The organism is Streptomyces sp. NPDC051105 (assembly GCF_040682795.1).
GTDB lineage: Bacteria > Actinomycetota > Actinomycetes > Streptomycetales > Streptomycetaceae > Streptomyces.
On sequence record NZ_JBFBBR010000016.1, the window covers coordinates 112,950 to 170,402 of the forward strand.

A 57,453-nucleotide genomic window follows, 5' to 3' on the forward strand; every position below is an offset into this window, starting at 1 on the left:
GTGCCGGGGGCGACCGCTATCTGCGGCGGCACGTAGCCGTGCCCGGGCGCGGCCAGGGGGCTGTCACGGGACAGCAGGGCCTCGATGCCGCCCTCGGGGAGTTTCACGAAGGCGGTCGCGCCGTCGTCGTAGTCGCCCTGGGGCAGGGGGTCCCAGCGGCCGCCACCCGAGGGCGCGCCCTCTCCGTGCTGTTCGTCGGTCATGACAACGCCCTCCCCAGTGCTCGTCGGGCCAGCGCGGCGACGGTGCGCCGCAGGTGCAGTACGGCAGGCGGAAGCGGGGGCACCGAGCCGTCCGGCTCGGGTGCCGGGTCGGGGATGCAGGCGGCCGCGACATACTCGCCGAAGGCGTGCAGCGCCTCCGGGACGAGCGCCCGGTCGTTGTCCCAGTCGATCAGCCGGGCCACCCACTGCTCGGCCTCCAGCGGCCGCAGCGGCATCGGCGCTATGGCTCCGACGGCGCACCTGACCCCGCGCCGGGCGGGATCGAGGACGAGCGCGACGGATGCCACCGAGCGGCCGGGGCCGGTGCGGCCCGTGGCCTTCAGGAAGACCTGCGGGGCGTGCAGCAGCGGCACGCGCACGAAGCCGATCAGCTCGCCGCCGCGGAGCATCTCCACGCCGGCCAGCAGGTGCGACACCGGGATCTCCCGGCGGGATCCGCCCGGTCCCGCGATGATCAGCGTCGCCTCCAGGGCGGCGAGCACGGGCAGCGCGTCGCCGGTGGGCGCGGCCGTGGCGATGTTGCCGCCCAGGGTGCCCGCGTTGCGGATGTGCGGCGGACCGGCGGCCCGCGCGGCGGCGGCGAGCGCCGGGATCAGGGCCGCGAAGTCGGGGCGGCCCATGCGCGCGTGTGTGAGTCCGGCACCGAGCAGCGCGTTGCCGTCCTGGTACTGCCAGCCGCGGATCTCGCTGATCCGGCCGAGGCCGACCAGGGCGGCGGGCCGGAGCTGCCCGGAGTTGACGGCGGCCATCAGGTCGGTACCGCCCGCCACGGGGACCGCGGCGGGCATGGCGGTGAGGGCCGCCACGGCTTCGTTCAGCGTCGTGGGCAGCGTGACGGCCTGCGCCGCCTGCGGTGCGTGCGTGGTCAAAACCGGCTGCCCCTTCCCGCTGCCCCCACCTGATCCCACCTGGTCCCACCTGTGTGGCCGTACGGTACGTGCTCACAGGGCGGACGTGGCAACTCTGGCACATCTTCGCAAGCCTCGAACGCACGGGTCCGGTAGGAGGCATTCGCCCACCTCATCGGTGACTTGGTCCGTTTTCGTACACCATCACCAATGCGTACCGATTGACACTCTTCGGTGATCCTTGGGGTCTTTTTCCATTTCGCGTTCGGAGGGAGAAGAGGGGCGGAGAGGCGCCGGAGGGCGGCCGGAGAGGGGCTGGGCAGCGGCTAGCGCTTCGGGGGCGGGCCGTCGATCGGGCGGCCCGGCACCCCGGGGCGCCGCTGCCACGGCAGCGGTCCGGTCGGCGGCCGGTAGGCGACCCCCAGGGCGTCCAGTCGCCGGTAATGGGCGGCCATCCGGCGCTCGAAGCCGGCGAAGTCCCGTTGCTCCGGGGCCGGGAGAGCGCTCCAGGCGACCTCGGCGAAGGCGGCGAGCCGGGGGAAGGCCTGGTAGTCCACGCGCGCGTGGCCCTCCATCACCTCGGTCCAGACGTTGGCCTGGGTGCCCAGCACCTGACCCGCCTCGGACGCGTCGAGGCCCGGCGGAACGGGCTCGAACCGGTACACGTCCTCCAGGGTGCGGACGAATCCGATCGGCACGGGCTCGTCGGCGCCGTCGGCCTGCCGGTGGTCCAGGTACACATGCTGCTCGGGGCACATCACGACGTCGTGCCCGGCCCGCGCGGCGGCGATCCCGCCGCCGTAGCCGCGCCACGACGACACGGCCGCGCCCTCGGCGAGTCCGCCCTCCAGGATCTCGTCCCAGCCGATCAGTCTGCGCCCGCGCGCGGAAAGCCACTTGGCGAAGTGCCGGATGAACCACGACTGCAACTCGTCCTCGTCGGCGAGCCCGAGTTCCTTCATCCGCGCCTGCGCGGCCGGCGAGGCCCGCCACTGGTCCTTGGGGCATTCGTCGCCGCCGACGTGAATGAACGCCGAGAACTCGGCGGCGTCCGCCGGGAACAGCGCGAGCACTTCCTCGAACACCCCCTCGTAGAAGCGCAGGGTGTTGTCAGTGGGGGCGAGTACGTTCGGAGAGATCCCCCAGGTGTCCCAGACCGAGAGGCTGGAGGTGTCGATGACGTCGGTGTTGCCGAGTTCCGGATACGCGGCGATGGCGGCCTGCGAGTGGCCGGGCACGTCGATTTCCGGGACGACCGTGATATGCCGCGCGGCCGCGTAGGCGACGATCTCCCGGATGTCGTCCTGGGTGTAGTAGCCGCCGTGCGGCTTCTCCTCCCACAGCGATGAGGCCCGGTGGCCGAATTTCGTGCGGGCCCGCCAGGAGCCGACCTCGGTGAGCCGGGGGTGCCGCTCGATCTGGATGCGCCAGCCCTGGTCGTCCGTCAGATGGAAGTGGAAGACGTTGAGTTTGTGCGCCGCCATGAGATCCAGGTAGCGCAGGACGCCTTCCTTGGGCATGAAGTGCCGGGCGACGTCGAGCATGAGGCCGCGCCAGCGGAATCGGGGGGCGTCCTCGATGATCTGGTGCGGGATTCCGTACCGGATCCCGGGGCTCACGGGCGCACGGCGGAAGGCCTCCGGCCCCAGCAGCTGGCGCAGGGTCTGGGCGCCCCAGAAGACCCCGGCCGGACCGCCGCCGCGGATCTCGACCCCCCAGTTCGCGATCACGCTCAGCCGGTACGCCTCGGGCTCCAGTGAGTCGTCCAGGCACAGCCGTACGGAGTCGCGGGCGTCCTCGGTGCCGGGCCGCAGCGACAGCCCGAGGGCCGCACCGAGAGTCGAACGCAGCCAGCGTTCGGTCCCCTCGGTACCCGGGGCGGCCCACAGGGTGGTGTCCGCGTCGAACAGGACACCGCATCGCATCGGCCCCTCGATCCCGCGCGGCGCCGGAATAAGATCCACTTCGGAAGTCATGTCAGTCCTTGACCGCTCCGCCCGGTCCGGAGACCAGCCGTCGCTGTACGAGTACGAAGAACACCAGCACCGGAATCGTCATCACCGTGGAGGCCGCCATGACCCCGCCCCAGTCCGGGTCGTCCGGTTGGAAGAACACCAGCAGCGCCATCGGCAGTGTGGACTGCGAAGTGCCGCTGATGACGAAGGACTTGGCGAAGAGGAAGTCGTTCCAGGCGGAGATGAAGGAAAACACGCTCGTGGCCACCAGACCCGGCAGCACGAGCGGCAAAAGGATCTGCCAGAGAAAGCGCGACCGGCTCGCCCCGTCGATGTACGCGGCCTCCTCCAGCGCCTGAGGCACCCCTTTCCCGAACCCCCGCGGCATCCAGATCGCCAAGGGCAGCGAGAAGGCGATGTGGGGCAGGATCAGCGAGCCCAGCGTGTTCAGCAGACCGAAGTCCCGCATCTGGAAGAACAAGGGGATGGTGAGGGCCTCCACGGGCGCCATCTGGGCCACCAGAAACATGATCAGCAGGGTGGTCCGGAAGCGGAACCGGAATCGTGTCACGGCGGTCGCGGCGAGAAAGGCGATCAGCGCCGAGACGATGACCACACTGCCCGCGACGACAAGGCTGTTGACGAAGTAGCGGCCGAATTCCCGCTGTCCGAAGACCCGCCGGAAGGAGTCCGCAGAAGGCGCGAGAGTCCATGGCCGGGGCCGGTCGGACTCGATCTCACCGGCCGGTTTGAAGGCGCTCAGCACCATCCAGTACAGCGGAAAGGCGACCACGACGGCGATCGCCGGCGCCGCCGCCTCGGCGGCCAGCCGCCCCGGCCGCCGGACCAGCCCGCGCACAGGATTCACGACGGGTACAGCTCCTCCCCCTGCCGGCGCAGCAGCCGCAGGTAGTCGAGGGTCACGGCGAGCAGGATCAGCAGCGTGACGACACCGATTGGCTGCGCCGAGCCCGTACTGCGAGGACGCGAAGGCCTGCTGATAGGCGTACACGTTTCACACCACTGCAGGCACGGCCTCCGTTGCAATATGTGCAACGGTAGTTTCGCTCTGCACAACACCCACGGAGGGTAGGGGCAACATGAACATGCCGACAAGAGGTCTCGACCACGTCTCGACCACTCTGTAGACCGGCGGACGCACCCTGTGCAACGCGCGGGTACGACAAAGGCCCCGGAGCACGCCAAAGCGCGCCCGGGGCCTCGGAAGATCCGGGGGGTGTTACTTGTCCTTGCCGCCCTCGCCGTCGCCGCCGCTGCCCATGGAGTCGTAGATCTCCTTGCACATGGGGCACACGGGGTACTTCTTCGGGTCGCGGCCCGGTACCCACACCTTGCCGCACAGCGCCACGACGGGGGTGCCGTCGAGGGCGCTCGCCATGATCTTGTCCTTCTGGACGTAGTGGGCGAAGCGCTCGTGGTCGCCGTCGCCGTGGGACACCTGTGGCGTCGGCTCTACGAGGGTCCCCGTACCAGTCCCGCGCTCGGGCTCAAGAGTGCTCATAAGGCCCAGGGTACTGAAGCACCCGGGCAACGGTTGAGAGAAGGCCCACCCTCAGTTGAGCGAGGCGTCGTCCGGGTAGGTGGCCACCATCGCCAGCTCGTTGCGCTGGCGGCGGAGCACCTCGCGCCAGAGTCTCTCGGGGGCCGGCGAGGAGACGTCGCCTGGCTCCGACTCGACGACGTACCAGGCGCCCTCGACCAGTTCGTCCTCCAGCTGGCCGGGGCCCCAGCCGGCGTAACCGGCGAAGATCCGCAGGGAGCCGAGGGCCGAGGCGAGCAGCTCCGGCGGGGCTTCCAGGTCGACCAGGCCGATCGCGCCGTGCACCCGGCGCCAGCCGAGCGGGGCCCGGTCGCCGTTGCCGCCGCCCGGGATGACCGCGACGCCGAGCGCGGAGTCCAGCGACACCGGGCCGCCCTGGAAGACGACCCCGGGCTCGCCGGCGAGAGCGGCCCAGCCCTCCAGGATGTCCCGGACGTCCACCGGGGTGGGCCGGTTGAGGACGACACCGAGGGAGCCCTCCTCGTCGTGGTCGAGAAGGAGCACCACCGCACGGTCGAAGTTCGGGTCCGCCAGGGCGGGCGTGGCCACGAGCAGCCGCCCTGTGAGCGAGGACACCTCGGTCATGCCTGACATGATCCCGCATCTTCCCCTCGCATGGGGAGCCAACGGGGGTGTGGGAGTGAATGCAGCTCAGGGAGGAAGGAAGCACTCCCGGCGCACGGTGACCGGCGGTGACCCCGTGTACCCGATGAGGAACCGTTCGTGTTGTGACACACCTATGACGTAGCTGGGCGGTCCTTGGGCATACGGCAGGGGACCGATGGGCGATTACTCTGTCTCTCCGGCCCTGCCCCACTCCACGGAACGCGAGATTCATGACCGTCAACGACGATGTCCTGCTTGTCCACGGCGGCACCCCGCTGGAGGGCGAGATCCGGGTCCGCGGTGCGAAGAACCTCGTACCGAAGGCCATGGTCGCCGCCCTGCTGGGCAGTGCGCCGAGTCGGCTGCGCAACGTTCCGGACATCCGTGACGTGCGTGTCGTACGCGGCCTGCTCCAGTTGCACGGGGTGACGGTCCGTCCGGGTGAGGAGCCCGGTGAGCTGGTGCTGGATCCGACGTACGTGGAGAGCGCGAACGTCGCTGACATCGATGCCCACGCGGGTTCGAGCCGTATCCCGATCCTGTTCTGCGGCCCGCTGCTGCACCGGCTCGGGCACGCCTTCATCCCGGGTCTGGGCGGCTGCGACATCGGCGGCCGGCCCATCGACTTCCACTTCGACGTGCTGCGGCAGTTCGGCGCGACCATCGAGAAGCGGGCCGACGGGCAGTACCTGGAGGCGCCGACCCGCCTGCGCGGTACGAAGATCCGGCTGCCGTACCCGTCCGTCGGCGCGACCGAGCAGGTGCTGCTGACGGCCGTACTCGCCGAGGGCGTCACGGAGTTGTCCAACGCGGCCGTCGAGCCGGAGATCGAGGACCTCATCTGCGTGCTGCAGAAGATGGGCGCGATCATCGCGATGGACACCGACCGGACCATCCGCATCACCGGCGTGGACGAACTCGGCGGCTACAACCACCGCGCCCTGTCGGACCGTCTGGAGGCCGCCTCCTGGGCGTCGGCGGCGCTGGCGACCGAGGGCGACATCTACGTCCGCGGCGCCCAGCAGCGCTCGATGATGACGTTCCTGAACACCTACCGCAAGGTGGGGGGCGCCTTCGAGATCGACGACGAGGGCATCCGTTTCTGGCACCCGGGCGGCCAGCTGAAGTCGATCGCCCTGGAGACGGACGTGCACCCCGGCTTCCAGACCGACTGGCAGCAGCCGCTGGTGGTCGCCCTGACCCAGGCCACGGGTCTCTCCATCGTCCACGAGACGGTGTACGAGTCGCGCCTCGGCTTCACCTCCGCGCTGAACCAGATGGGTGCGCACATCCAGCTCTACCGCGAGTGCCTGGGCGGCTCGGCCTGCCGCTTCGGGCAGCGCAACTTCCTGCACTCCGCGGTCGTCTCCGGCCCGACCAAGCTCCAGGGCGCCGACCTGGTCATCCCCGACCTGCGCGGCGGCTTCTCGTACCTGATCGCGGCCCTGGCGGCCCAGGGCACGTCCCGGGTCCACGGCATCGACCTCATCAACCGGGGCTACGAGAACTTCATGGAGAAGCTCGTGGAACTGGGCGCGAAGGTCGAACTGCCGGGCAAGGCACTCGGCTGACCGCCACCTCCTGAACCCGGCCCGGGGCAGCGCCCTCCCTGCCGGGGGTCCGAGGGCCCGCGGCGGAGCCGCTGACGTCACAGCCGGTACGACGATGGGGCGGCCCCTGGTGGAGGGGCCGCCCCATCGTCGTGTTACACGCCGTACGCCGTCCCGTGGCCTACGGAAGGCAAGGTCACTTGCCCTTCGCGGATTCCTTCAGCTTCGAACCCGCGGAGACCTTCACGCTGAAGCCGGCGGGGATGTTGATCGGCTCGCCGGTCTGCGGGTTGCGCGCGGTGCGAGCGGCACGGTGGGTCCGCTCGAAGGTCAGGAAGCCGGGGATGGTGACCTTCTCGTCGCCCTTGGAGACGATGTCACCGACGACGTCGGCGAACGCGGCCAGCACGGCGTCGGCGTCCTTGCGAGTCACCTCGGCACGGTCGGCCAGCGCGGCCACCAGCTCACTGCGGTTCATGTTGTTACTCCCGTGTTCTTCTTGCCATTGAGGCGTGCCACGCGGCGGAGCCGCATGTTGGGCCGGGACGCATCCTGCCCCCACCTGCGGCGGGAACGCCAATCCGTTGCCGCCCATACCCTACGGGGGGGCCGAAGGGGGGGTTTCACGACGCGCCGATTGGATGGCGTGGCAAGTTTCACAGACGTTTACTGGGGGCTGCTGCCCCCAGACCCCCGAATCATGCGGGCGCGTCGCGTCCTGGCTGCCGGCCGGGGGGGTTGTCGCGCCCACGCGGCGGTAGCCGCACATCGACACAGCCCCGCGCCCCTGACGGGGCGCCCCCAAGGGGCGCTTACGCGCCCTTCGCCGCCTCCCTCACCGCGCCCGCCACCGCTCCCGCGACCTTCTCGTTGAAGACGCTCGGAATGATGTAGTTCGGGTTCAGCTCGTCCTCGGTGACCACGTCGGCGAGGGCCTTCGCGGCCGCGAGCATCATGTCCGTGTTCACCGTACGGGACTGGGCGTCCAGGAGGCCGCGGAAGACGCCCGGGAAGACCAGCACGTTGTTGATCTGGTTGGGGAAGTCGGAGCGGCCGGTGGCCACCACGGCGGCCGTCTGGCGGGCGATCGCCGGGTCCACCTCGGGGTCCGGGTTCGCGAGTGCGAACACAATCGCGTCGTCGGCCATGGCGGCCACGTCGTCGCCGTCGAGGACGTTCGGGGCCGACACGCCGATGAAGACGTCCGCGCCCCGCACGGCCTCCTTCAGCGTGCCGGTGAGGTCCTCGGGGTTGGTGTTGTCGGCGATCCAGCGCAGCGGCGAGTCGGCCGGGGCCTCCACCAGGTCCTCGCGGGCGGAGTGCACGACACCGCCGATGTCGGCGACGACGGCGTTCTTCACGCCGGCCGCGATCAGCAGCTTGAGGATGGCCGTACCGGCCGCGCCGGCGCCCGACATGACGACCCGGATGTTCTCAATCGCCTTGCCCGTGCAGCGAAGTGCGTTCGTGAGGGCGGCGAGGACGACGATCGCGGTGCCGTGCTGGTCGTCGTGGAAGACGGGGATGTCGAGGGCCTCGCGCAGGCGCGCCTCGATCTCGAAGCAGCGCGGCGCGGAGATGTCCTCGAGGTTGATGCCGGCGAACCCGGGGGCGATCGCCTTGACGATCTCGACGATCGCGTCGGTGTCCTGGGTGTCGAGGCACAGCGGCCAGGCGTCGATGCCGGCGAACCGCTTGAAGAGGGCCGCCTTGCCCTCCATGACGGGCAGCGCGGCCTTCGGGCCGATGTTGCCGAGGCCCAGGACCGCGGAGCCGTCCGTCACGACCGCAACGGAGTTGCGCTTGATGGTGAGGCGGCGCGCGTCCTCGGGGTTCTCCGCGATCGCCATGCACACGCGGGCCACGCCCGGGGTGTAGATCATGGAGAGGTCGTCACGGTTGCGGATGGGGTGCTTGGACTGCATCTCGATCTTGCCGCCGAGGTGCATGAGGAACGTACGGTCCGAGACCTTGCCGAGGGTGACGCCCTCGATCTCGCGGAGCTGCCCGACGATCTGGTCGGCGTGGGCGGTCGAGCTGGCCGCGATGGTGACGTCGATGCGGAGCTTCTCGTGGCCCGACGCGGTGACGTCGAGGCCGGTCACCGAGCCTCCGGAGGACTCCACGGCGGTGGTGAGCTGCGAGACGGCGGTTCCACTCGCGGGCACCTCCAGCCGGATGGTCATCGAGTAGGAGACGCTGGGCGCCGTTGCCATGGCCGACTTCCTTCGTTTCACCGTGTAGCGAGTTTTGCCGTCCGATCGTCGCACCTACCGTCGGGTAGGCGTTAGCGGGGCCTGGTTTCGTGCGTATTGTTCGCGCGAAAAAGAGGCCCACATCACACCGTGATGTGGGCCTCTTCGACGTTCATGACACCGACCCGCCATGCTCGCCTCGCGGCAAGTGGTCGCTCGTAGCGACGAAGGTTGGGCCCGGGGGCTTGGATCGGGCCGGTGTCACGACAAGGCTAACAAACGGATCCCGTAGGACCATTCCCGTCCGGGGACTTCACAGGAAACCTCCAGCCGAACGGCCCCGCGCTCACTCCCGGAGAAGGTCCGGTACCCCGGCCGCGTCCGGCTCGTCCCGCTCCCCGGAGACCACCGTCAGCTGCTGGGTCGCCCGGGTGAGGGCCACGTACAGCACCCGCAGCCCGGCCGGGGACTCGTCGGCGATATCCGCGGGCGACACCACGACCGTCGCGTCGTACTCCAGGCCCTTGGCCTCCAGACTGCCCAGGGCCACCACCCGGTCGCCGAGCCCGGCGAGCCAGCGGGCGGCCTCGGCGCGCCGGTCCATCGCGACGACCACGCCGACCGTGCCGTCGACCAGGTCGAGAAGCCGCTCGGCCTCGGCTCGCACCGTCTTCTCCAGTGAGTCGCGGACGACCGCGAAGCGGGGCTCGACGCCGGTGGAGCGGACCGCCGAGGGGGACTTGGAGCCGGGCATGGCGAGGGCCAGCACCCTGGCCGCGAGCTCGGCGATCTCCGCCGGGTTGCGGTAGTTCACGGTGAGCTCGAAGCGGCGGCGCGGGCGGGTGCCGAGGGCCTCGTCCCGCGCCTCGGCCGCCTCGTCCGGGTCGGACCAGGAGGACTGGGCGGGGTCGCCGACCACCGTCCAGGTGGCGTGCCGGCCGCGGCGGCCGACCATCCGCCACTGCATGGGGGTGAGGTCCTGCGCCTCGTCGACGATGACGTGGGCGTACTCGACGCGCTCCTGGGCGAGCCGTTCGGCACGCTCGCGCTGGGTCTCCTCGCGCGTCGGCATCAGCTCCTCCAGGCCGGTGAGCTGGTCCAGCGGGTCCAGTTCGCGCTTCTTCCGCGGGCGGACCGGGGCGCCGAGGATGGCCTGGAGTTCGTCGAGCATGGCGATGTCGTGCACGGAGTGGCCGTCCCGGCGCAGGGAGCGGGCGACCCTGCGGATCTCGCCGGGGTTGAGGATGCGGCGGGCCCAGCGGCCCAGGCGGCGCTCGTCGGCCATCGCGGTGAGGACGGCCCGCGGGGTCAGCTCGGGCCACCAGGCGTCGAGGAACTCGATGAAGGAGTCCTCCGTGACGACGTCCTCGTCGAAGGAGGAGCGCAGTTCGGCGGCGAGCTCCGGGTCGCTGTGCCGGCCGGCCGCGCCGGAGCGGGTCCACAGGGCGTCCAGGAGGAGCCTGCGGGCGCGGGGCCGCAGCAGGTTGACGGGGGCCGTGCCGCCGAGCGCGTTGTGTCTGATGCGGTCGAGTTCCTCGGCCTCCAGCTCCAGGCGGCGGCCGAAGGCGACGACTCTGAGCCGGGCCGGTGAATCGTTCAGCTCGAGGGCTCCGCGGGCGGCCCTGCGCAGCACCCGGAGCATCCGGGAGGAGCCCTTGGCGCGCGCGGTGGCCGGCGTGTCGTACAGGGTCGCCTCGGCGCCGTCGACGAGGGAGCCGATGGCGCGGATGGCGACCTGGCCCTCCTCGCCGAGGGAGGGGAGGACCCCTTCGGTGTACGCGACCAGCAGCGGGGTCGGGGAGACGATCAGGATGCCGCCCGCGTACCGGCGCCGGTCCTGGTAGAGCAGGTAGGCGGCGCGGTGCAGCGCCACGGCCGTCTTGCCCGTGCCCGGGCCGCCCTCGACGTAGGTGACGGAGGCGGCGGGGGCGCGGATGACCAGGTCCTGCTCGGCCTGGATGGAGGCGACGATGTCCCGCATGGTGTGGGTGCGGGCCTGGCCGAGGGCGGCCATCAGCGCGCCGTCGCCGATGACGGGCAGGGTGTCGCCGTCGAGGAACGCGGTCAGCTCCGGGCGCATCAGGTCGTCCTCGACCCCGAGGACCCGGCGGCCCTTGGAGCGGATCACCCGGCGTCGTACGACACGCCCGGGATCCACCGGGGTGGACCTGTAGAAGGGGGCGGCGGCCGGTGCCCGCCAGTCGATGACGAGCGGGGCGTACTCCTCGTCGAGGACGCCGATCCGGCCGATGTGCAGGGTCTCGGCGATGTCGGCGGTGTTGTCCGCGCGGACCGCGCCCTCGGCGGGCTCCACGGCGGTGTAGGCGCCGTCCGGGCCCTTCTTGCCGTCCTTGCCGAGGAGCAGGTCGATCCGGCCGAAGAGGAAGTCCTCGAACTCGTTGTTGAGCCGGTTGAGGTGGATCCCCGCCCGGAACACCTGCGCGTCCCGCTCGGCGAGGGCACCGGGGGTGCCCACCTGACCGCGCTTGGCCGCGTCGTGCACGAGGAATTCCGCCTCGTGGATCTTCTCCTCGAGGCGCTGGTACACCCGGTCGAGGTGTTCCTGTTCGACGCTGATCTCACGGTCCCGAACGGAGTCCTGACTGGAGTCCTGTTCCGAGCCGTGAGGGCCGACCGCGGATTGTTGAGCCTGAGCGGCCACCGGGCCCCCTTCTGACGTGCTGGGCAGCCGTCAACCGTACGCGAAGGGGGCCCGCTGAAGCTACGCGCTGACCGAGACCAGCTTCTTGCCGTCGAACGTCATGACTTCGAAGTGGTCGATCTCGTTGGGGGTGAAGGCCGCGCCGCCGTGCACGTAGAGGGGCGTCTTGGCCTTCTCCGACTTGGCGTCCGTGATGCCGTATCCCCAGGTCGGGACGGACCAGGAGGTCACCGTCTCGCGCTCGCCGTTCTTGCCGACGGCGATCAGCGAGCACTTCTTCGGCCCGGTGACGTTCTTGAGCTGGAGGACCGCGTGGGTGCCCCAGTCCTTCTTCTCGACGGCGACGGTCGCGGTGACGTGGGTCGTCGGGTCCGTGGCCGACTTCTTGTCGGACATCGTCTGGAAGGCCGTCTGGGCGGGCCCCATGGCCATGTCCGTGCCGTTGCCGCCGCCGCTGTCCGAGCCGCTCAGCGCCACGCCGGCCGCGGTGCCGCCGGCGATCAGCACGACCGAGGCCGCCAGGCCGAAGAGGCTGCGCCGGGTGCGGACCTTCCGCTTGTCGGCGACCTCCACGACCAGCTTCTCGACCATCCGCGGGCTGGGTTTGGCGGACAGCGACTCGCCGATGGACGGCGTGCTTCCGGAACCCGGCAGATCGGCCAGGGCCGCTAGCATGGGCTCCATTCCGGCCAGCTCGTCGAGCTGCTGGGCGCACCATTCGCACCCGGCCAGATGGGCCTCGAAAGCGGTTGCCTCGGCGTCGTCGAGAATCCCGAGCGCATACGCGCCCACTGTCTCGTGCTCATTGGGAACCGGAGATTCCTGCATAGCACCAGACATACCCGAACCACCTGTGCCGAATCCGCCGTGTCCCCCGTACACACTCATCACGCCGTCACCCCCCGCTCCTCCAGTGCCAGCTTCATCGACCGCAGGGCGTAGAACACTCGTGAGCGCACGGTGCCGCTGGGTATACCGAGCGTTTCGGCCGCCTCGTTGACGGTACGCCCCTTGAAGTACGTCTCGACGAGCACCTCCCGGTGGGCCGGGGTCAGGTCGTCGAGCGCGTCAGACAGCGTCATCAGCCACAGCGCCTTGTCGATCTCGTCCTCCGCGGGGATGACCTCCAGCGGCGACGGATCGACCTCCTGCGGCCGGGCCTGCCGGCTGCGGTGACCGTCGATGACGATGCGGCGAGCGACCGTCACCAGCCAGGGGCGTACCGATCCGGTCGCTCGATTGAGCTGGCCGGCGTTCTTCCAGGCACGGATGAGTGTCTCTTGCACGACGTCCTCGGCGCGTTGCCGATCACCGGCGACCAGCCGAAGGACATACGCAAGGAGAGGTCCGGCGTGCTCTCGATACAGAGCACGCATCAGCTCCTCATCGGGCTCCGAGGGCTGGGACATGCGATGTCGGGCCCTCGATCCACGTTCATTGGCCACGGCCGCATCCTTGCGCACGCCCACCTCCGGTGTCCGGGGGTTCCCCCAGTCGGTCGCTCCCCCACCGGTACGGAAGTGACTCGCGGTGTGTTCAACAAGACCTCACATTTTTCTGCGAGGTGCCATGACGAGCGGGACATGACCGCACATTCCCACCGCGTGATCTTTACATTTCCGACACAACGCCGAACGCCCGTGCGCTGCCCGGCGGTTGCCGCCGACAAACTGAATGTTGTCGAAATCACTTCCGAGGAGCTTCGATGGAGATCCGACAGATGCCGTAAATGGGGCGGGGATTGAACGGCGTGGTTCGGGCGAGGGCACCTTTCCGGGTGGCACGGAGGGCCAGTTCGCTCGAGGGAGAACCTCCGCCAGGGGCGGCCGTCGCGGTCGGGGAGAGCCGCACCGCGGCGATGGCGGGCCACCCCGCTCGCGAACCCCCCACAGACCCGCCGGAACGAGCCGCTCGGCGCTCACGCTCGGGCGAGGGCCGCACCGCGGCGATGGCGGGCCACCCTGCTCGCGAACCCCCCACAAACCCGCCGGAACGAGCCGCTCGGCGCTCACGCTCAGGCGAGGGCGGCGCGGCGGCGATGGCGGGCCACCCGGCTCACGAAACCCTCGGACCGCCGGAACGAGCCGCTCGGCGCCTCACGCTCGGGCGAGGGCCGCGCGGCGGCGATGGCGGGCCACTCGCTCGCGGTTGCCGCAGATCTCGCTGGAGCACCAGCGGCGTCTGCGTCCGCGGGAGGTGTCCAGGTAGACGATGGGACAGTTGTCGCCCTCGCACTCCCGGACGGCCGCCCACGCGACGGGGTCGGTGAGCAGCTCCACGGTGTCCCGGGCGACGGCCGCGAGCAGGGCCGCGCACTCCGGCGGGTCGGCCAGCTCCCGGACCAGGAGCCCGTCCGCGCCGGGTACGGCACGCGGTGCCGGGGGTGCGGCGGCGCGCGCCAGGTCGTTGACGCCGGCGAGCGCGAGGTCGTACGACCGGGGGCGAGGGGCGTTCCGGAGGCCGTTCCGGACGCCGCTCTGGCCGCTTTTTCGGCTACTGCCACATTCGCTTACCAATTGACCTATATACGCCCTTAGTTCACGGAATGCGACCAGCCAGCCCGTGTCGGCGTGCGTCAGCGGCGTGCCCGGCGGGACGAGTCCGGAACCGGTGATCCACGCCCGCAACGGTTCGAGCGCGTCGAGCCGTTCGCCTGGATGCGTGGTCGCCAGCAGATCCAGACAGATCCGCCCCGCGTCGAAGCGCAGCTCGTACGGGGCCGTCGCCGTGCCCAGTGCCATGTGCCTGTCACCGCCTAGGACAGGGAACCGTGTCCTCTCACAGTGCCCGGCCCGGCGGGCGGCCGGAACCCCTCGCACCCGTGTTCCGCGAGGTTCCCGTCCGACCCGGACCCGGCGGGGACGCCGGTGCGTACGGCGCGGGCCGTCCCCGTTCGGTCCGGATACCCCGGCAGGCCTCGCCGCGGCGGCCCGCGACCACAACCCTTTGTCCTGCGAACGCACGGCGAGCCGCCCCAGGGGGGACCCACGGGGGACGGCGGTTCAGAGAGGACACGTTCATGAACATGCGGATCCGGGTCGTCGCGATGGCGACGACCGTACTGCTGGGCGCCGGCGGTCTGGCCCTGGCACCCGCGGCGAGTGCCGCCGCGCCGTACCACGGCATCGACGGCGGCGGCGCGGTCACCGACGACTGGCAGGACGAGGAGAACCTCGGCGTCGACGACTACGCCACGAGCAACGCCACCGCTCTGTGGGAGACCGTCCTGTGGGCGGACGGCGCCCAGTGGCAGGACGACGACGGCGACTGGCACCCCTTCACCAAGAGCCGGATCGACGGCTCGTTCGGCCCCGAGACCGAGTCGGCCACCCAGTGGTGGCAGGAGCACTTCGGCCTTTCGGACAACGACGGCGTCGTCACCGACCAGACGTGGACGTTCGCCCAGCAGCGGCTCACCGGCCCGACCTCCTTCCGGACGGTCACCTACCACGGCTCCGCACACGACGCCCCGCTCAAGCGGATCAGCGGCAAGTACCGGGTGCGGATCAAGGGCACCGGCTCCTACCTGATCGCGTACTACGACAAGCTCGGCTGAGCACCCCGCGGGGCAGCGCCCACAGCAGCCCCGCGGTCAGCAGCACGATGACACCGAACGCGGCGAGGGCGGCCGTCCGCCACCGCCGCGTTTCCGCTTCCGGGAGCGGGAGCGGTTCCGGTATCGGCGGCGGTACCGCCGGCGCTTTTTCCGGTGGCTCCGACACGCCCTGCGGCCACGCCTGTTCGGCCAGCTCCCACAGTGCCAGCAGCCGCGTCTGGTCCCCGCCGCCCAGCCGGCACAGCACCTGGGCCGCACTCCTCGGCGGCAGTCTGTCCCCGCTCAGATAGCGCTGCCACGACGACTTGCTGTACGCGGTACGCCGCGCCAGATCGGCCAGGCTGAGCCCGGTACGGCCCTTCAGGACGCGCAGCTGCTCGACCAGGTGCCGGGCCTCTCCCGGCAGTGTGGCCGGCAACGGCTGCCAGCGTGTCATGTCCCGTTCCCCCCGTATGCCTCGGTCCGGCGTCAGCGTGCCGTCCGCCCGGCGGGATCCGGCAGAGCGCACGCCCGCGGACCGGGGCACACCCGGTCCGGCGTGCGCGTCCGCGCGGGACGACCCGGCGCGGGCGGGGAGGAACGGACCCGAGTGGCGGCCCGGGAGCCGCCGGTTACGGCCGGTTGCCGGGAGACGGTCCCCAGAACGTCGTACGACGGTCAGCCGGACCGCTCATCCCCCGTGGCGAAGAACCGCCGTACATACTCCCCCGAAGGCAGCGTGCTCTCCCGCATGAGAGAGAAGACCTCGACCCCCTCGCCCGGCACGTCGTCCATCCGGAACGCCTCGGCGAAATCGACGTAGCCGACGTCGTCCAGCACGTCGCAGTACGCACGCGCCTCGGTCTCCGCACGGTCGATCGCCTCGCCCGGCGACCGGGCGGTCCACAGCGTGACCCGCTTTCGTACACCCCGAGCAAGCGATGCCGGAAGACGCACCGAACGCCGTACCACTCCATGGCCGCCATGACCGCCATGACCGGAGTCTCACACGTCGGCGTACTTGGCGTCCGCGGCCGGGTCCAGGGCCAGCCGGTAGCCCCGCTTGACCACCGTCTGGATCAGCTTCGGCGCGCCCAGGGCCGTACGCAGGCGGGCCATCGCCGTCTCCACGGCGTGTTCGTCGCGGCCCGCGCCCGGCAGGGCCCGCAGCAGCTCGGCGCGGGCCACCACCCACCCCGGCCGCCGCGACAGCGCCCGCAGCAGGGACATCCCGGCCGGCGGCACCGGCTTCAGCGCGCCGTCGACGAGCACGGCATGCCCCCGGATCTCCACCCGGTGGCCGGCGATCGGCAACGCCCGTGCGCGCGAGGGGAGTTCCTGGCAGAGCAGCTGTACGAGGGGCCCGAGCCGGAAGCGTTCGGGCTGGACGGTGTCGACGCCGAGGGCCTGCAGCGGGAGCGCGGTGACCGGGCCGACGCAGGCCGGGACGACGTCGTGGTGGAGGGCGGCCAGCAGGTCGGCCTGGAGCCCCCGTTTCTCGGCGCGGGAGAGCAGCGAGGCCGCGGCGGGCGCGCTGGTGAAGGTGACCGCGTCCACCGAGCGGGAGACGACGGCGTCCAGGAGCCGGTCCACCGGCCCGAGGTCCTCCGGCGGCATCCACCGGTACACCGGCACCGGCAGCACCTCCGCTCCCGCGGCCCGCAGCGACTCCACGAACCCCGGCAACGGCTCCCCGTGCAGCTGTACGGCGATCCGGCGGCCCTCCACGCCCTCCTCCAGGAGCCGGTCGAGCACCTCGGCCATGGACTCGGAGGACGGCGACCACTGCTCGGTGAGCCCGGCGGCCCGGACCGCCCCCTTGACCTTGGGACCGCGGGCCAGCAGCTCGACATGGCGCAGCCGGTCCAGCAGCTGCTCGCCGAAGCCCCAGCCGTCCGCGGCCTCGATCCACCCCCGGAACCCGATCGCGGTGGTCGCCACGGCCACGTCCGGCGCCTGGTCGATGATCTCCTTCGTGGCGGCGAGGAGTTCCCCGTCGTCGGCCAGCGGCACGATGCGCAGGGCGGGCGCGTGCAGCACGGCGGCGCCGCGCCGCTGGAGCAGCGCTCCGAGTTCGTCGGCCCGGCGCGCGGCCGTGACCCCCACGGTGAATCCCGCGAGAGGGCCTGGCCGGCCGGGATCCGGCCGCTGCTGTTCCTCGTCCATGGCTGCTCTCCTAGCTGACCCGCATGACGAACGAGCCTGTCAACGGCGCGTGACAGGCTCGGTTCGGGTTGATGTCACCAGTGTTACGTCACACCTCGGCGTAGCTGAACTGCGCCTTTGTCTCGGTGGCGGCTGTCGGATGCCCCTGCGCGGCGGGCCGCCGAAGGTATACGGCCCAGGTGACGGCGAAGCAGAGGCCGTAGAAGACCAGGAAGGCGACGAAGGCGCCGGTGCCGGAACCGTAGGAGAGGTAGGACTGCCGGAAAGCGAGGTTGATACCGACGCCACCGAGCGCGCCGACCGCCCCGATGAGTCCCATGGAGGCCCCGGACAGCCGCCGCCCGTAGGCCACGGCCTCCTCACCGGCGAGCCCCTTGGCGAGGGCCTTGGCCTGGAAGATGCCGGGGATCATCTTGTACGTCGACCCGTTGCCGAGGCCGCTGAGCGCGAACAGCACGACGAAGAACGTGACGAACAGCGGCAGTGACTTCTGCATGCTGGCGACGACGAGGAGGGCGGTGGCGGCGGCCATGCCGACGTAGTTCCAGAGCGTGATCCGCGCCCCGCCGTACTTGTCGGCGAGCCATCCGCCGACGGGCCGGATGAGGGAGCCGAGCAGCGGACCGATGAAGGTGAGGTACGCGGACTGGAGCGGCGTACGGCCGAACTGCACCTGGAGCACCTGCCCGAAGGCGAACGCGTACCCGATGAAGGACCCGAACGTCCCGACGTAGAGGAAGGACATGATCCAGGTGTGGGCGTCCTTCGCGGCGTCGATCGCGGCGCCGGTGTCGTTCTTCACGGTGGCGAGGTTGTCCATGAAGACCGCGGCGAGGACGGCGGCCAGGACGATCAGCGGGATGTAGATGCCGAGCAGCACGCGCGGCCCGCCGCTGGCCCCGATGATCGCGAGCGCCACCAACTGGATGACGGGCACACCGATGTTGCCGCCGCCCGCGTTGAGCCCGAGTGCCCACCCCTTCTTCCGCAACGGGAAGAAGGCGTTGATGTTGGTCATGGAGGAGGCGAAGTTCCCACCGCCGATGCCGGCCAGCAGGCCGACGAGGAGGAAGGTGTCGAAGGACGTCCCCGGCTTCATCACCGCGAAGGCGGCGACGGTCGGGATGAGCAGCAGCGCGGCGGAGATGATCGTCCAGTTACGGCCGCCGAAGAGCGCGACGGCGAAGGTGTACGGCACCCGGACGACGGCACCGACCAGGGTGACCATGGAGGTCAGCAGGAACTTGTCGGCCGGGGTCAGGCCGTACTCGGGGCCCATGAACAGCACCAGCACGGACCACATGGTCCAGATCGAGAACCCGATGTGCTCGGACAGGACCGAGAAGATCAGGTTCCGCCGTGCGACCTTCTCGCCGGTCGCGTTCCAGAACGCCTCGTCCTCCGGATCCCACTCCTGGATCCAGCGACTGCGTGGGGTAGGGGCTGGGGCTGTCATGACGCCTCCACGGTGCTCCGCGTGCTCGGTCTTCCGATTCCGGATGAGTGACTGAGCCCGAAGGTAGGGAGACGGAGTTTCCGCACTGTGGCTGTGGGTGACCGGAAGGGAACGTTGCTCTCACCCTGGTGGGAGGGCGGGTGAGAGGTCGGGGCGAAGGCGGCTGGGAGAGGCCTCAGCGGGAGGAGGGGTAGGGAGGCTGCGGGGGCGGGGGCGGGGGCGGGGTGTAGGGCCCGTAGGGGCCGGGGGCTGCTGCGGGGGCGGGGCGTAGGGGCCGGGGGCGGGTGGGGCGGGGGGCTGCTGGCCGTAGCCGGTGGGGGCGGGCGGCTGCTGGCCGTAACCGGTGGGGGCGGGCTGGGCGCCGTAGGGGCCGTAGGGACCGGGCTGCTGCGGCCATGGCTGTTGGTACTGGGATTGCTGGTACTGGGGTTGCTGGTACTGGGGTTGCTGGTAGGGGGCCTGCTGCCCGTGCTGCTGTACCGGGGTCGGCTGCATCGGCATCTGAACCGGCATCGGCATCGGCGTGCCCGGCGGCAGATACCGCACCCGGCCGTTCTCCCCCGTCACCGGTATGAATCCGGCGGCCTGGAGGCGCTGCGCGAACTTGGCGTTGCGCCCGCGCGTGACGAAGAACCCGAGCCCCATGACCGCCATGAGGATGACCCACACGACACCGGCGACCACGAAGGCTCCCGCACTTCCGCCGGCCCGCGCCGCGGCCAGCACCAGACCGAGGGTGATACCGCCGGCCGCGAACAGCATCCGCTTCTCGGCGTTCTTGCCCGTGAGGTCGAACTGGATGCGGGCCTTGAGGAGTTCGACGGCGTCGGGGACGAGGGGCGGCAGGGAGACCCCGTCGGCGGCGTTCGGATACTGCGCCCAGTTCTGCGCGGCGCGGGCCCGGCCCTGCGGACTGTGGTCGGGCACGATCAGCATCTTGAGGACGTTGTTGCGGGAGCCGGTGTGGCGGGCGTCGGCGTACTCGTACCCGAACTGCTGGGCGATGAAGGCCAGCCGGGCCAGCTTCTTCACGGAGGACCAGGCGTTGGTGAGCTCGACGGGCTCGCCGCCGGCCATCAACTGGAACATCTTCCGCACCTGCCGCGAGCTCATCGCATCCACTCCCCGTCGGCCAAGCAACTCGTTTGCCTTCCGCAACTTGGCGAGTTTTTCACGGGACATGCCACGAGCAGTCGGCTACCTGGCGGATTGACCGGACCTTGACCTGCCCACCTCGAACCACAACAGCTTCCCGGCGCCGCGATCCAGCGGACCTCCGTCGCCGATCGGCCAGCCGCCCCAGGTGTCGGCGTACTCCTGTACGAGATGCAGCCCGCGTCCCTCTTCGGCATCCGCCGGGGTGCGGCGGACCCGGTCCCAGGGTGGCGCGCCGAAGGGGGCCGGGATGCGCGGGTGGCTGTCCCAGACCCCGACCCGCAACCGTCCGCCGGGCAGGGCGGTCAGCCGGAGGGATGCGGGGCCGTTCGTGTGCCGAAAGGCGTTGGTGACCATCTCCGAAGTCAACAGTTCGACAATGTCGAGGACTTCTTGTCTGCCATGGCCACTGAGAGCCGCCCGTACGGTCATGCGTGCGACGCGTGCCGCGCGCGGGTCGTGCGGCAGACGGAGGGCGTACACCCAGGTGTCGGGCAGGGATACGGTGTCCACGAGGACCTCCGACGAGAGACGGGACTCGGTTTCGCTCAACGACCGCGCCGGGCGGTGGCTCTGCCATGGAGGTGCGCTTCCGGCTTATGGGCGAAGGCAGTTGAGCGGTACAGGCACTACAGTAGGCCGCAAGCGGGAGATACATCTCCACAATTAGGGAGATGTGCCCGCATTTACCTCCTGTGGGTTACAAGAGCGCCGCACATCGGCCGGGAAGGACATGCCGTGCCGCCCACCAGCAATCCCACTCTGCGTCAACGGCGTCTCGGTACTGAGCTGCGCAAACTCCGTGAGCGGTCCGGCCTCACCGTCACCCAGGCCGCCGCGCTTCTGGGCGTCAACCAGGGGCGTGTCAGCATGATCGAGACAGGCCGCAGCTCCCTCAGCGCCGACCGGGTCCGGTCACTGGCATCGGCGTACGACTGCTCGAACGGAGCTGTGGTCGACGCCTTGGCCGCGATGACCGGACGCCGGACGGGCGGCTGGTGGGAGGAGTACCGCGAGCACCTCCCGGCCGCATTGGTCGACCTCGCCGAACTGGAGCACCACGCGACCGGGTTGCGGGTGGCCCTCGCGATGCACATTCCCGCATTGCTGCAGACCGCCGACCATGCCCGTGCCCTCTTCAGGGCTGTGGTGCCGCCCATGCGGCAGTACGAGATCGAGCACCGCCTCACGCACCGCATGAAACGGCAGGGGATCCTCCACCGCGAGAAGCCGCTTCCCTATACGGCGATCATTCACGAGTCGGCTCTTCGCATCCGGTTCGGCGGCTCCGACGTCAGACGCGGCCAGCTCAAGCACCTCCTCGACATGGGCAAGCTGCCCAACGTGACCGTCCGGGTGATCCCGTTCGACGCGGAGTACTACCCGAGCACAGGTCAGTCCTTCGACTACGTCGAGGGCCCGGTCCCCCAGCTCGACACGGTGCAGCTCGACACCCACCACGGCGGGTGCGGGTTCCTCGACGGCGAGGCACAGTTGAGCAAGTACCGTGCCGTGCTGGATCACATGGAGTCCTGCGCGCTCGGCCCCGCCGAGTCACATGACTTCGTCCAGAGCCTCATCCAGGACATCTGAGAGAGCGATCGTGCACATACTCCACTGGCGGAAGTCGACGTACAGCGGCGACAGCTCGAACTGCGTCGAGGTGGCCACCACCCCCGCGGCCGTCCACATCCGCGACTCGAAGAACCCGGCAGGCCCCCGCCTCACGGTCGGGTCCTCCACCTGGGCCCACTTCGTATCCCGCGTGGCACAGCCCCGGCCACAGTGACCGCATGGGAACGGACATCCACGGCTGGATCGAGTGCCGTACCTGGCGGGAGAGCCTGAAGCAAGACGAGACGGCCTGGTCGCCTGCGAACGGGCGTGGGGCAGATGGCTCAGGGCCGGCACTCGGCGCTCCCCCTCTGGGACGTCAGCTTCTCAGTGATCCAGACACCTTGCTCGCCGGTCCGAAGCAGACTGCGATAGAGGACGTAGCTGTCGCTGGAAGGCGCGTCGACATCGACCTTCCCCGTCTTCAGGCTCTTGTTGTACGCCTTGGTCTGATCTTCGCAGTACACGAGACTGGCCGTACCGTCCGTGTTGATCTTCACCTTGGCGTCGAAGAAGCGCTTCGTACCGGTGATGCGATCCTTGTAGTCCACGAACTCCTGGATGAACTTCTGACTCCCGGCCGCCGCTGTGCCCTCGGAGTAGAAGCGGTATGCCTTGTCGACCGGGTCCTGGTGGGCGATCGCCATGTCCACCGCCTTGATGAACTGCTCGGTATCGCCAAGGACCTTCTTCGCCTCGCCCGTCTTCTACCACTCGAAGGCGTAGGAGAGATCGGACGGCAGCTTGATTTCCAGCCGTTGAGCCGCACTTGCCGCCGAAGCACTGGCCGAAGCCGAGGACTTCGGAGTGGCCTCCGTCGCTCTCACCGGCTTGTCGTCGGACTTCGGCTCTCCAGCCCCGCATCCGGCAAGAACCAACGCACCCACGACGCCGACACCGACTGCCCTCGCTACGGCTGACACTGAGCCGCCCCCCTGGTGGAAATGATCTGTGACGTCTGCCAGACGCCGTCGGAGTTCTTGTCGAGCCTGGTGTTATATGTGACGTAGCTGTCCTTGGTGACAGGCGTCCTGTTGACCTTGCCCGTCTTCTTCTCCTTACTGAAGCCCTTGCTCTCGTCGCCGCAGTACGTGAGGACGGCCGCCGTCTTGCTCTCGAGCGTCACCTTGCGGTCGTAATACCGGACGATGCCGGTGATCGTGACATCGGCCTTCTTGAACTGAGCGACCCAGGACAGCGATGCCTCAAGGGCCTTGCCCGTGGTGTAGTAACCCATTGCCTCGCCCTTGGGATCCGTCCCGGCGATGGCGGCGTCGACCGCCCGCGTCATCTCCGCGCTGTCCGCGAGCACCGCGTCCTTGACTGCATTTCCAGTCCGGCCGCCCTCGAAGGTCAACGTCACATCCGAAGGCAACGTGATCTTCGGGCGACCGTCGGACGATGTCGAGGCAGACGCACTCGGCGAGGCCGAAGCAGACGACCCGGTCGTTGTAGGCACGGACGAGGCCTTGCTCGCGACCTTCGCTCCGCCGTCGCCGTCACCGCATCCCGTGAGGAGGAGGGCAGCGGCCAGACCGGCTACGGCTGTCGAGGGCAGGCTGGAACGGGGGTTCACGAATGACTCCTGGTAGAGCGGCTGGGGTTGGTACACGAGGTACCGAGAACACGCGGCTCGTCGGCTAGCCGACACAGGCCGTGTCGCCGCGGTGCGAGGTCAGAGCGGTGGTCTGCCACACGCCTGAGTCGTTCTTCTCAACGCGCGTGTCGTACAACACGTACGGGTTCTGGTCCGAGGGCGTCCGGTCGACCTTGCCGGTCTTGCGGTTCTTGTTGAAGCCCTTGCTCTCGTCGGAGCAGTAGAGGACCGTCGCCGTGGTCTTTCCGGAGGCCAGGGTGACCTTCGGAGCGAAATAGCGGGTGGTGCCCGAGAAGGAGAGGTCGGCGTCCAGATACGCCTGGATCCAGGCGATGGCGCCGCTCAACGCCTTGTCCCGGTAGTAGAAGGACAGGCCGGGCGCGCTCGTGTCGCCGCGCAGGATGGCGTCGTTCGTCGAGTCGATGCGTGCGGCGACGTCTGCGAGTACTGCATCCTTTGCGGCATCGCCCGTCTTCCAACCCGCGTACTCGTCCGTCACGTCCGACGGCAACGTGACCTGGGGGCGGTCCGCGGCGGCCGACGCGCTCGGCGATGCGGATGCGCTGCTGCCCGCTCCCCCACCGGCCGCGTCGTCGTCAACCGTGGAGCCGCCGCTCCCGCCACAGCCACCGACCAGCAGCGTGATCGCGGCTCCCGTGAGTGCGCATGCGAACAGACGGGACCGGCGGCTCACTCTGAAACTCCTGCTGGGGTGGTGTGGTCGGGTTGTTTCTCTCACCTGTTGACGGACTGGATCTCCTGCACGATGACGTCCTGAGGCCTGCCGAAGGTGCCGTCGGGGAGGTCGTCGCCGTTGCCGTCGCTTCCGGTCCAGTGGATCTTCCAGGTCACCGTCGCCTTGAGCTGGTACGAGCCATTGCCTGACGAGCGGAGGTACTTCACCCCACAGGGTGGAGTCTTGTCGGCGTCGCCCGCGGTGTACTCCTCGCCGATACTGCCGTTGTGGAACTCGCAGACGCCGGAGGCAGGGTAGGTGACCGCGTCGGAGGTACCCGGGTCGATCCGGAGGGAGACGGGTTCGGCGGTGGTTGTCGCCGACAGGCCGAGCACCGGGACACTGGCGGTGACCGACACCGGCTTGAACGTCGCCTTGTCCAGCCAGGCCCAGGTAGCGAGGTTGACCTTGGTCGTACCCGCGGGCTTCAGACTCACCTCTGTGGTGGGAACCCGGATCTCGTTGTACGCGAGCTCACCGAGGATCTTCGTGGAGATGGTGTTCGGGATGTTGGCGGGAGGAGCGTCACCCGTGTCCACCCAGAAATAGGGTTTGTCGCACTTGTCCCAGCCAGGCGGGAAGGACTTGTTGACGTACGAGTCCCACCAGTAACCCTTCCCGGCCTTGTCCTTGTTGAAGTCCTTGTAGGGGTGACCGTTGACATAGCGGTCACGCTGCTGGGCGTCCCACTCGTACCCCGTCGAGTCCGCCGCCCAGATCGGTTCCACGTACGCCTGGAACGCCGCGGGGCTGTACTTGGGTGCGTACCAGCAGGCCGGCGGCGTCCAGGACGTGGTGGCGGTGACCGGTCCCACGGAGGGGCCGGAGCCGTTCTTGGAACGGTCGTACACAATCACGCCCGCGCTGAGCGAGTCTCCGTCGGAACCGCCCGAAGTCTTCTCACCCGGCAAGGGGGGAGTCTTCGCACCTCCGCCTACTCCGGTGTTAGCCATAGCAGGCTGAGCTCCTGCCAGGACCGAACCGACCAGAAACAAGGTGATCAGCGTTCTTGAACCCGGCCTCATGGCTGGCACTTGGAACTCCCCCTTACAGACATGAGCTTCTCGACAGCCCAGACACCCTTGTCGTTCTTGTGCAACTGAGTGCTGTAAAGCACGTAGCTGTCTTTAGTGACGGACGTCTTGTTGACTTTCTTCGTCTTCAGGTAGAGGTCATATGCCTTGCCTTGGTCCTCGCAGTACACGAGAGAGGCCTGATCCGAGCCGCTGACGTCCACCACCGGGTCGTAATAGCGGAAGTGGCCCGTCGTTCGTGCTTTAGCCTTGACATATGCCTGCACATACGTCTGGATCTGAGCGGCGGCCTCGCCTTCGAAGTAGTACCGGTAAGCCTTGTCCAACGGGTCCTGGTTCGCGATGGCAAGGTCAACGGACTTGATGTTCTGCTCACTGTCCGCCAATACGGCGTCCTTGACGTCGTTCCCAGTCTTGGGCCACTCGAAGGTGTAGGAGAGATCCGAAGGCAGTTCGATCTTCGGGCGCCCCGACTCGGTCGCCGAAGCCGAAGCACTCGGCGAAGGCGAAGCAGAACTCCCCGTGTCCGCCCCCGCGATCTTGCCGTTCGAGTCGGACTTGTCTCCGCCACCTCCGCCGCAACCGGCAAGCAGCAGTGCGGCCGTCACACCGGCGGGGACTGTCGTGAGCAGGCGGCGGGAACGGCGGGTCACGGTGGGCTCCTGGTGGGGCGGTTGGGGTCTGCGAAGCAGCGAATACGGTATCGGGGTGCATCCGGAACGCACCAGAGCGATTTGCTGCGACCCGGTCGAACGAAGCATGCATGCCGGATCATAGTCGGACAACTCGCCGCCGCAGCATCGGCTTTGGTGCCGTCCCGTGACATCGCCGCGACCCTCGGTTGGCCTCCGCAAAGGCTGTTGGCCGGGTCAGGCCGCCGGAAGGCGGGGCCCCACACGCTCAGAAGGGGCGCGTATCCGAACCCGGATCGCAGACCGGTCTTCACTCCAAACCAATCGGGCCTGTAACTTCACGCGTGCACAGGTTTGTTGATGAGGCGTACGCGACGGGGGTTGCGGGGTTATGGCGGGGTACCGACCGGCGGACTGGCATCCACTCGACCTGGACAGGGACCCCACCCCCGGTGACCCGCAGCGCGTCCGCACTCTCGCCGCGCAGCTGCACACCTTCGCCGACGACGTCTCCGACGCGCTCCGCCTGGTCAAGGGCATGGCCGGTGAGGACACCCTCCTGCAGTGGGCCGGCAAGTCTGCGGACGTCTTCAAGGAGCAGTTCAAGGACGTCCCGAAGAACCTGAAGAAGCTGAAGAAGTCGTACGAGATGTGCGGCGACGCACTCGCGGACTACTGGCCGAAGCTGGAGCGGGCCCAGGCCCTGGCCGACAAGGCCCTCGCCAAGGCGAAGGAAGCGCAGTCCGACCTCTCCTCCGCCAAGTCCCGGCTGTCTTCCGCCGATTCGTGGGTGACCCGGGCCGGCAAGGAGGCGGACAAGTACAAGGACGATCCCACCGGTAGCAAGTCCACCGCCGACAAGCCGGACGAGGCGAAGGTGCGGGCCGCCACCCGGGACGTGCAGAGCGCCAAGTCCGCCCACACCAAGGCCCAGTCGGACGTCACAACCGCGCAGAACGCCCTCGACGCCGCGAAGAAGATGGCCGAGGACGCCCGGAAGATGCGTGACGACGCGGCGGGTGAGGCGAAACGGAAGATCGACGAGGCCTCGGACGCCGGGATCCCGAACCGGCACTGGTGGCAGGACGTCGGTCACTGGTTCGAGGACAACTGGGACACCATCGTCACGGTCTGCAAGGTCGTCGTCGCGGTCGTCGGGATCATCGCGCTGATCATCGGCGGCCCCATCCTCGGCGCCATCGTCCTCGTCGCCGCACTCGTCGTGCTCGCGGACACGCTCTACAAATACTCCAAAGGCCAGGCGTCCTTGTGGGACGTGGCGTTCGCCGCGCTGGACTGCATACCCGGCGGCAAGGGCATCACCAGCCTCGGCAAGCTCGCCAAGGGGCTGAAGGAGATGAAGAACCTCCGCGGCGGCATGAAGGCCATGAGCCTCGCCGTCCGCGGGCTAGGCAAGAACGCCCGGGGGATGCTCGCCGACGGCGCCGAGGGAGCTTTCAACCGGCTCAAGAGCGTGGTGCGTTCCAAGGGCAGCGACCCGGTCGACATGGCCACCGGCGCGATGTACCTGCCGCAGAGCGACATCGAGCTGCCCGGCCTGCTCCCGCTGGCCTTCACCCGCCGCGTGGCCTCCGACTACCGCTGCGGCTGGTGGTTCGGCCCCACCTGGGCCTCCACCCTCGACCAGCGCCTGGAAATCGATGAACAGGGCATCGTCCACATCACCGAGGACGGCCTGCTGCTCGCCTACCCCCACCCCACCGCACCCCACACCCCGGTCCTGCCCGACGCCGGTCCCCACCAGCCCCTGGCCCGCCAGGACGACGGCGGCTACCGGATCGAGGACCCCCTCACCGGCCACACCCGCCATTTCGCCCGCCCCACCGCAGACGGCACCGCCCTGCTCACGCGCATCGTCGACCTCAACGACAACACCATCGACTTCGACTACGACGTCGATGGCACTCCCCGGGCCATCCGACACTCCGGCGGCTACCACCTCACGCTGACCGTGGACGAAGGCCGGGTCATCGGGCTCGCCCTGGCCGGTGCCGCCGACGACGGCATGGACCTCGTCGTCAAGCGGTACGGCTACACCGATGGCAACCTCACTTCGGTCACCAACTCGTCGGAGCTGCCCCTCACCTTCGCCTACGACGAGCGGCTGCGCGTCACCTCGTGGGTGGACACCAACCACCGCCACTACCACTACACCTACGACGACCAGGACCGCTGCCTCGGCGAGCGCGGCGAGGCCGGGCACATCTCGATCGCCCTCTCCTACGACGGCGTCGACCCCGCCTGGCCCGACTGCCGCGTCACCACCCTCACCACGGCCGCGGGCGCCGTCTCCCGCTTCGTCGTCGACGAGCGGTGCCTGGTCGTCGCCGAGATCGACCCGCTGGGTGGCACGGTCGCCACCGCCTACGACGCGCGTCAGCACGTCACCGCGACGACGGACGCGCTCGGGCACCGCACCGCCTTCGCGAACAACGAAGTGGGACAGCCCGTCGAGGTGACCCGGCCCGATGGGTCGGTCGTCCGGGTCGCCTACGACGAACGGCATCGGCCCGTGACCCTGACCCTGCCGGACGGCTCCACCTGGCTGTACACCAACGACGAGCGCGGGAACGTCATCGCCGTCACGGATCCCTCCCGTGCGACCACGTGCTTCCGTCGCACAGCTGACGGCGGTCTGATCGAGGCCCTGGACGCGTCCGGCCGCATCTCCGCCTATAGGAACAACGCGGCCGGCCTCCCCGTGACGGCGACCGACGGCCTCGGGAACACGACGCGCTACACGTACAACGCCTTCGGTCTGACCGTGGCGGTGACCGACGCGCTCGGCCACGAGAGCCGTTGGGAACGGAACGTCGAGGGCCTGCCCGTCCGCCGCACCGACCCGGACGGGTCGTACGAGAGCTGGGAGTACGACGGCGAGGGCAACTGTGTCCGTCACGTCGACGCCGTCGGCCAGGCGACCACCTTCGAGTACACCCACTTCGACCGGCTCAGCGTTCGTACCGGCCCTGGAGGAGAGCGTCACACCTTCACGCACGACGCCGACCTCCGCCTCACGCAGGTGACCAACCCGCAGGGACTGGTCTGGAACTACGCCTACGACGAAGCCGGGCGACTCCTCACCGAGACCGACTTCGACGGCCGCGCCACTCAGTACACCTATGACGCAGCCGGGCGTATGGCCACGCGGACCAACGCACTCGGCCAGCGCATCCGCTACCGGCGGGATGCGCTGGGACAGATCACGGCCAAGGACGTGGACGGCGCGATCACCCACTTCGCGTATGCGCCGAACGGTTCGCTGATCGAGGCCGTCGGCCCGGACAGCAGCCTGCGCGTGGAACTGGACGCGGTCGGCCGTCGTGTCGCGGAGACCGTCGACGGCAGGACCATGCGCTTCGGCTACGACGCCGCTGGCAACCGCACGGTGCGCACCACCCCCTCGGGCGCACACAGCGACTGGGCCTACGACACCGCGGGACGCGGCGTCCGGTTCGCCACCAGAGGGCACACCCTCGAGTTCGTACACGACGCGGCGGACCGTGAGATCACCCGGCAGGTCGACGGCGCGCTCATCCTCACCCGCGCCTACGACAGCCTCGACCGCATGGTCCGGCAGCAGAGCAGCGGTCCCGGAGACCGACGGATCACGGAGCGCTCCTACGTCTACCGGGCCGACGGCTACCTCACGGGTGTACAGGACGCACGCACCGGCGGCCAGCGCTTCGACCTCGACGCCCAGGGCCACGTCACAGCCGTGCACGCGGCGGGCTGGACCGAGCGCTACGCCTACGACTCCGCGGGCAACCAGACCGAGGCCGAGTGGCCCGCGAGCCACCCCGGCCATGAGGCCACCGGGTCGCGTGAGTACGCAGGAACCCGGCTGACCCGGGCCGGAGGCGTGCACTACGAGTACGACGCCCAGGGACGAGTGGTCGTACGCCGAAAGACCCGGCTCTCACGCAAGCCCGACATCTGGCGGTACGAGTGGAACGCCGACGATCTACTCACCGCGGTCACTACACCCGACGGCACCCGTTGGCGCTACACCTACGACCCCTTGGGCAGAAGGACCGCGAAACTGCGTCTCGGCGCCGACGGGGAGACCGTTCTGGAACGGACCGTCTTCACCTGGGACGGCAACACGCTCTGCGAACAGACCACCGAGCACGGCGACACGGGCGTGCGCACCACCCTGACCTGGGACCACGACGGCCTCTCCCCTCTGAGTCAGACCGAACGCGTCTGGGCCACCACGGCACCCCAGGACACCATTGACGAACGCTTCTTCGCCATCGTCACCGACCTCGTCGGCACCCCGACCGAATTGATCTCGCCGGACGGAGAGGTCCACTGGCACGCCCGGACCACGCTGTGGGGAACCACCACCTGGAGCCGTGACGCGAGCGCGTACACGCCGCTGCGTTTCCCCGGTCAGTACCACGACCCGGAGACCGGTCTCCACTACAACCATCACCGGCACTACGATCCCGAGACCGCCCGCTACACCAGTCCCGACCCCCTCGGTCTCCTCCCCGCGCCGAACCCCGTCGCCTACGTGCACAATCCGCATAGTTGGTCCGACCCCCTGGGTCTGGCGCCCCTGTGCCATCTGCACGGCGGCGACACCGGCAGTCCCGGTGGCCTCGGCATTCTTCCCGGTCCCGCGCCGCAAAAGGCCGCGGACATGTTGGACAAGGTCAATGCCCGGCCCGGAGGAATCGGGAAGGTCGACGGCTACCATGGCAATGCCAACTGGGGTAACAACCTGTCAGCCCTGCCGGGCGGCAAATACAAGGAGTGGGACGTCAACGCCAAGGTCGACCTCCCGCAGTGCAGCGCCCCGGGCTGCGGCAAGGAGATCAGAGGTCCCGAACGGCTCCTGACCCCGAAGGACGGTCCCGGTCCCGCGTATTACACGCCCGACCACTACGGTACTTTCTACTATGTCGGTGAATTCACAGGGTGATCCAGGAATGACCACTTTCGACCTCACGGGTACCTCCGAGCCCTGGGTCGTCTTCGTGCCGGAAGGTTCGGCCGAGGTCCGGCGGCAGTTGTCGGAGCTGACGGCGAACGGCGGCCTGGTCCACCACTTCGACGCCCGCGATCTGCTGACCGAGCAGGGCGTCTTCCGCTCCTTCGCGGAGGTCCTCCGCTTCCCCGGATACTTCGGCCGGAACTGGGATGCCGTGGTCGACTGCCTGGACGACCTGTGCGGCGAGGTCACGGGCGGAGGTATCGGGATCGCAGGCGTCGTCCACGGCTCGGACGTACTCCTGCAGACGGAGCACTTCCCCCTGTTCGTATCGGTTCTCTGCCAGGGAGCCGACCGCGCGAACTCGGCCGTGGACCTCGACGGCGACCCCCTGGACCGACCCGCCCTCGCCGAACATTTCGTCTTCGAATTCCGTGATTTCGAACCCGCGGAGATCGCGGCCCGCGTCGAGCAACCCGACCTGACCGTCATCACGGGGGACGGATTCGTGGGAGCCGCGCTCGATCCCGAGGAATGGCACTGAGGCGGCGCCTTCTCATCGCGCCCGTGGGCGAGCCCGCCCACGGCGCACCCCGTCCGGCCACATCCGCGCCCGCCTCCCCGCCGCCACGTCCTCCACCCACCCGAAGGCCAGCACCGCCGCCGCGAGCAGGGGCCAGACCACCACGAACATCCAGAAGCCGTAGGTGGAGTCCAGCAGCCCCGCCGCCCGGTCCGACTCCATGAACGGCAGGTTGTAGGCCTCGTCGATGATCGGGACCGTTGCCATGATCAGCATGTTGTGCCAGAGGTAGATGGTCACCGCGCGGTTGTTGGCGAGGGTGATCGGCCTGTCCCAGCGGCGCAGGCGGCCCGGCAGCTCCCGCCAGGACGGTGAGTACTGCAACAGCAGCACCACGGCCCCGAACGACCAGCAGGCCTGTGCCAGGGGAATGTCGTTCAGGTCCCAGCCGTCGGGGCCCTGGTGGCCCGACGCCCACCACAGGCCCACCGCCATCACCAGGCAGGACAGCGAGACCGCCGCATAGCGCGGGACCCGTGCCAGGGCGCCCTCGTGGTGGGCGAAGCCCAGGATCCAGCAACCGCCGTACACCGCGAAGTCGGTCACCGCGTTGCCCGTCTCGCCGGGGATCCGCACCCATCCCGTGCCCACCACCGCCGTCAGCGCCAGCGGCGCCAGCAGCGTCGGCAGCGGGGCCCTGCGGAACGCCCACAGGAGAAGCGGGGACAGGAGCACGAACCAGAGGTAGGCGCGCAGGTACCACAGCGGTCCCGCCGCCTGTTCCGCCCAGGTGTCGTCCAGCAAGCCCGAGGCCGAGCCGAGGTGTTCGGGGTAGGGCGGGGCGCCGATCGGGAGGAAATAGTCGATCAGCCGGCCCCAGCCGGCCCAACCGCTCCCCACGTCAGGGTCGTTCAGCGGATGCCAGCCGGCGATGAGCATCAGGGTCAGCAGGACCGCGCTGAACAGCCAGAGTGGGGGCAGGAGACGGCGCAGCCTGCCCCGGATCACGTGCGCCGCCGGGCGGTTCAGGCTGCGGGCCATCAGCGAGCCCGCCAGCGCGAACATCACGCCCATGGAGGGGAAGAGGACGGTCAGCCAGGGCCAGCCGAACAGGTGGTAGACCACCACGCGGAGCAGGGCCAGGGAGCGGAGCAGGTCCAGGTAGCGGTCCCGGCCGCCGGTACCGGGCTTGCCCGTCGCGACCGCGGCCGCCTCTGCCTGTGTCATGCCGCCTGCCTCTCCCCCGGGGTGCCCGGCGCCGCCCCCACCACCCCGGTCCGCCGCAGCTTCTGCCAGCGCAGCCGGCCGCCGGTGAGGGCCGTGATCCAGGACTGGAGGAGTACGACGTACATCAGCTGGCGGTAGAGGATCTGCTGCAGGGGGAGCGAGACGAGGTGGGTCATGCGTTCGCGGTCCAGATGGAAGGCGTAGGCCGCGCACAGCGCCTGCACGGCCAGCACGCCCAGCCAGGCGGCGATCGTCTTCTGCGTCGGGCCGAAGACGATGCCGTAGAGGAGGAACGCGTCGATCAGGGGGGCCAGGAGGGGGGCCACCACCATGAAGAGCGAGACCAGGGGGAGGCCCACTCTGCCGAAGCGGCCCGACGGCCCCCGGTCGAGGAGCGCCCCGCGGTGTTTCCAGATCGCCTGCATGGTGCCGTACGACCACCGGTAGCGCTGGGACCAGAGCTGGGAGACGGACTCCGGCGCCTCCGTCCAGGCCCGTGCCCGCTCCGCGTACACCACCCGCCAGCCGTCCCGGTGGATCGCCATGGTGATGTCCGTGTCCTCTGCCAGGGTGTCGTCGCTCATGCCGCCGACCCGTTCCAGGGCGGTACGGCGGAACGCGCCCACCGCGCCCGGGATCGTCGGCATGCAGCGCAGGACGTCGTACATCCGGCGGTCCAGGTTGAAGCCCATCACGTACTCGATGTGCTGCCAGGCGCCGATCAGTGAGTCCCGGTTGCCGACCTTCGCGTTGCCGGCGACGGCGCCGACCCGCGGATCGCCGAAGGGCTGGACCAGCTCCCGTACCGTGGCCGGTTCGAAGACCGTGTCGCCGTCCATCATCACGACGATGTCGTGACGGGCGTGGGCGAGGCCCCTGTTGAGGGCGGCGGGCTTGCCCGCGTTCACCTGGCGGACCACCCGGACGTCCGGCAGGTCCAGGTCCTCCACGATCCCGGCCGTGCCGTCCGTCGAACCGTCGTCGACGACGACGATCTCGACCGGATGCTCGCTCGCGGTCAGTGAACGGACCGTGTTCTCGATGCACTTGGCCTCGTTGTAGGCGGGGACCAGGACGGAGACCGGCTCCGTCACCGGCCGGCCCCAGCGAAAGCCCCTGCGGCGGACCCTGCGGGTGTGCACGAAGGAGAGCCAGAGCATCAGGGCGAACCGGGCCAGCACCGCCCCGCCGACCACCGCCAGCCCGGCCACCAGCACGTTCGTGACGCCGTCCGCCGCCTGGACCAGGGAGATCCACGCCCTGCCCTGCCAGAGGTCGGGGCCGGTGACCGGGGTGTGGGCGCTCGGCGCGTTCAGGGCCTCGGTGAGGTTGCCGAACGTGTAGCCGCGGTGCTGGAGTTGCGGAAGGAAGCGGTCCAGGGCCTGGACCGTCTGGTGGCGGTCGCCGCCCGAGTCGTGCATCAGGACGATCGCGCCCTTGCCGGCGCCCGGCGTCGCGTTGCGGACGATGGCGTCGACGCCCGGCTTGCGCCAGTCCTCGCTGTCCGTGTTGTTGACGACCGTGATGTAGCCGCGGCTGCCGATGTACCGCGTCACCGGCCAGGAGCTGTTGTCCATCGCGTCGGCGAAGGAGGAGTACGGCGGCCGGAACAGGGACGTCCGGATGCCGGCCGCGCCGGTGATCGCCAGCTGGGTCTGGGACAGCTCCCAGTCGATGCGCTTCTTCGACTGGTACGACAGGTCGGGGTGGCTGAAGGTGTGCACGCCGATCTCGTGGCCCTCGGCCACCATCCGCCGGACCAGTTGCGGATAGCGCGAGGTCATGGTGCCGGTGACGAAGAAGACGGCGTGCGCGTGGTGCTTCTTCAGGACGTCCAGCACCTTCGGGGTCCAGGTCGGGTCGGGGCCGTCGTCGAAGGTGAGGACCAGGTGGTGGTCGGGGATGCGCAGTGACGTCGTACGGCCGCCCCGGGTGTCGATGACCGGGCCGCCGTCCAGGATCTTCTGAGGCACCTTGTCGGAGGCGGCCTCGGGGCGGACGCGGTGGTCGGCGAGGATCTCGCTGTGGACGTAGCCACGCAGCATCAGCATCGCCATCACGGCGCCGAGGACCAGCACGGGCAGCGTCAGGCGCATGGACAGGCGACGGCGCCGGGAGCCGTCGGCGGACGGTGCGCCGGCGGTCCCATGACGACGGGTACCGGTGCCGTTAGGGGTTCCGGTACGGGTTCCGGTGCGGGTTCCGGTACGGGTTCCGGTGCGGGTTCCGGTACGGCTACGGGCGGGGGTGCGGGGCGCCATCAGAGGACAGGGGTGGGAGAGGCGCCGGTCCCGGTCCTGGGGGCCGCGCCCTCCGCGACCGGGCCGCCGGTCGGGGCGGCCGAATCGCTGGGCGAGGGCGGCGGCGACGACACGGGCGGGGTCGGGGTGTCCGACGTGGGTGCCGACGACGACGGCGAGGGCGCCACGGACGACGACCCGGGCTTCGGCGAGGAGCCCGTCGTCCCGGCGGCCGCCGTCGGCCGCGCGGACGCGGACGTGCTCGGCCGGTCGGCCCCCTTCTTCCCCGCCCCGGGTGCCCGGGAAGAGGCGCGGGCCGACGGGGTCGTGCCGTCGCTCACGGCCGGACCGGCCACCGAGGCGCCGTCGCCCGCGGACCGGGCGGACCGCGCGGGCTGCGGCGAGTCGTCGACCTTGCCGGCCGGCCGGCCGTGGTTCTGGCCGGGCACCGGCAGCCAGGGCGCGTCGGAGCTGCCGGACAGCAGCGTGACGACGATGACCACCGCGTAGACCGCGCAGGCGAGGCCGACGGCCATCCCGATCCTGCGGAAGCGGCGGCCGCGGCGCCCCGACGCGTCGACGAAGACCGGTGCGTCGGAGACCTCCGCCGCACCGGTCGGCCGTATCCGCACCGCACCGAGGTCGTCCGGGGCGGGCACCCCGTCCGGGTCCCGGACGGAGAACGGGTCGTCCGCATCGGCCGGGACCGTGCGCGCCGCATCGCCGGGGACCACGCCCCACGGATCCCGCAGCGCACCGACCCGGAGCACCTCGGTCACCCCGGTCGTCCCGGTCACCCCCGTGACCCCGCTCGCCCTGCTCGCCCCACTCGTCCCGCTCGTCGCCAAGTCGTCGGCGTCCTGGGGCGCCTCCCCCGGCTCGTCTCGTCCCGCCAGTGGCACATCCCGGGCATCCAGGGCGACCTTGGGCAATTCCGGTTGGGTTTCTTCTCGCCAATTTTTCACGCGCGTACATCCCCCCACGGGACTGTTCCGGGCGCGCTGACGAACCCGAGCACACGTCATCGGACCCAGGTCCCCACCCGGTTCCGAACGCCCCCTTCTAGCTCTCCGCGCTCGGGGCCATGAAGCTAGCGCACCCGGGGATGCCGCGTTCTCGATGTGTCATTTGTGGCCGTCCATCACATCTTGATCACTGGCTGGAATCCATCCATCGGCCGGCCGCTGAAGCCAGCCTTCCGTCCGTCCGATCTCGGCGACCGCCCGCCGCAGCGCGTCCACTCCCGGATGGACCAGCCCCTTTCGCCACACGAGCGACACGGGCGACAACGGGACGGGATCGACAAGGGGCCGCGAGACCGTTCCAGGTATGGCTGGAAATCCCACTACCCCGAGGATCGGATTCCGGTTCTTGGCCATGATGCGCTCGAATTCCTCCTCCCCGACGGCCAGCGGCAGCGGCGGCGCGACCGCGATGTCCCGCCCCTCGAAGAGACAGAAGGCCAGGTCAGTCCATTCCAGGGTGCGCTCGTTCCCGGCGCCGGCGTAGACCGTCTCGCCCGCCAGCGCGGACAGCGGCACCTCCTCCAGGCCCGCCAGCCGGTGATCGGAGGGAATGATTACGGCCATGCGTTCGAACCGTACGGCCTGTTGTTCGAGCCCGGAGCGCAGCGCCGGATCCAGTCCCGCGAACCGTCCGAAGGACGCGTCGAGCCGCCCGGCGAGGAGTTCGGCCGCCGCTCCGGTGAGCCCGCTCTCGTAGCGGGCCATCAGCTCGCAGTCGGGGGCGAGTTCGCGGGCGCGGTGCAGTACGCGGCGGCCGGTCTCGAGGCCCGGCGAGTTGAGGTCCACCAGCAGCGGCCGGGCCTGCCCGAACGCGGCGAGCAGTGCGTCCTGGGCGGCCAGCACCCGGCGGGCGTACGGCAGCAGCCGGGCGCCGTCGGCGGTCAGGGCGACCTGCCGGGTGGTCCGGAGGAACAGCTCGGCGCCCAGCTCCCGCTCCAGTCGCCGTACATCACGGCTCAGGGCCTGCTGGGCGACGTACAGCCGGGCGGCGGCGCGGGTGAAGTGCAGTTCCTCGGCGACGGCGACGAAGACACGCAGGAGCCGGGGGTCGACGTGGGCGGGCGCTGACATCACGCGAACTTACAACACAGGCGCGTGAATCGGCACCGAGCAGGTGTTGGACCCCTTGATCGGCCCTGGGCGACGGTGATGGACATGCCGCATCCGACCGAGCCGACTCCCCCGAGACCTCACCCGCAGGCCCGCCCGAAGCCCCATCCCGAGGCCCACCCGCAACCCCTCTACACCGTCACCGCCGACACCCTCGTCGCCGTCGACTTCAGCCCCCGCACCGGCACCGGCACCCGCACCACCACCCGCTCCCGCCGCTCCCCCCGCCCCCACCTCCACCACCGCCCACCCGGCCCCTACCGCCGCCTCTTCGCCCTCCCCGGCACCCGCGCCTTCAGCGCCGGGAACCTGCTGGCCCGGCTGCCCATGGGCATGTTCAGCGTCAGCGCGGTCGTGATGATCGCCGGTGCCCGTGGCTCGTACGCCCTCGCCGGTGCCGTCACCGCGACCGGTCTCGCGGCGACCGGGGTGGCCGGGCCCTGGGTGGCACGGCTCGTCGACCGGTACGGCCAGACACGGGTCGCCGTCCCCGCCACCGTCACCGCCGTGCTCGGCAGCCTCGCCCTGCTGCTCTGCGTCCGCTTCGGCGCCCCGGACTGGACCCTGTTCGCCGCCTACGCGGCCACCGCCACCACCCCCAACCTCGGCGGCATGTCCCGCGCCCGCTGGGCCCACCTGCTGCGCGACGACCCGGACGCCCTGCACACCGCGAACTCCTATGAACAGGCCGCCGACGAGCTGTGCTTCATGCTCGGCCCGGTGCTGGCGTCCTTCCTGACCGGCACGTTCTTCCCGGAGGCCGGCACCCTCGTCGGCGCGGTCCTGCTGCTGACCGGCATGCTGCTGTTCACCGCCCAGCGGGCCACCGAGCCGCCGCCCCGGGCCGGAGGCGGCACCGCGAGAACTCCGCTGCGCATCCCCTCCCTCCTGGCCTGCTTCGTCGCGACCGGGGCGGTGTTCGGCTCGATGGAGGTCGTCACCATCGCCTACGCCGACGCCCAGGGCCACCGTTCGGCGGCCGGTGCCGTCCTCGCCCTCCAGGCGGCCGGTTCCTGCGCGGCGGGGCTGGTGTACGGGGCGCTCAAGCCGCGGGGACCGGCCGAACGACGGTTCCCCGTCTGCCTGTCGGCGATGGCGGTCCTGATGTCCCTCCCCCTGCTCGCGGCCCGCACGATCGACAACCTCTGGGCCCTGGCGCCCGCCCTGCTCGCGGCCGGCATGGCGACCGCGCCGACGATGGTGACCGCGATGACCCTGGTCCAGGACCGCACCCCCGCGGACCGCCTCAACGAGGGGATGAGTCTGGTCGTGACCGCCCTGCTGACCGGCGTCGCCGCGGGCTCCGCGCTGGGCGGCTGGGCGGCGGAGCACGTCTCGCCGACCGCCGGTTTCACCGCACCCGTCGCCGCAGCCGTCACGGCCCTGCTGCTCAACACGGCCAGTCGAATCGCTTCCCCCAATTCCCGCCGCACCCATTGACGGCCACACGCCCCGCACATACCTTCCTCCGTCGAAGCGCTTCGACGTTCCGTATCGAACCGATTCGACGCGGGACGAGCACCATCCATCCGACTCCCCTGGAGGCACTGGATGTTGACGGCACGAAGGCGGGCGGCGGCAGCGGCGGTGATCCTCTGCGCATCGCTGCTGCTGACCTCCTGCGGCGGCTCGGGCGGCAGCACGTCCGACGGGAAGACGCTGCGGCTGTGGCACTACGAGGGTCCGACCAGCGCGATGGGCGTCGCCTGGAACGAGGCCATCAAGGAGTTCGAGGCGTCCCACCCGGGCGTGAAGGTGAAGTACGAGGAGAAGAGCTTCGAGCAGATACAGAAGACCGCCCAGATGGTCCTGAACTCCTCCGACGCCCCCGACATCCTGGAGTACAACAAGGGCAACGCGACGGCGGGACTCCTCTCCAAGCAGGGACTCCTCACCGATCTGACCGCGGAGGCGGCCAAGCGCGGCTGGGACAAGAAGCTCAGCGCGGGCGTGCGCACCACCAGCCGGTACGACGCCGACGGCGTGATGGGCTCCGGCAAGTGGTACGGCGTGCCCAACTACGCCGAGTACACGATGGTTTACTACAACAAGGACCTGTTCGAGAAGTACGGGATCGCGGCGCCGAAGACGTTCGACGACCTGACGGCCGCGATGGACAAGTTCGTCGAGAACAAGGTCACCCCGCTGGCGAACGCGGGCTCCGAGTACATGGCCCAGCAGTACCTGTACCAGCTGGCGCTGTCGAAGGCCGACCGCTCCTGGGTGGACGGCTATGAGCTGTACAAGGGCAAGGTCGACTTCCACGACACCGCCTGGACCTACGCGGCGAACACCTTCGCGGACTGGGTGAAGAAGGGCTACATCGCGAAGACGTCGTCCGGCACGACCGCCGAGCAGGCCGGGGTCTCCTTCCTCCAGGGCAAGGCGCCGATCCTGTTCTCCGGCAGCTGGTGGTACGGCCGCTTCCAGTCGGAGGCCACGTTCGACTGGGGCAGCTTCCTGTGGCCCGGCTCGAACCTCACCCTCGGCTCCGGCGGCAACCTCTGGGTCGTACCGAAGAACGCCGGGAACAAGGACCTCGCCTACGACTTCATCGACATCACCCTGTCGAAGAGGATCCAGAACCTGCTCGGCGACAAGGGCGGCGTCCCGGTCGCGGCCGACCCGACCGCGATCACCGACCCCAAGTCCAAGCAGCTCATCGCCGACTTCAACACCCTCAGCAAGCGTGACGGCCTGGCCTTCTACCCGGACTGGCCGATCGCCGGCTTCTACGACACCCTCGTCTCCGAGACCCAGAAGCTGATCACCGGGAGCGAGAAACCGGACGCCTACCTGAGCAACCTCCAGTCGGCGTACGACAAGGGCTCGAAGTGACGGTCACCTTCGAAGGGCGGCGCACCCCAGGTGACGGGCGCCGCCCCCGGGACTCGTACGCCCTCTTCCTCCTCCCCGGCGCCCTCGCCTTCCTCGCGGTCGTCGTCGTCCCGTTCCTGATGAACACGGGCGTGAGCTTCACCCACTGGCAGGGCGTGGGCACTCCGAAGTGGTCCGGGCTCGCCAACTACCGTGAGCTGCTGGACGATGCCGAGTTCTGGGCGTCGTTCCGGCACAGCCTCTTCATGGTCGTCGCCATGGCCGTGCTCCCGACGGCGCTCGGACTGGTCCTGGCCGCCGCCCTGTTCGACTACGTCGGCAAGCACTTCGGCACCCGGATCGCCGCCGTCCTGCGCGCCTGCTTCTACCTCCCCCAGGTGCTGCCGGTGGCGGTGGCCGGCATCGTCTGGAGCTGGATCCTGGCCCCGGACAACGGCACCCTCAACGCCCTGCTGAAGGCGGTCGGGCTCGGCTCCTGGCAGCAGGACTGGCTCGGCGACCCGGACCTCGCCCTCTACACCGTGATGGGCGTGCTGGTCTGGGTGCAGATCGGCTTCCCGCTGGTCGTCTTCATGGCCGGGCTCGGGCGCGTCGACCCGCAGCTGTACGAGGCGGCCGAGCTGGACGGCGCCGGCTGGTGGCGCCGCTTCCGGCACGTCACGCTGCCGCAGCTCCGCCCGGAGGTGTACGTCGTCCTGACCTGGTGCACGATCGCCGCGCTGAAGGTCTTCGGCGCGGTGTACGTCCTGACCAAGGGCGGCCCGGGCGGCGCCACCGACGTCCCCTCGTACTTCTCCTTCACCACGTTCTTCGAGAAGACCCAGGTCGGCTACGGCTCGGCGATCTCCACGGTCCTCACGGTGATCATCCTGGCCCTGTCCCTGACCGGCCTGAAGCTGCAGAACCGCGCGGAGGACGGAGACCTCTGAATGACCGCACTACGCCGTTACCCCGTCCTCCTCGCCCTCTGTCTCGCCGCCCTCTTCATGGTCGTCCCGTTTCTGATCGTGACGATGAACGCGATCAAGTCCCCGGCGGAGTACTCGCGAAGCGGCCCGCTGAGCCTCCCCCACGGTCTCTACCTCGACGGCCTCGAGGACTTCTGGCAGCGCGTCGACTACACCCGGAAGCTGATCAATTCCACCCTCATCAGCGGCTCGGTCGCCCTGCTCGCGACCGCCCTCTCCGTCCTGAACGCGTACGCGATCGGCATCGGCCGGATCAGGGGCCGCACCTGGGTGCTGGCCTTCTTCGTCCTCGCCACCATGCTGCCGCAGGAGGCGCTGGTCTATCCGCTCTACTACCTGAGCAAGCAGGCGGGCCTGTACGACACCAGGCTCAGCGTGATCATCGTGTTCACGGTGATCCAGTCGGCGTTCGGGACGTATCTCCTCTCCGCCGTCCTCGGCCGGTTCCCGCGCGAGATCGTCGAGGCGGCCCGGATCGACGGCGCGAACAAGTGGCAGATCCTGGTCCGGATCGTCGTACCCGTCAGCCGCCCGACCCTGGGCGTGCTCCTGGTCTTCTTCTTCGTCTGGACCTGGAACGAGTTCCTGCTCCCGCTGGTCATGCTGATCTCCAACGACAACCAGACGGTGTCCGTCGCCCTCGGCGTCCTCCAGGGCCAGCGCCTGATGGACGCCACGATGACCAACGCGGCCGCCCTGCTCGGCGTGCTCCCGGCCATCGTCTTCTTCCTCGTCTTCCAGCGCACGCTCACCCGGGGCATCGCCGTGGGCGCCGTCAAGTAGGAGGTACGTCAGTCGCCACCGGCGGCCACTATCCGCGGGAGCAGCTGGGCCTCGGGGTCGGCACCTCGGTCTACGGCCTCGGCGAACGCTTCGGCCCGCGGAACTCGGGGACCGGCACGGTGGCGTGTACCGCCCCGTTTCCGGTCCCCGGCCCGCTGGGGTGCTCGGCTAGTCGCCTGTCACCAGGTGGCGTACCTCGGACACGACGAACTCGCCGTAGTGCAGCGCCGACCCCAGTTGCTCCAGCCGCGCATAGCGCTCCGGCGAGAGCTCTGCACCGGGTCCGGTGCCGGCTTGTGCCATCGCCCGCAGCAACAGCCGGAAGGCGAGGTCAGGGGTGCACTGCCGGGCGCACTCCGCCAGGTCGCGCCGGACCGTGTCCGGCACGAACCTGGCCTCCGCGATCTCGGCGAGGACCGCGTCCGCCAGTTCCTCGCCGTCGCCCGCGCCGGCGGCGGTGGACGGGTGAACGCCGTCCACCGCGTTCCTGGCCAGCCAGCCGTCGCACAGCGCGACGAGCGTCTCCATCCACTGCGCCCCGGACGTGAGGCCGGTGGACCCTCCGGAGAAGAAGGCCGGTCCCGTCGCCGTCCCGGCCTGCCACAGCGCCTCGATCGTCGCCGAGGGAAGACGCAGCAGCAGTCGCGCGTCGTGCCGGACCGCGAGAACGGCATCCGGGGCCAGCTCGTCCCACAGGTGGTACTCGGCCGCCGCGACGGCCGTGGGGCCGTTGTGCGACCAGTCCTCGTGGAACTGGCTCATCAGCCATGTCACGCCGAAGTCGAACTCGTCTGTCCGGTGCACTTGTTGTCACCTCCTGGATCGGAAACCGGATGGGGAACTAGATCGGGAACGCCGTGAACACGTAGAAGCCGCCCTTGTGTCCCTTCGCTCTCTTGAGCACGATCCTGTACTCGTTCCCCGCGGCCTTGATACTGCGGTCCGTCTTGGCCACATAACCGAGGGAGCCGGCCCCGAAGGTACCGGTCAACGGCTTCTCCCGCGCGCTGCCGCGGAGCCAGTTCTGGATCTCCGCCGCCTTGCTCGCCAGCGCGTCGTTCACGACCGCCTGGGCCGTCGCGAGGTCCTTGAACACGCCGTTGGAGCTGCCCTTGCTGACAGCCAGATCCTTCGCCATCTCCTCCGAGGTGACGAACCCGGCAGTCGTGCCGGCCGTGTGTTCGTCGAGGGCGTGCGCCAGCCCGCTGAACTCCTTTGCGTCGGCGACGAGGTTCTTGCAGTTGTGGACGAGGACCGGGGCACTGCCGACCACGACGTAGAACGTGTGCAGGCCGGACACCGTCAGGTCGTACACGGTCCGGGGCGCCGCCTCGTTCCGGTCGAGTACCGCGGCGACCGTGCGGAGGGTGCCGTCGGGGGCGCGCAGGCTGTCGTCGGTGCGCAGGTCGGACGCCAGGGTCCAGCCACGGCCCTCGACGTAGAAATTGTGCCCCGGTGTGCTCGTGAGACTCCCGCCGTCCGCCAGGGTGATGTCCAGCAGCACCTGGGCGGAGTGCGAGAACGTGTCGGTGACCGGCTCGCCCAGGGTGCGCCCGGTGGCGGGATCGGTGGCCAACAGCCGGTCGCCGTACCGTACGTCGCGGATGGCCTTGCGGCCGCCGTCGGCAAGGACCACCTCGGTGCCGCCGGGGAAGCTGTTCAGCGGGCACGCCGTGCGCAGTTCCTCGTAGACCCGCGCGCTGCGCTCGATCTCGGCGAGCGTGCGGGCGTCCACGTCCAGTGCCCGCAGTGCCTTCAGGGCGTCGGCGACCCCGATGCCGGTGCGCATGGCGGCGTCCACGGCGCGGATCGCCTCGGTGATCTTCCCGATCGGTCCGCCTAGCGGGAGCCAGGTGGCGGCCCAGGCGCAGTCGCCGTAGCTGCCGTCACCGCTGCCGGTGACCTTGTGGTAGCAGCCGGTGAAGTCGTCGATGATCGAGTGGTAGAGGCCCGTCCACAGGTCCTTGGTCGCCTCCCAGGAGGAGACCTTGACCGTCTTCTTCAGGTTCTTGAACGTCTTGGTGGTCAGGAAGTACGTGTCCTCGGCAGGGCAGCCGGACTCGGTGGCCGGGACGTCGGGGTTCTCGCAGTAGTAGTAGCTGACGACCGCGTCGAAGTGCACTTCGAACACCAGGTCGCAGGGCAGGTGGGAGCAGTCGTCCGGAAGCCGCTGCGGGTCCCCCTGCTGTTTGATGTCGTCGATGACGGAGAACACCCCGCCGATCCCGGTTCCGGTCCCGGCGCCGGTCTGCACCTGCTTGTTCGCGTCGGCGGCTGCCGCCTGGTCAGCCGCCTGCTGTGCCGAGTCGGCGTACTTCTGGGCGTCCTTGGCCGCCTCCTCGGCCGCGGTGGCCTCGGCGTCGGCGCGGTCGGCCGCGGCGCGGGCGTCCTTCGCCGACTGCTCGGCCTCGGCGGCCGCCGTACGGGCCGCGTCCGCGTCCAGGGCCGCCTGGTCGGCGGAGTCCCGGGCGTCCTTGGCGTAGCCCTCGGCGTTGCCGGCCGCCCGGTCGGCTGCTGCCGCGTCCGCGGTGGCCTGCTGGTCGTACTCGATGGTGCGCGCCAGTGACTTCTGCGCGTCCGCCGCGTACTGCGACGCCTCGGCGGCGTACCCCAGCGCCTCCTTCGAGGACCTGCGGGCGTCCGCCGCGTGACCGGCCGCCTCGGCGGCGATCGTGTACGCGGCCTTCGCGTCCCCGGTCGCGGCGTCCGCGAGGCTCTGCGCCTGCGCGGCGTTCTTCTGCGCGTTGGCGGCGTGCGCCTCGGCGACGGCCCGCTGCTGCTCGGCGATCGTCTTCGACGACTGGCCCGTCAGGACGACGAGTCCCGCGGCGGAGTCGGTGTCCACGTAGGGCGAGCCGAGCTGGATCGCGTCGTTGGCCGGCGCGGCGACCTGCTGCGCCGAGGCTCCGGCGTCCTCGGCCGCCTGCGCTGTCGTGTACGCGTGACCGACCGCGTCGGCCGCGCCCGCGACCGCCTTGGCGGCCTCGGCCTTGGCCGCGTCGGCCTGCTTCTTGGAGTCGGCCGCGTGCTGCTCCGCCTCTTCGGCCAGCTCGACCGCGGTACGGGCCGCGGCGGCCGAGGCCTGGGAGGCCTTGATGGCGTCCGCCGCCGCGCTGGTCGCGGTGCGCACCGCCGCGTCCGCCTTCAGCTTGGCCGCCTGGGCGTCGTCCGCGTCGGAGCGGGCCCGCTTGGCGGCGGCCTCGGCACGTGTGGCCGCGGCGTCGGCGTCGGCCGCGGCCTGGCTCGCCGCGTCGGCCTCGGTACGGGCCGAACCCGCCGCCGCCTCCGCGTCGTCGGCCGCCTGGTCCGCCTCGTCGGCCGCCGCCCGTGAGTCCTTCGCGTCGGCGTCCGAGTCATGCGCGTCTGCGTAGGCGTCCTTGGCGTCGGCCTTCGCGCGGGCCGCGTTCGCCTTGCTCTGCGCGTCCCACGCGTCGTCCGACTTGCCCTTGGCCCGATCCCGCGCGGCCTCCGCGTCCTGGCGCTTGGTACGGGCGGTGGACTCGGCGGTCTCCGCCCGGCCCTTGGCCTCGGCGGCGGTCTTCGCGTACCCCTCGGCGTTCGTCCTGTGCTGCGCGGCCTCGGCCTGCTTCTGCGCGGCGGTCGCCTTCTCCGCCTTGGCCGTCGCCTCCTCCGCCTCCGCGTCGAGCCGCTTGGCGTGCGCGGTCGCGGCGGCCGCCTTCGCGTCGGCCTCCGCCCGCTGGGTCTCGTCGAGCTTCGCCTTCGCCGTGTCGCGCGCGGCCTTCGCGGTCTGCGCCTGTACGGCGGCGGCGTCGGCGGCGGCCTTCGCCTGGGCGTTGGCCGCCTGGGCGGCGGCCGTACGGAAAGCGGCCTTCGACTGTGCCGCCTGCGTCACCGCGCGGGCGGCGATGGTCGCGCTGTCACCTGCGGACGCCTTGGTCGCCGCGTAGGCGGTGTCGCCGGCCTTGGCCAGCGCGTCGAGCGCGGCCGCCGACGCCTTGGTGACCTGGGCCTTCTGCTGCCCGACGAGCAGACCTCGGCCGCGCGGGGCGCCCGCCCGGTCGGCGATGGCGTAGGCGGCCTGGGTGGCGGTGTCCGTGTCGGTGGCGGACTTCTTCACCGCGGTCGCCTGGGCCTTGAGCAGGTCGAGCTGGGTCTTCGCCGCGGCCTGGGCGTCGGTGACGCCCTTCTTCGCCTTGTCGAACTGGGCCTTGGTCGGATAGTCCAGCTTGTCGGTGCCGTTGTGGCCGGACGGGGCGATGTCGAACTTCTGCGGGTCGGTGCCCTTGCAGTCCCACATCCGGGCGTCACGGCCGTTGTCGTAGGTCGCGAGGTCGAGGCAGTTGCCGGTGCCGGGGTTGTACAGGCGGCCGGTCGCGTGGGTGTCGTACTCCCACTTCTGGGCGACGCTCTTGGCGTTGCAGGTCGAGATCTGGACCACGGTCCCGTTCGCGGTACCGCCGCCCTTCACCTCCAGGCACTTGCCGGAGTTGACGTTGACCAGGGCGTCGCCGCTGATCGCCCACTTCTGCCCGACCGAGCCGTTGCAGGTGTAGATCTGCACCGGCGTGCCGTTGTCCTTCTTGCCGCCGCCCACTTCGAGGCACTTGTCGGCGGCGCCGTGCGCGTGCACGATCACCGGGCTGTCGCCGATCCAGCCGGGGCCGCCGGCGGACCAGTAGTCCTGCCAGCGGGCGAGGCGGTCGGCGATCCACGACTGGCCCAGCAGCTCGCCCAGCGTCTTGGAGCCGGTGGCGAGGGCCTTGGTGGCGTCGCGGTTCGCGTTGAGGATCTGGTCGCGCTGGGTGGCCTGGGCGGCGATCTCCCGCTGCCACTCGGCGGACGCGTCCGCGACCTCCTTGCCGAGGACCCGGTCCGGGTCGACGGGGCCGCGCCAGTCGCAGGCGGCGAACCGGGTCTTCAGGTCCTCCACGGCGATGCGGTACTCGACGCTGCCCGGGTCGGGCGCGGTGCGCGGGAAACCGCCGGAGGAGAGGAAGACACGGGCGTTGTCCGCGCCCGTCGGCTGCGTGGACCAGTTCACCAGGCTGTCCCACGCCTGGTGTTCGGCGTACGCCTGCTGCCACTGCGGGCCGGGGAGCGAGGGGTCCGGGTCGGCGCCGTAGAGCGGGGTGCCGAGGTCCTTGACCGCCTTCAGCGTGGCGTCGTCGGCCTTCGGGGTCGGATCCTCGTAGAAGTCGTCCTCCGACTTCCAGAACTGCGCCGCGATCCACTGGCCCAGGCCGGTCTGGTCGAAGAAACTCGGCCCCGTGCCGGTGGTCCCCGGCGGCCAGTGGAATCCGGTCTCGGTGAATCCGCCGGGGGTGCTCAGGCCGTCGAGCGGCTTCTTCCACACGTCGACGTACGCGTTGAGGGCGTCGCCCGCCTTGTCGGCGGTGTCCTTGTCCTTGTCGTACGCCGTCGAGAGCGGGGTGGTGTTCCAGTACTCGCGGTTCGCCGCGGTGTGCAGCTTGTCCGGGGTCTGGTCGAGCCCGTCCTGCGCGGTGCTGAACATGGCCGCGCCGCCCGTGCGCAGCACCTCGGCCATCAGGCACTGGTCCTGGCGGAGCTGCTCGGCGGCCTTGGCGTCGAAGCCGTCGTAACTGTCGGCCACCGGGCTGAAGTCGGCGGCCCGGTCGTGGGGCAGGTCCGGCCGGCCGGCGACCGTGGCGAGCACGGCGAGCGCGAGTACGGCGGGGACAAGTCGGCTGAGAGTGCGGGATTTTCGCGCAAGGGGAGTCACGGTCCCCGGTCTGGAACGCAAAAGAACATCCGTTCTTCGTGAAGAGGGCAGACGGGAGCCCGACTCGAAGGGTGAGGTGCCGCGGCGGCGGTCAAGCGCGCGTACGGCGCGGATGCGTGTGTCTCTGCGGATACGTCAGCAATGACGGCATGCCGATGTACCTCTCCCCCGTGGCGACGGTGTTCCCCCGGTCGCTGATGGACGTGCGCGGCGGCCGAGTGGTCAGCTCGGCCCTGCGCGCGCGTCGCACTTTAGTAAACCTGTGCACCATCTGTGAAGAGTTTTTGACTGAACGAGATCAACCTTCACATCAGCCGAGCCCTGCGAACACGACGAGGGCCCGGTGGTCAACGACCACCGGGCCCTCGCAACATGGAGACTGTGGAGATGGCGGGAATCGAACCCGCGTCCAACGGTGCAAAAACAGGGCTTCTCCGTGTGCAGTTCGCTGTGATTTTCTCGGCCCCGGTGATCTCGCGAACAAGTCGCCGACGGGCCCAGTCACTGTTTGATTTCCCATCGAACCCCGTGACCGGGCTCGATGGTTTAGTCCCCTAGATTATGCCAGGGTCCGGGTCGGGAACATCCCCGGTCTGACACCCGTAAGGGCCTTCACTCACTGCTTATTAGGCAGCGAGGGCGAAGGCGCGGGAATCGCTCTTGGAATTGGCGATTATTGGTTGCGACATATGGTTAACGAGATCATTGCCGCTTCCTCGACACGCTTCCCCTGTTTCAACATCCGCTGTCGAAACCGATCATCCCCATGTTGATTTTTCAATGCGCCACCCGGGCTTCCCCAGGTGTTGGTGCCATCGTACGTGACCAACGCACACCGATGCCACCGTATTCCCCGCGCCTTCGCCCTACTGGCCGCGCTGCTTCCGCTTCGCCGCCGCGATCGCCCGGTCCGACTCCCGCCGGTCCTGCTGCTCGCGCAGGGTCTGCCGCTTGTCGTACTCCTTCTTGCCTCGCGCCAGGGCGATCTCCGCCTTCGCGCGGCCGTCCTTGAAGTAGATGGCGAGGGGCACGATCGTGTGGCCCGTCTCCTGGGACTTGGCCTCCAGCTTGTCGATCTCCTCCCGGTGCAGCAGCAGCTTGCGCTTGCGGCGCACCGAGTGGTTGGTCCAGGTGCCCTGGCTGTACTCGGGGATGTGGGCGTTGTGCAGCCACGCCTCGTTCCCGTCGATCTGCACGAAGCCGTCGGTCAGCGAGGTGCGGCCCTGGCGGAGCGACTTCACCTCGGTGCCGGACAGGACGATGCCGGCCTCGTAGGTGTCGATGATCGCGTAGTCGTGCCGCGCCTTCTTGTTCTGCGCGACGATCTTGCGCTTGCCGCCCTTCTCGCCGTCCCGGGCTTTGGCGGCCGTCCCCTGCTGCTTCTGCTGGGACTCTTTCGGTACGTACATTCCCTTGGCCATAGTGCCCTCCATTTTCGCACTACGGAGGGGGTGCGAGGGAAGCGGATTAGGCTACGACGGGTCGCCGAGGCCACTGAGGACCGTCTCGGCCCGCTCCAGCGCCCCGCCGCCCACCTCCAGGTCGGGGGTGATGCCCCGGCCGTCGACGGTGTGGCCCGAAGGGGTGCGGTAGTGGCCGACGGTGAGTTCGGCGACCGAGCCGTCGGGGAGCCGGGTGGGCATCTGGATGGAGCCCTTGCCGAAGGTGCGGGAGCCGAGGACGACCGCACGGCCGCGGTCCTGGAGGGCGCCGGTGAGCATCTCGGCCGCGCTCATCGTGCCGCCGTCGACGAGCGCGACCAGGGGCCTCGCGGTGTCGCCGCCGGCGTCCGCGTGCAGGGCGCGCTGGGCGCCGTCGACGTCATAGGTGGCGACCAGGCCGCCGTCGAGGAAGGCGGAGGCGGCGGTGACGGCCTCGCTGACCAGACCGCCGGAGTTGCCCCGCAGGTCGAGCACGATCCCGCCGTCGGCGGGGGCCCGCCGTACGGCGTCGCGGACGAGTTCCCCCGAGCCCTTGGTGAAGGCGGAGATCCTGATGACGGTGATACCGGCGGACAGCTTGCGGACGGTCACCGAGTCGGTGGACAGCAGCGCCCGGCGCAGGGTCTCGCGCCACGCGTGCGTGCCGCGTTCGAGGCCCAGGGTGACGGTCGTACCGGCGCGGGCGTCGGTGGCGTCACCGCGCAGTAACGAGACGACGTCGGTGACGGGCCGTCCGTCGACGTCCGCCCCGTCGACACTGCGCAGCCGGTCGCCCTTCCTGATGCCGGCGGTGGCCGCGGGTGACCCGGCCTGCACCTTGGTCACCTCGATCCGGCCGTCCCGCTCCCGCCGGGCCCACAGTCCGACACCGGTGTACTGGCCGTCGAGCGCTTCCTCGAACTCCTGGTACTCGCCCTCGGAGTAGACCGCGGCCCACCGGTCCCCGCTGCGGCTCACGGCCCGTTCGGCGGCCTCCATGGGGGACTTGCCGTCGGCCATCGCGTCGGCGGCGGCCTTGGCGACGTCCTCGTGCCGGTCGGCGGCACGAGCGGCTCCGCTGGGCGTCTTCCGGTCGGACTGCCCCGGGTCGGGGAACGCGCCGGTGGCCGCCCCGGTCACCAACAGCCCTGCGAACACCAACGTCAGAGCCGCCCCCCGGCGAACCCGGCGGGGCTGACAGAACAGCTCTCGGCCTGACATGCCGGTGAGTCTAGGACAACGCAAGAGGGCCGCACGGTCGGTTGCCCGTACGGCCCTCTTGGCATGCGTCACACCTTCAGGTACTTGCGCAACGCGAAGAACGCCGCAAGCGCGGGCATCAGGAGGCTCGTTGCGAGGATGAGCGGGAGCTTGGTCAACACCGCGTCCCAGCCGATGAAGTTGATCAAGTTCAGCTTCTGGGAGAGGGCCAGGCCGTGGTCGATGATGAAGTAGCGGGCGATCACCAGGAATCCGCAGGCGACCGTGCCGCCGATCAGGCCGGCGACGGCGGCCTCCGCGATGAACGGGGCCTGGATGTAGAAGCCGGAGGCGCCGACCAGGCGCATGATGCCGGTCTCACGCCGACGGCTGAACGCGGAGACGCGCACCGTGTTGACGATCAGCATCAGAGCGACGACCAGCATCATCGCCATGACCGCGCGTGCCGCCCAGTTCATACCGTTCAGCAGCCCGAAGAGGTTGTCCAGAATGCCCTTCTGGTCCTGAACGGACTGGACACCGTCACGGCCGTCGAACGCCGTCGCGACCACCTGGTACTTCTGCGGGTCCTTCAGCTTGATCCGGTAGGACTCCTGCATCTGGTCCGGCGTGAGGGAGTCGGCGAGCGGGGAGTCGCCGAACTGCTCCTTGTAGTGCTTGTACGCGTCGTCCTGCGACTCGTAGGTGACCTTCTCGACCACCGACATCTTGCTGAGGTCGGCCTGGATCTGCTTCTTCTGGTCGTCGGTGACCGCGCCCTTGGCACAGTTGGGGTCGGACTCGGCGTCGCTCTTGTTGCAGAGGAAGATCGAGACGTTGACCTTGTCGTACCAGTAGCCCTTCATGGTGGTGACCTGGTCGCTCATGAGGAGCGAGCCACCGAAGAGCGCCAGGGACAGGGCGACCGAGACGACGACCGCGAAGGTCATCGTCAGATTGCGGCGGAGACCGACTCCGATCTCCGACAGTACGAACTGGGCGCGCATGGCGTCGGGTTATGCCTTTCCGTCGTGGAGCGCGTGAAGCGTCGGGAACGTGTGCATCGGTTTCAGTGCTGGTAGCCGTAGACGCCGCGGGTCTGGTCGCGGACGAGTCGGCCCTTCTCCAGCTCGATGACGCGCTTGCGCATCTGGTCCACGATGTTCTGGTCGTGCGTCGCCATCACCACGGTGGTGCCCGTCCGGTTGATCCGGTCGAGCAGCTTCATGATGCCGACGGAGGTCTGCGGGTCGAGGTTGCCGGTCGGCTCGTCGGCGATCAGCAGCTTGGGCCGGTTGACGAAGGCCCGCGCGATGGCCACGCGCTGCTGCTCACCACCGGAGAGTTCGCCCGGCCTGCGGTCCTCCTTGCCGCCGAGCCCGACGAGGTCGAGCACCTGCGGCACCGACTTGCGGATCTCGCCCTTGGACTTGCCGATGACCTCCTGGGCGAAGGCCACGTTCTCGGCGACCGTCTTGTTGGGCAGCAGGCGGAAGTCCTGGAAGACCGTCCCGAGCTGGCGGCGCATCTGCGGCACCTTCCAGTTGGAGAGACGGGCGAGGTCCTTGCCCAGGACGTGCACCTGGCCGTGACTGCACCGCTCCTCGCGGAGGATCAGCCGCAGGAAGGTGGACTTTCCGGAGCCGGAGGATCCCACGAGGAAGACGAACTCGCCCTTCTCCACTTCCAGGGACACATCCCTGAGTGCGGGGTGGGTCTGCTTGGGGTAGACCTTGGAGACATTGTCGAATCGGATCACGGATGCACCACGGGTCGCCGGGGGTAGATGAGCGTGACCATACGCGAGTCGGGTGAGGAAGCGCAGGCGCCGGTCACGGTTGGGTAAGGCTTGTGCGGTTTTGTTCCGGGGCAGTCTTTCCGGAACGCCGGGGCGAGGTCCCCGGACGGCCGCGCCCTTTCCGGGGGAACCTGGCACAGTGGAGGGGGAACGTTCTCGTTCCGCTGCGCGTTATGTAGGTAATGGCCGGTGCAAGGAGGGCGAGCGCATGACGTACGACCGGTTGGTGTGCGCGAACTGCGCGGCGCCTGTGAGCGAAGGCCGGTGCCACGTGTGCCGCGCCAACCGCGAGCGTCTTCAGCAGGAGAACTTCCTCGGCGGCCTGAACCCGATGGCACTGATCGGGCTGCTGGCGGTACTGATCGCCGCGGTGGCGCTACTGGCGCATCAGACCGCGTAGCGAAGGTCGGACCGCGTAGCGAAGGTCGGACCGCGTAGCGAAGGCCGCGGAAAAGCGCACGGCGAAGTCTGCGAAGCCTGCGAAAAGCGATCGAAGGGCCCGGAGCCGCTGCTCCGGGCCCTTCGCCGTATGTGACGCATTCGCTCGGCGAGCGAATGACTACCGTCAGGCCGCGGCGCCGCCGCGGCCGCTCATGAGGCGCGGCAGGACACGGAAGCCGATACCGCCGGCGATCATCGTGGCGGCACCGACGACCAGGAAGGTCGTCTGCGCGGCACCGGTCTCGGCGAGCTGGTCGCCGCCACCCTGGGCCTGGGTGTTCGAGGCGTCCGAACCGGTGTCGGTGAGGGCGGAGGAGCCCTCCTCCTGCGCGGAGGTGCCCGAGTTACCGTCGGTGCCGGTGTTGTTGCCGCTGCCGCCGTCGCCGGTGCCCGTGCCGCTGCCGTCGGTCGGGTTGTCGCTGGTCGGCTCGTCGGTCGGCTCGGTGGGCTCGTCCGTGGGCTCGGTGGGCTCGTCGGTCGGCTCGGTGGGCTCGTCCGTGGGCTCCGAGGAGGGCGGCTCACTGCTCGGCGGCTCGCTCGCCGGCGGCTCGCTCGTGGCCGGGCCGGTCGGGATCTCGGTGGGCCCGTCGGTCGGATCGTCGTCGGTGCTGACGGTGGCGGTCAGCCCGCCCTCATTGGCCTCGACGCCGATGGAGAGGGCGGAGGCCGCGCCGGCGGCGGTCAGCGAGGCACCGGCGGCGATCACGGCGCAGGCGGCTATCCGCGCGACCCGGATCCGTGTCTTCTTGGTCATCTGGTTGCTACCCCCAGTAGCTGAATGTCAGGTTGGCGGCGCTGGGGCTGTGCTCTACGGAGATAGCTACGGATGCGCAAGCCCCCCGGTTCTCATGCGCCCCAAAGATACGCACGCCACGCTTCACCCTTCCCATTTTTCAAAGCAACGTCAAGGCCGTTGCGGGCGCGATGTCCAGTTGCGCGCCGAATGCGGGGAGTTGAAGCCTGTGAGTGTGATGTAAAACCCAGACATAGCCCTGGCGCGGCCCGGAAATACGAGAACTGCCGCCACGGGGGCGGCAGTTCCGGATCGGCCGACTCGCCATGGGCAAGTCGACAAAGTTACTTCTCCTGCTGCTTGCGCCAGCGAATTCCGGCCTCAAGGAAGCCGTCGATCTCGCCATTGAAGACGGCCTCGGGGTTGCCGACCTCGTAGTCCGTGCGCAGGTCCTTGACCATCTGGTACGGGTGCAGGACGTACGAACGCATCTGGTTGCCCCAGGAGTTGCCGCCGTCGCCCTTGAGGGCGTCCATCCTGGCCTGCTCCTCCTGCCGGCGCCGCTCGAGCAGCTTGGCCTGGAGGACGTTCATCGCGGTCGCCTTGTTCTGGATCTGCGACCGCTCGTTCTGGCAGGAGACGACGATGCCGGTGGGGATGTGGGTGAGGCGCACCGCGGAGTCGGTGGTGTTGACGCCCTGCCCGCCGGGCCCGGAGGACCGGTACACGTCCACCCTCAGCTCGGACTCGTCGATCTCGATGTGGTCGGTCGTCTCCACGACGGGGAGGACTTCCACACCCGCGAACGAGGTCTGGCGCCGGCCCTGGTTGTCGTACGGCGAGATCCGCACCAGGCGGTGGGTGCCCTGCTCGACCGAGAGCGTCCCGTAGGCGTACGGCACCTGGACGGCGAAGGTGGTCGACTTGATGCCGGCCTCTTCCGCGTACGACGTCTCGTAGACCTCAGTCTTGTAGCCCTTCTGCTCCGCCCAGCGCAGGTACATCCGCTGCAGCTTCTCGGCGAAGTCGGCGGCGTCGACGCCACCGGCCTCGGCGCGGATGTTCACGAGCGCCTCGCGGGAGTCGTACTCCCCGCTGAGCAGCGTCCGCACTTCCATCTCGTCCAGTGCCTTCTTGACGGCGGCGAGCTCGGAGTCGGCCTCGGCGCGGGTGTCCGGGTCGTCCTCCTCCTCGGCCATCTCGAACAGCACCGCGAGATCGTCGATCCGCCCGCGCAGCGTCTCCGCCTTCCTGACCTCGGCCTGGAGATGGGAGAGCTTGCTGGTGATCTTCTGCGCCTCGTCCGGGTTGTCCCACAGGGACGGCGCGGCCGCCTGCTCCTCGAGCACGGCGATGTCTGCCCTCAGCTTGTCGAGGTCCAGAACGGCCTCGATCGACTCCATGGTCGAGGAGAGGGACTTGAGCTCTTCGGATACATCGACGACTGCCACGCCTCCCAGCGTAACGGCTCCGCCAAGCGGACAGCGCCCGGCCACCGACGCCCGGCCCGCCCGCCGGGTGGGGCGGGCCGGTGTCCGGGGACCGCGGTCGCCGGGTCAGGCGGGCGGGCGGAGGGTCACGGGGTCGACGTGCTGTGGGTGTCCTGGGGCGGGGAGTCGTCGCCGGAGGTGGCCAGCCAGGTGCCGACGCCCACCGCGGCCGCCAGCACGACCCCGGCCACGCCCAGCGTCACCCTGCGCCGCCGCGCCGCCGCCTTGTGCCGGGCCGAGCCCGGCCGCGGCGCCCCGGACGCCCTCGGCGCCCTGGCCGTGCCCCGCGCGCCGCCCGCCAGCTCGTCGGGACCCGGCACCCTCATCGACGTGTGCGTGTCCCGGTTGGAGTCCGGCTTCGCCCCCGGCACCAGGGAGACGGCCCCCCGGCGCCGTACCCGCTGCTCCTCACCGGCCGGAGCGGCGGCCGTCTCCTCGGCCGCCCCCTCCGACGCCTCCGTCTCCGGCTCGTCGACGTCCAGCGGCGGCATCCCCGCCAGCGTCGGCAGCTGCTCCCGCAGCCGCGCGGCCAGCTCGGACGCCCGCAGCCGGGAGGCCGGCGCCTTCGCCAGGCACTGCACGAGCAGCTGCCACAGCTCCTCGGGGATACCGGGGAGGGGGACGACGGTCTCCGTCACGTGCCGGCGCAGGACCGCGCCGGGGTGGCCGCCGCCGAACGGGGTGAAGCCCGCGAGGAGCTCGTACAGAACGGTCGCCAGGGCGTAGATGTCCACCGAGGCCCGGGGCGGCAGGCCCTCGACGATCTCCGGTGCCAGGTAGTCCGGGGTGCCGATGATCTTCGTGGCGCGGGTCCGCTTCGGGGAGTCGATCAGCTTGGCCACGCCGAAGTCGGTCAGCAGGGCGGGGTGGGCACCGCCGGGGCCGAGCGGGCCCTGCATGTCGAGCAGGACGTTCTCCGGCTTCACGTCCCGGTGGACCACGCCCGCCGCGTGGGCCGCCGCCAGCCCGTCCGCGACGTCCGCGGCGATGGCCACCGCGGCCTCGGGCGCGAGGCGCCGCTCCCGCTCCAGGCGGGTGCGCAGATCGGTGCCCCGGACCAGATCCATGACGAGGGCGAGGTCGTTGCCGTCGACGACGAGGTCGCGGACGGACACCACGTTGGGGTGCTCAAGGCCCAGGAGGGCCGTGCGCTCCTGCACGAAGCGGCCCACGAGCTCTTCGTCGGACGCGAGATCCTCGCGCAGCAGCTTGATGGCGACGGGCCCTTCCGGCCCCTCGCCCAGCCACACCGTGCCGGCGCTGCCCCGCCCCAGGATCTGGTTGGCGGTGTACCGGCTGCCGATCTTCCGTGCCAAGGCTGCTCCTACAGACGCGTGTTGCCGACAAAAGTACGCGTCCGATGAGCCAACCTTCACCACGGAGGCGGAAATCACCCGCCAGGTGTCGACAAATCCCCAGACTCGCGGTCAGTTGTTGCTGCCGGGGCCGTTGCCGAGGTCGCCGATCCAGTTGCTGACCGACGTCGTCCAGTCCTTCAGCTGGTGCCAGTAGCCCTTGCCCTCCCCGACCCACGTGTGCACCGGGGTCAGGTCCCAGATCAGCCAGCCCGCGACGAACAGGATGACGACCATGAACAGGCAGCCCTTGAGGCAGCCGAGCCCGGGGATCTTCATCGGGTTGGCGCTGCGCTGCCGCGGCTCGCGCGGGGCCCGCTGCGGCTCGGCGGGGGCGGCCGGCGGCGCGTAGCGCTGCTGCGGGCGCTGGGGCTGCTGCGGCGGCGGGGCGTACTGCTGCGGCTGGTGGCCGTACCCGGCCGGCTGCTGCTGGCCGTATCCGCCCTGCTGCCCGTACCCGCCGCCCTGCTGCCCGCGCGGCTGCGGCCGGCGTACCGGCTGCTGCTGCGGGGCCTGGCGCTGCGGCGCCTGCTGCGGCCGGGCCACCTGGCGCTGGGGGCGGCGGCGCAGCGGGTCCTCGTTCGGGTCGAGGTACTGGACCTGCGTCTGCTCGTTGCGGTCGCGGGCCGCGCGGAGCTGGGTCTGCCAGGGATGCGGCTGCTCCGGCTGCTGCTGGTCCGGCTGCCCCTGGGGCATCGGCGGCATGACGGCCGTCGGGTCGGCGGCGCCGGTGTTCGGCAGCACGGCGGTCGGATCGGCGGCGCCGACGGGGCCGCCGGTGTGCGGGAGCACGCTGGTCGCCGCGTTCGGGTCGTACGACCCGGCCGCGCCGGTGTTCGGCAGCACCTGCGTGGGATCGGCCGACCCCGGTACGGCCGCCGGCGCCGGGTCGGGGGCCAGCAGCGCGCCCACCCCCTCGGCGGCGGCGATCTGCGCCGAGTTCGCGTGCACGCCGACGCCCTCGGCGACGACGCGCAGGCCGCGGGCGAGGTTCTCGGCGCTGGGCCGGTCGTCGGGGTTCTTGCGCAGGCAGCGCTCTATGACCGTCCACAACGGGTCGGGGACGGTGGACGGGCGGCGCGGCTCGGAGCTGAGGTGCTGGTGGAGGACTTCGAGGGCGCTGCCGCCGGAGAACGGCGGGCGGCCGGTGACCAGCTCGTACAGCAGGATGCCGGCGCCGTAGATGTCGACGGCGGAGGTCTGCGGGCGGCCCTCGGCCGACTCCGGCGCCACGTACGCGGGCGTGCCGACGAACTCGTGGGTGCGGGTCAGGCCCGGGGAGTCGGCGAGCCGGGCGATGCCGAAGTCGGTCAGCAGCGGGTGCATCTGGCCGTTGTACTGCTGGAGCAGCACGTTGGCGGGCTTCAGGTCGCGGTGCACGACGCCGTCGGCGTGACTGGCGGCGAGCGCGTCGGCGATCTGGGCGGTCAGCAGCGCGGCGGCGACCGGCGAGAAGGGACCGTTCTCCCGCAGGTAGCGGTGCAGGTCGGGGCCCTCGACGAGGTCCATGACCAGGGCAAGGAGATCGCCCTCTACAACGAGGTCACGGACCCGGACGATGTTCGGGTGGGTCAGCCGGAGCAGGACGGAACGCTCCCGCAGGAACCGCATCACGATGTCGGGGTCGCTCGCGAGCTCTTCCTTGAGGACCTTGATCGCGACGGTCTCCCCGGGCTGGCCGGGCACGGCCGCCTCGGCGCCCGCGGTCTCCCGCTGGCGGGCACGCCAGACGGTGCCGGTGGCGCCGCGTCCGAGCGGCTCCTCCAGGAGGTACTTGCTGCCTACCGGCCGCACGTCATCCGCTCCCTGTCGCTTGCTGGTGTGTCCGGTTCTTGTGTCCGACCCACTGTAGTGCCGTGGTCCCTGGCACCGGGCTGTCGTCCGGCTGTGCTTTCCCCCGCACGGCAGGCGGCCGACAAGTGTTCCGGATGTATCCCCATACGTAGGCGTTCCCGCAGTTGTTCGATGGAAAGACGCTCGCTTCGGTCCGGTGGTTGCCGGGTCCGGACGTGACCGATCTCAAGTGATCGCCCGCGCGATATTGGTCAGGCACTTTTGGGGGCAGAGCTGACCAATCAAGATCACTTACCATCGGGTCGTGGGCGCGTTGTCAG

Annotated in this window: 48 protein-coding genes, 1 other RNA gene and 1 pseudogene (1 of these 50 cut by a window edge); 11 read left to right on the forward strand and 39 right to left on the reverse strand. The window is 69.9% G+C overall.

Going from position 1 to position 57,453, the window contains the following annotated elements; all coding sequences use genetic code 11:
* The 7 genes and pseudogenes from AB0N16_RS32760 to AB0N16_RS32790 form a co-directional block, all read right to left on the reverse strand.
* Positions 1-203 carry the 5' end (the start) of a 2Fe-2S iron-sulfur cluster-binding protein gene (locus tag AB0N16_RS32760; RefSeq protein WP_365803052.1) on the reverse strand. Its footprint begins 1,519 nt before the window's first position, so 203 of the gene's 1,722 nt are visible here — the first part of the coding sequence; it begins with the start codon at positions 201-203; the stop codon falls past the left edge of the window.
* Complete coding sequence (locus tag AB0N16_RS32765) at positions 200-1,093, reverse strand: FAD binding domain-containing protein (RefSeq protein ID WP_351701304.1); 894 nt, start codon at positions 1,091-1,093, stop codon at positions 200-202. The genes AB0N16_RS32760 and AB0N16_RS32765 overlap by 4 nt, the downstream gene beginning before the upstream one ends.
* Before the next feature lie 305 nt (positions 1,094-1,398).
* Complete coding sequence (locus AB0N16_RS32770; RefSeq protein WP_365803054.1) at positions 1,399-3,048, reverse strand: beta-N-acetylhexosaminidase; 1,650 nt, start codon at positions 3,046-3,048, stop codon at positions 1,399-1,401.
* A gap of 1 nt (position 3,049) precedes the next feature.
* Entirely contained in the window at positions 3,050-3,895 is an 846-nt protein-coding gene (locus AB0N16_RS32775) for a carbohydrate ABC transporter permease (RefSeq protein ID WP_365803056.1), read from the reverse strand.
* Positions 3,892-4,051: pseudogene (locus AB0N16_RS32780) on the reverse strand (sugar ABC transporter permease); the annotation flags it as partial. The gene AB0N16_RS32775 and the pseudogene AB0N16_RS32780, both read right to left, overlap by 4 nt.
* Positions 4,052-4,267: 216 nt before the next feature.
* Positions 4,268-4,549, reverse strand: a complete 282-nt coding sequence (locus AB0N16_RS32785; protein WP_351701319.1) for a DUF3039 domain-containing protein — start codon at positions 4,547-4,549, stop codon at positions 4,268-4,270.
* A gap of 51 nt (positions 4,550-4,600) precedes the next feature.
* On the reverse strand, positions 4,601-5,173 hold the full coding sequence (locus tag AB0N16_RS32790) for a YqgE/AlgH family protein (RefSeq protein ID WP_365803216.1): 573 nt from the start codon (positions 5,171-5,173) through the stop codon (positions 4,601-4,603).
* 251 nt (positions 5,174-5,424) lie between these two features.
* On the opposite strand from AB0N16_RS32790, the gene murA reads away from it, so the two are divergent.
* Complete coding sequence (murA, locus tag AB0N16_RS32795) at positions 5,425-6,765, forward strand: UDP-N-acetylglucosamine 1-carboxyvinyltransferase (RefSeq protein ID WP_365803058.1); 1,341 nt, start codon at positions 5,425-5,427, stop codon at positions 6,763-6,765.
* A 175-nt stretch (positions 6,766-6,940) separates the two neighbouring features.
* Here murA and AB0N16_RS32800 read toward each other — a convergent pair whose 3' ends face one another.
* From AB0N16_RS32800 to AB0N16_RS32825, 6 genes are all read right to left on the reverse strand, one after another.
* The gene (locus tag AB0N16_RS32800; RefSeq protein WP_189268239.1) at positions 6,941-7,222 is read right to left on the reverse strand and encodes an HU family DNA-binding protein; all 282 of its coding nucleotides are present in this window, start codon (positions 7,220-7,222) and stop codon (positions 6,941-6,943) included.
* A 334-nt stretch (positions 7,223-7,556) separates the two neighbouring features.
* Positions 7,557-8,960: an NAD-dependent malic enzyme gene (locus AB0N16_RS32805; protein WP_365803061.1), complete on the reverse strand. Its 1,404-nt coding sequence runs from the start codon at positions 8,958-8,960 to the stop codon at positions 7,557-7,559.
* A gap of 325 nt (positions 8,961-9,285) precedes the next feature.
* Positions 9,286-11,601 carry a UvrD-helicase domain-containing protein gene (locus tag AB0N16_RS32810; RefSeq protein WP_365803063.1) on the reverse strand — a complete coding sequence of 772 codons (2,316 nt, stop codon included), beginning with the start codon at positions 11,599-11,601 and terminating at the stop codon, positions 9,286-9,288.
* A 60-nt stretch (positions 11,602-11,661) separates the two neighbouring features.
* Positions 11,662-12,489 (reverse strand): zf-HC2 domain-containing protein, encoded by an 828-nt coding sequence (locus AB0N16_RS32815; RefSeq protein WP_365803065.1) that lies wholly within the window; start codon positions 12,487-12,489, stop codon positions 11,662-11,664.
* Positions 12,489-13,010: a sigma-70 family RNA polymerase sigma factor gene (locus tag AB0N16_RS32820; RefSeq protein WP_010039908.1), complete on the reverse strand. Its 522-nt coding sequence runs from the start codon at positions 13,008-13,010 to the stop codon at positions 12,489-12,491. The genes AB0N16_RS32815 and AB0N16_RS32820 overlap by 1 nt, the downstream gene beginning before the upstream one ends.
* A 687-nt stretch (positions 13,011-13,697) precedes the next feature.
* On the reverse strand, positions 13,698-14,342 hold the full coding sequence (locus tag AB0N16_RS32825; protein WP_365803067.1) for a CGNR zinc finger domain-containing protein: 645 nt from the start codon (positions 14,340-14,342) through the stop codon (positions 13,698-13,700).
* A 278-nt stretch (positions 14,343-14,620) separates the two neighbouring features.
* Between AB0N16_RS32825 and AB0N16_RS32830 the strand changes: the two genes are divergently transcribed.
* Positions 14,621-15,157, forward strand: coding sequence for a peptidoglycan-binding domain-containing protein (locus tag AB0N16_RS32830; protein WP_365803069.1), 537 nt, complete (start codon positions 14,621-14,623; stop codon positions 15,155-15,157).
* Here AB0N16_RS32830 and AB0N16_RS32835 read toward each other — a convergent pair.
* The 6 genes from AB0N16_RS32835 to AB0N16_RS32860 all read right to left on the reverse strand — a co-directional run bounded on the left by AB0N16_RS32835 (position 15,108) and on the right by AB0N16_RS32860 (position 20,426).
* The gene (locus tag AB0N16_RS32835; RefSeq protein WP_365803071.1) at positions 15,108-15,593 is read right to left on the reverse strand and encodes a helix-turn-helix transcriptional regulator; all 486 of its coding nucleotides are present in this window, start codon (positions 15,591-15,593) and stop codon (positions 15,108-15,110) included. The genes AB0N16_RS32830 and AB0N16_RS32835 overlap by 50 nt on opposite strands.
* Before the next feature lie 221 nt (positions 15,594-15,814).
* Positions 15,815-16,093, reverse strand: coding sequence for a hypothetical protein (locus tag AB0N16_RS32840; protein WP_365803073.1), 279 nt, complete (start codon positions 16,091-16,093; stop codon positions 15,815-15,817).
* Between the two features lie 48 nt (positions 16,094-16,141).
* Positions 16,142-17,302, reverse strand: a complete 1,161-nt coding sequence (locus AB0N16_RS32845) for a uroporphyrinogen-III synthase (RefSeq protein ID WP_365803075.1) — start codon at positions 17,300-17,302, stop codon at positions 16,142-16,144.
* 88 nt (positions 17,303-17,390) lie between these two features.
* A complete protein-coding gene (locus AB0N16_RS32850) occupies positions 17,391-18,758 on the reverse strand; it encodes a nitrate/nitrite transporter (protein ID WP_365803077.1) in 1,368 nt (455 codons plus the stop codon).
* Between the two features lie 120 nt (positions 18,759-18,878).
* A complete protein-coding gene (locus tag AB0N16_RS32855) occupies positions 18,879-19,871 on the reverse strand; it encodes a hypothetical protein (protein ID WP_365803079.1) in 993 nt (330 codons plus the stop codon).
* Positions 19,872-19,955: 84 nt separating this feature from the next.
* On the reverse strand, positions 19,956-20,426 hold the full coding sequence (locus AB0N16_RS32860; RefSeq protein WP_365803081.1) for an ATP-binding protein: 471 nt from the start codon (positions 20,424-20,426) through the stop codon (positions 19,956-19,958).
* Positions 20,427-20,651: 225 nt separating this feature from the next.
* Here AB0N16_RS32860 and AB0N16_RS32865 point away from each other — a divergent pair, with 225 nt between their 5' ends.
* Both AB0N16_RS32865 and AB0N16_RS32870 read left to right on the forward strand, forming a co-directional pair.
* Positions 20,652-21,506 (forward strand): helix-turn-helix transcriptional regulator, encoded by an 855-nt coding sequence (locus AB0N16_RS32865; protein WP_365803084.1) that lies wholly within the window; start codon positions 20,652-20,654, stop codon positions 21,504-21,506.
* Positions 21,507-21,516: 10 nt separating this feature from the next.
* Complete coding sequence (locus AB0N16_RS32870) at positions 21,517-21,702, forward strand: DUF397 domain-containing protein (RefSeq protein WP_365803086.1); 186 nt, start codon at positions 21,517-21,519, stop codon at positions 21,700-21,702.
* 109 nt (positions 21,703-21,811) lie between these two features.
* On the opposite strand, the gene AB0N16_RS32875 is transcribed toward AB0N16_RS32870, so the two are convergent.
* From AB0N16_RS32875 to AB0N16_RS32895, 5 genes are all read right to left on the reverse strand, one after another.
* Complete coding sequence (locus AB0N16_RS32875; RefSeq protein ID WP_365803088.1) at positions 21,812-22,174, reverse strand: hypothetical protein; 363 nt, start codon at positions 22,172-22,174, stop codon at positions 21,812-21,814.
* A 263-nt stretch (positions 22,175-22,437) separates the two neighbouring features.
* The gene (locus AB0N16_RS32880) at positions 22,438-22,890 is read right to left on the reverse strand and encodes a hypothetical protein (protein ID WP_365803090.1); all 453 of its coding nucleotides are present in this window, start codon (positions 22,888-22,890) and stop codon (positions 22,438-22,440) included.
* A 277-nt stretch (positions 22,891-23,167) separates the two neighbouring features.
* On the reverse strand, positions 23,168-23,818 hold the full coding sequence (locus AB0N16_RS32885; protein WP_365803092.1) for a hypothetical protein: 651 nt from the start codon (positions 23,816-23,818) through the stop codon (positions 23,168-23,170).
* A 41-nt stretch (positions 23,819-23,859) separates the two neighbouring features.
* Entirely contained in the window at positions 23,860-24,771 is a 912-nt protein-coding gene (locus AB0N16_RS32890) for a hypothetical protein (RefSeq protein WP_365803095.1), read from the reverse strand.
* Positions 24,772-24,881: 110 nt separating this feature from the next.
* The gene (locus tag AB0N16_RS32895) at positions 24,882-25,547 is read right to left on the reverse strand and encodes a hypothetical protein (RefSeq protein ID WP_365803097.1); all 666 of its coding nucleotides are present in this window, start codon (positions 25,545-25,547) and stop codon (positions 24,882-24,884) included.
* A 370-nt stretch (positions 25,548-25,917) separates the two neighbouring features.
* On the opposite strand from AB0N16_RS32895, the gene AB0N16_RS32900 reads away from it, so the two are divergent.
* Together AB0N16_RS32900 and AB0N16_RS32905 are read left to right on the forward strand one after the other, a co-directional pair.
* On the forward strand, positions 25,918-30,477 hold the full coding sequence (locus tag AB0N16_RS32900; protein WP_365803099.1) for an RHS repeat-associated core domain-containing protein: 4,560 nt from the start codon (positions 25,918-25,920) through the stop codon (positions 30,475-30,477).
* 7 nt (positions 30,478-30,484) lie between these two features.
* The gene (locus AB0N16_RS32905) at positions 30,485-31,030 is read left to right on the forward strand and encodes a barstar family protein (protein ID WP_365803102.1); all 546 of its coding nucleotides are present in this window, start codon (positions 30,485-30,487) and stop codon (positions 31,028-31,030) included.
* A gap of 12 nt (positions 31,031-31,042) precedes the next feature.
* Here the strand turns inward: AB0N16_RS32905 and AB0N16_RS32910 are convergent, their stop codons facing one another.
* From AB0N16_RS32910 to AB0N16_RS32925, 4 genes are all read right to left on the reverse strand, one after another.
* Positions 31,043-32,236 (reverse strand): acyltransferase, encoded by a 1,194-nt coding sequence (locus tag AB0N16_RS32910; protein ID WP_365803104.1) that lies wholly within the window; start codon positions 32,234-32,236, stop codon positions 31,043-31,045.
* Positions 32,233-34,332 (reverse strand): glycosyltransferase, encoded by a 2,100-nt coding sequence (locus AB0N16_RS32915; RefSeq protein ID WP_365803106.1) that lies wholly within the window; start codon positions 34,330-34,332, stop codon positions 32,233-32,235. The genes AB0N16_RS32910 and AB0N16_RS32915 overlap by 4 nt, the downstream gene beginning before the upstream one ends.
* Positions 34,333-34,496: 164 nt before the next feature.
* Complete coding sequence (locus tag AB0N16_RS32920) at positions 34,497-35,408, reverse strand: hypothetical protein (RefSeq protein WP_365803108.1); 912 nt, start codon at positions 35,406-35,408, stop codon at positions 34,497-34,499.
* A 192-nt stretch (positions 35,409-35,600) separates the two neighbouring features.
* Entirely contained in the window at positions 35,601-36,572 is a 972-nt protein-coding gene (locus tag AB0N16_RS32925; protein ID WP_365803110.1) for a LysR family transcriptional regulator, read from the reverse strand.
* A gap of 84 nt (positions 36,573-36,656) precedes the next feature.
* On the opposite strand from AB0N16_RS32925, the gene AB0N16_RS32930 reads away from it, so the two are divergent.
* From AB0N16_RS32930 to AB0N16_RS32945, 4 genes are all read left to right on the forward strand, one after another.
* Entirely contained in the window at positions 36,657-38,051 is a 1,395-nt protein-coding gene (locus tag AB0N16_RS32930) for an MFS transporter (RefSeq protein WP_365803112.1), read from the forward strand.
* A 111-nt stretch (positions 38,052-38,162) separates the two neighbouring features.
* Positions 38,163-39,449, forward strand: a complete 1,287-nt coding sequence (locus tag AB0N16_RS32935) for an extracellular solute-binding protein (RefSeq protein ID WP_365803114.1) — start codon at positions 38,163-38,165, stop codon at positions 39,447-39,449.
* Positions 39,446-40,378 carry a sugar ABC transporter permease gene (locus tag AB0N16_RS32940; RefSeq protein ID WP_365803116.1) on the forward strand — a complete coding sequence of 311 codons (933 nt, stop codon included), beginning with the start codon at positions 39,446-39,448 and terminating at the stop codon, positions 40,376-40,378. The genes AB0N16_RS32935 and AB0N16_RS32940 overlap by 4 nt, the downstream gene beginning before the upstream one ends.
* Positions 40,379-41,200, forward strand: a complete 822-nt coding sequence (locus AB0N16_RS32945) for a carbohydrate ABC transporter permease (protein ID WP_365803118.1) — start codon at positions 40,379-40,381, stop codon at positions 41,198-41,200.
* Between the two features lie 168 nt (positions 41,201-41,368).
* Here the strand turns inward: AB0N16_RS32945 and AB0N16_RS32950 are convergent, their stop codons facing one another.
* The 7 genes from AB0N16_RS32950 to ftsE all read right to left on the reverse strand — a co-directional run bounded on the left by AB0N16_RS32950 (position 41,369) and on the right by ftsE (position 51,281).
* Positions 41,369-42,004 carry a hypothetical protein gene (locus AB0N16_RS32950; RefSeq protein WP_365803120.1) on the reverse strand — a complete coding sequence of 212 codons (636 nt, stop codon included), beginning with the start codon at positions 42,002-42,004 and terminating at the stop codon, positions 41,369-41,371.
* 37 nt (positions 42,005-42,041) lie between these two features.
* The gene (locus AB0N16_RS32955) at positions 42,042-46,901 is read right to left on the reverse strand and encodes a ricin-type beta-trefoil lectin domain protein (RefSeq protein WP_365803122.1); all 4,860 of its coding nucleotides are present in this window, start codon (positions 46,899-46,901) and stop codon (positions 42,042-42,044) included.
* A gap of 379 nt (positions 46,902-47,280) precedes the next feature.
* Positions 47,281-47,667: a transfer-messenger RNA gene (gene ssrA, locus AB0N16_RS32960) on the reverse strand.
* A 100-nt stretch (positions 47,668-47,767) separates the two neighbouring features.
* Positions 47,768-48,310, reverse strand: a complete 543-nt coding sequence (gene smpB / locus AB0N16_RS32965; RefSeq protein ID WP_351701596.1) for an SsrA-binding protein SmpB — start codon at positions 48,308-48,310, stop codon at positions 47,768-47,770.
* A gap of 63 nt (positions 48,311-48,373) precedes the next feature.
* On the reverse strand, positions 48,374-49,543 hold the full coding sequence (locus AB0N16_RS32970; RefSeq protein WP_365803124.1) for a S41 family peptidase: 1,170 nt from the start codon (positions 49,541-49,543) through the stop codon (positions 48,374-48,376).
* A 68-nt stretch (positions 49,544-49,611) separates the two neighbouring features.
* On the reverse strand, positions 49,612-50,529 hold the full coding sequence (gene ftsX / locus AB0N16_RS32975; protein ID WP_365803126.1) for a permease-like cell division protein FtsX: 918 nt from the start codon (positions 50,527-50,529) through the stop codon (positions 49,612-49,614).
* 62 nt (positions 50,530-50,591) lie between these two features.
* Positions 50,592-51,281: a cell division ATP-binding protein FtsE gene (gene ftsE, locus AB0N16_RS32980; protein WP_360489516.1), complete on the reverse strand. Its 690-nt coding sequence runs from the start codon at positions 51,279-51,281 to the stop codon at positions 50,592-50,594.
* Between the two features lie 247 nt (positions 51,282-51,528).
* On the opposite strand from ftsE, the gene AB0N16_RS32985 reads away from it, so the two are divergent.
* Positions 51,529-51,720 (forward strand): hypothetical protein, encoded by a 192-nt coding sequence (locus AB0N16_RS32985; RefSeq protein WP_362576838.1) that lies wholly within the window; start codon positions 51,529-51,531, stop codon positions 51,718-51,720.
* A gap of 165 nt (positions 51,721-51,885) precedes the next feature.
* Here the strand turns inward: AB0N16_RS32985 and AB0N16_RS32990 are convergent, their stop codons facing one another.
* The 4 genes from AB0N16_RS32990 to AB0N16_RS33005 form a co-directional block, all read right to left on the reverse strand.
* On the reverse strand, positions 51,886-52,515 hold the full coding sequence (locus tag AB0N16_RS32990) for a hypothetical protein (protein WP_365803129.1): 630 nt from the start codon (positions 52,513-52,515) through the stop codon (positions 51,886-51,888).
* 323 nt (positions 52,516-52,838) lie between these two features.
* Positions 52,839-53,945 carry a peptide chain release factor 2 gene (gene prfB / locus AB0N16_RS32995; RefSeq protein WP_351701428.1) on the reverse strand — a complete coding sequence of 369 codons (1,107 nt, stop codon included), beginning with the start codon at positions 53,943-53,945 and terminating at the stop codon, positions 52,839-52,841.
* A 125-nt stretch (positions 53,946-54,070) separates the two neighbouring features.
* A complete protein-coding gene (locus AB0N16_RS33000) occupies positions 54,071-55,300 on the reverse strand; it encodes a serine/threonine-protein kinase (protein WP_365803132.1) in 1,230 nt (409 codons plus the stop codon).
* 111 nt (positions 55,301-55,411) lie between these two features.
* Entirely contained in the window at positions 55,412-57,133 is a 1,722-nt protein-coding gene (locus tag AB0N16_RS33005) for a serine/threonine-protein kinase (RefSeq protein ID WP_365803135.1), read from the reverse strand.
* Between the last annotated feature and the right edge of the window lie 320 nt (positions 57,134-57,453).

Bases quoted from the DNA above. Each gene is read 5' to 3' on its own strand.
- AB0N16_RS32770 (WP_365803054.1), bottom strand. From the start codon at position 3,048: ATGACTTCCGAAGTGGATCTTATTCCGGCGCCGCGCGGGATCGAGGGG.
- AB0N16_RS32785 (WP_351701319.1), bottom strand. From the start codon at position 4,549: ATGAGCACTCTTGAGCCCGAGCGCGGGACTGGTACGGGGACCCTCGTA.
- AB0N16_RS32790 (WP_365803216.1), bottom strand. From the start codon at position 5,173: ATGACCGAGGTGTCCTCGCTCACAGGGCGGCTGCTCGTGGCCACGCCC.
- murA (WP_365803058.1), top strand. From the start codon at position 5,425: ATGACCGTCAACGACGATGTCCTGCTTGTCCACGGCGGCACCCCGCTG.
- AB0N16_RS32800 (WP_189268239.1), bottom strand. From the start codon at position 7,222: ATGAACCGCAGTGAGCTGGTGGCCGCGCTGGCCGACCGTGCCGAGGTG.
- AB0N16_RS32805 (WP_365803061.1), bottom strand. From the start codon at position 8,960: ATGGCAACGGCGCCCAGCGTCTCCTACTCGATGACCATCCGGCTGGAG.
- AB0N16_RS32815 (WP_365803065.1), bottom strand. From the start codon at position 12,489: ATGAGTGTGTACGGGGGACACGGCGGATTCGGCACAGGTGGTTCGGGT.
- AB0N16_RS32820 (WP_010039908.1), bottom strand. From the start codon at position 13,010: ATGTCCCAGCCCTCGGAGCCCGATGAGGAGCTGATGCGTGCTCTGTAT.
- AB0N16_RS32825 (WP_365803067.1), bottom strand. From the start codon at position 14,342: ATGGCACTGGGCACGGCGACGGCCCCGTACGAGCTGCGCTTCGACGCG.
- AB0N16_RS32830 (WP_365803069.1), top strand. From the start codon at position 14,621: ATGAACATGCGGATCCGGGTCGTCGCGATGGCGACGACCGTACTGCTG.
- AB0N16_RS32835 (WP_365803071.1), bottom strand. From the start codon at position 15,593: ATGACACGCTGGCAGCCGTTGCCGGCCACACTGCCGGGAGAGGCCCGG.
- AB0N16_RS32845 (WP_365803075.1), bottom strand. From the start codon at position 17,302: ATGGACGAGGAACAGCAGCGGCCGGATCCCGGCCGGCCAGGCCCTCTC.
- AB0N16_RS32850 (WP_365803077.1), bottom strand. From the start codon at position 18,758: ATGACAGCCCCAGCCCCTACCCCACGCAGTCGCTGGATCCAGGAGTGG.
- AB0N16_RS32855 (WP_365803079.1), bottom strand. From the start codon at position 19,871: ATGAGCTCGCGGCAGGTGCGGAAGATGTTCCAGTTGATGGCCGGCGGC.
- AB0N16_RS32875 (WP_365803088.1), bottom strand. From the start codon at position 22,174: ATGGCGATCGCCCACCAGGACCCGGTCGACAAGGCATACCGCTTCTAC.
- AB0N16_RS32900 (WP_365803099.1), top strand. From the start codon at position 25,918: ATGGCGGGGTACCGACCGGCGGACTGGCATCCACTCGACCTGGACAGG.
- AB0N16_RS32905 (WP_365803102.1), top strand. From the start codon at position 30,485: ATGACCACTTTCGACCTCACGGGTACCTCCGAGCCCTGGGTCGTCTTC.
- AB0N16_RS32910 (WP_365803104.1), bottom strand. From the start codon at position 32,236: ATGACACAGGCAGAGGCGGCCGCGGTCGCGACGGGCAAGCCCGGTACC.
- AB0N16_RS32915 (WP_365803106.1), bottom strand. From the start codon at position 34,332: ATGCGCCTGACGCTGCCCGTGCTGGTCCTCGGCGCCGTGATGGCGATG.
- AB0N16_RS32925 (WP_365803110.1), bottom strand. From the start codon at position 36,572: ATGTCAGCGCCCGCCCACGTCGACCCCCGGCTCCTGCGTGTCTTCGTC.
- AB0N16_RS32930 (WP_365803112.1), top strand. From the start codon at position 36,657: ATGCCGCATCCGACCGAGCCGACTCCCCCGAGACCTCACCCGCAGGCC.
- AB0N16_RS32935 (WP_365803114.1), top strand. From the start codon at position 38,163: ATGTTGACGGCACGAAGGCGGGCGGCGGCAGCGGCGGTGATCCTCTGC.
- AB0N16_RS32945 (WP_365803118.1), top strand. From the start codon at position 40,379: ATGACCGCACTACGCCGTTACCCCGTCCTCCTCGCCCTCTGTCTCGCC.
- smpB (WP_351701596.1), bottom strand. From the start codon at position 48,310: ATGTACGTACCGAAAGAGTCCCAGCAGAAGCAGCAGGGGACGGCCGCC.
- AB0N16_RS32970 (WP_365803124.1), bottom strand. From the start codon at position 49,543: ATGTCAGGCCGAGAGCTGTTCTGTCAGCCCCGCCGGGTTCGCCGGGGG.
- ftsX (WP_365803126.1), bottom strand. From the start codon at position 50,529: ATGCGCGCCCAGTTCGTACTGTCGGAGATCGGAGTCGGTCTCCGCCGC.
- AB0N16_RS32985 (WP_362576838.1), top strand. From the start codon at position 51,529: ATGACGTACGACCGGTTGGTGTGCGCGAACTGCGCGGCGCCTGTGAGC.
- AB0N16_RS32990 (WP_365803129.1), bottom strand. From the start codon at position 52,515: ATGACCAAGAAGACACGGATCCGGGTCGCGCGGATAGCCGCCTGCGCC.